This window comes from Streptomyces sp. NPDC088194, assembly GCF_040702025.1.
Classification (GTDB): domain Bacteria; phylum Actinomycetota; class Actinomycetes; order Streptomycetales; family Streptomycetaceae; genus Actinacidiphila.
The window spans coordinates 56,743-114,413 of record NZ_JBFBIV010000004.1 but is presented as its reverse complement, the minus strand read 5'-3'; the positions used below and the strand labels follow the sequence as shown (position 1 = coordinate 114,413).

The 57,671-nt window shown below is 72.7% G+C and carries 50 protein-coding genes and 2 pseudogenes (2 of these 52 only partly in view); 7 read left to right on the top strand and 45 right to left on the bottom strand.

Features of this window, described 5'->3' with window-relative positions; all coding sequences use genetic code 11:
- The 6 genes from carB to pyrR all read right to left on the bottom strand — a co-directional run.
- On the bottom strand, positions 1-888 hold the start of the coding sequence (gene carB, locus AB0399_RS03115) for a carbamoyl-phosphate synthase large subunit (protein WP_329371645.1). The gene continues 2,430 nt to the left of window position 1, outside the view; only the first 888 of its 3,318 coding nucleotides appear in the window; its start codon is at positions 886-888; its stop codon lies beyond the left edge, outside the window.
- Positions 881-2,029, bottom strand: a complete 1,149-nt coding sequence (gene carA / locus AB0399_RS03110; RefSeq protein WP_329371643.1) for a glutamine-hydrolyzing carbamoyl-phosphate synthase small subunit — start codon at positions 2,027-2,029, stop codon at positions 881-883. The genes carB and carA overlap by 8 nt, the downstream gene beginning before the upstream one ends.
- Complete coding sequence (locus tag AB0399_RS03105) at positions 2,026-2,643, bottom strand: hypothetical protein (RefSeq protein ID WP_366410052.1); 618 nt, start codon at positions 2,641-2,643, stop codon at positions 2,026-2,028. Before AB0399_RS03105 ends, carA begins: the two co-directional genes overlap by 4 nt.
- Complete coding sequence (locus AB0399_RS03100) at positions 2,640-3,926, bottom strand: dihydroorotase (protein ID WP_329371639.1); 1,287 nt, start codon at positions 3,924-3,926, stop codon at positions 2,640-2,642. The genes AB0399_RS03105 and AB0399_RS03100 overlap by 4 nt, the downstream gene beginning before the upstream one ends.
- Before the next feature lie 2 nt (positions 3,927-3,928).
- Entirely contained in the window at positions 3,929-4,966 is a 1,038-nt protein-coding gene (locus AB0399_RS03095) for an aspartate carbamoyltransferase catalytic subunit (RefSeq protein WP_366410051.1), read from the bottom strand.
- A 220-nt stretch (positions 4,967-5,186) separates the two neighbouring features.
- Entirely contained in the window at positions 5,187-5,816 is a 630-nt protein-coding gene (gene pyrR, locus AB0399_RS03090; RefSeq protein WP_329371635.1) for a bifunctional pyr operon transcriptional regulator/uracil phosphoribosyltransferase PyrR, read from the bottom strand.
- A 187-nt stretch (positions 5,817-6,003) separates the two neighbouring features.
- Here pyrR and bldD point away from each other — a divergent pair, with 187 nt between their 5' ends.
- Positions 6,004-6,504 carry a transcriptional regulator BldD gene (gene bldD, locus AB0399_RS03085; RefSeq protein WP_222964393.1) on the top strand — a complete coding sequence of 167 codons (501 nt, stop codon included), beginning with the start codon at positions 6,004-6,006 and terminating at the stop codon, positions 6,502-6,504.
- Positions 6,505-6,740: 236 nt separating this feature from the next.
- Positions 6,741-8,519: an Ig-like domain repeat protein gene (locus AB0399_RS03080; protein WP_366410050.1), complete on the top strand. Its 1,779-nt coding sequence runs from the start codon at positions 6,741-6,743 to the stop codon at positions 8,517-8,519.
- 124 nt (positions 8,520-8,643) lie between these two features.
- Here AB0399_RS03080 and fusA read toward each other — a convergent pair whose 3' ends face one another.
- From fusA to AB0399_RS03050, 6 genes are all read right to left on the bottom strand, one after another.
- Positions 8,644-10,794, bottom strand: coding sequence for an elongation factor G (gene fusA, locus AB0399_RS03075; RefSeq protein WP_366410049.1), 2,151 nt, complete (start codon positions 10,792-10,794; stop codon positions 8,644-8,646).
- Between the two features lie 406 nt (positions 10,795-11,200).
- Entirely contained in the window at positions 11,201-12,649 is a 1,449-nt protein-coding gene (locus tag AB0399_RS03070; protein WP_329371628.1) for an aminotransferase class V-fold PLP-dependent enzyme, read from the bottom strand.
- A 204-nt stretch (positions 12,650-12,853) separates the two neighbouring features.
- A complete protein-coding gene (nusB, locus tag AB0399_RS03065) occupies positions 12,854-13,279 on the bottom strand; it encodes a transcription antitermination factor NusB (protein WP_328461500.1) in 426 nt (141 codons plus the stop codon).
- Between the two features lie 2 nt (positions 13,280-13,281).
- On the bottom strand, positions 13,282-13,848 hold the full coding sequence (gene efp / locus AB0399_RS03060) for an elongation factor P (RefSeq protein WP_329371625.1): 567 nt from the start codon (positions 13,846-13,848) through the stop codon (positions 13,282-13,284).
- Positions 13,849-13,916: 68 nt separating this feature from the next.
- Entirely contained in the window at positions 13,917-15,020 is a 1,104-nt protein-coding gene (locus AB0399_RS03055) for an aminopeptidase P family protein (RefSeq protein ID WP_328461503.1), read from the bottom strand.
- Between the two features lie 236 nt (positions 15,021-15,256).
- Positions 15,257-16,492 (bottom strand): MFS transporter, encoded by a 1,236-nt coding sequence (locus AB0399_RS03050; protein WP_329371620.1) that lies wholly within the window; start codon positions 16,490-16,492, stop codon positions 15,257-15,259.
- Between the two features lie 90 nt (positions 16,493-16,582).
- Here AB0399_RS03050 and AB0399_RS03045 point away from each other — a divergent pair, with 90 nt between their 5' ends.
- Positions 16,583-17,587, top strand: coding sequence for a DUF5937 family protein (locus AB0399_RS03045; RefSeq protein ID WP_366410048.1), 1,005 nt, complete (start codon positions 16,583-16,585; stop codon positions 17,585-17,587).
- 17 nt (positions 17,588-17,604) lie between these two features.
- On the opposite strand, the gene AB0399_RS03040 is transcribed toward AB0399_RS03045, so the two are convergent.
- The 11 genes from AB0399_RS03040 to AB0399_RS02990 form a co-directional block, all read right to left on the bottom strand.
- A complete protein-coding gene (locus tag AB0399_RS03040; RefSeq protein ID WP_366410047.1) occupies positions 17,605-18,408 on the bottom strand; it encodes an AAA family ATPase in 804 nt (267 codons plus the stop codon).
- Positions 18,409-19,013: 605 nt separating this feature from the next.
- Positions 19,014-19,454, bottom strand: coding sequence for a type II 3-dehydroquinate dehydratase (aroQ, locus tag AB0399_RS03035; RefSeq protein ID WP_366410046.1), 441 nt, complete (start codon positions 19,452-19,454; stop codon positions 19,014-19,016).
- A complete protein-coding gene (gene aroB / locus AB0399_RS03030) occupies positions 19,451-20,632 on the bottom strand; it encodes a 3-dehydroquinate synthase (RefSeq protein WP_366410045.1) in 1,182 nt (393 codons plus the stop codon). The genes aroQ and aroB overlap by 4 nt, the downstream gene beginning before the upstream one ends.
- Positions 20,629-21,144, bottom strand: a complete 516-nt coding sequence (locus AB0399_RS03025) for a shikimate kinase (protein WP_366410044.1) — start codon at positions 21,142-21,144, stop codon at positions 20,629-20,631. Before AB0399_RS03025 ends, aroB begins: the two co-directional genes overlap by 4 nt.
- Entirely contained in the window at positions 21,141-22,325 is a 1,185-nt protein-coding gene (gene aroC / locus AB0399_RS03020) for a chorismate synthase (RefSeq protein WP_329371608.1), read from the bottom strand. The genes AB0399_RS03025 and aroC overlap by 4 nt, the downstream gene beginning before the upstream one ends.
- Positions 22,326-22,487: 162 nt before the next feature.
- Positions 22,488-23,339, bottom strand: coding sequence for a shikimate dehydrogenase (locus AB0399_RS03015; RefSeq protein WP_366410043.1), 852 nt, complete (start codon positions 23,337-23,339; stop codon positions 22,488-22,490).
- A gap of 13 nt (positions 23,340-23,352) precedes the next feature.
- Positions 23,353-25,251, bottom strand: a complete 1,899-nt coding sequence (mltG, locus tag AB0399_RS03010; RefSeq protein ID WP_366410042.1) for an endolytic transglycosylase MltG — start codon at positions 25,249-25,251, stop codon at positions 23,353-23,355.
- Between the two features lie 191 nt (positions 25,252-25,442).
- A complete protein-coding gene (gene ruvX, locus AB0399_RS03005; RefSeq protein WP_329374441.1) occupies positions 25,443-25,907 on the bottom strand; it encodes a Holliday junction resolvase RuvX in 465 nt (154 codons plus the stop codon).
- 232 nt (positions 25,908-26,139) lie between these two features.
- Entirely contained in the window at positions 26,140-28,809 is a 2,670-nt protein-coding gene (gene alaS, locus AB0399_RS03000; RefSeq protein ID WP_366410041.1) for an alanine--tRNA ligase, read from the bottom strand.
- Positions 28,809-29,177, bottom strand: a complete 369-nt coding sequence (locus tag AB0399_RS02995; RefSeq protein ID WP_328461522.1) for a DUF6167 family protein — start codon at positions 29,175-29,177, stop codon at positions 28,809-28,811. Before AB0399_RS02995 ends, alaS begins: the two co-directional genes overlap by 1 nt.
- Before the next feature lie 4 nt (positions 29,178-29,181).
- Entirely contained in the window at positions 29,182-29,628 is a 447-nt protein-coding gene (locus AB0399_RS02990) for a DUF948 domain-containing protein (protein WP_329371599.1), read from the bottom strand.
- Positions 29,629-29,890: 262 nt separating this feature from the next.
- On the opposite strand from AB0399_RS02990, the gene AB0399_RS02985 reads away from it, so the two are divergent.
- On the top strand, positions 29,891-31,993 hold the full coding sequence (locus AB0399_RS02985; RefSeq protein WP_366410040.1) for an AAA family ATPase: 2,103 nt from the start codon (positions 29,891-29,893) through the stop codon (positions 31,991-31,993).
- A 454-nt stretch (positions 31,994-32,447) separates the two neighbouring features.
- On the opposite strand, the gene rpsD is transcribed toward AB0399_RS02985, so the two are convergent.
- Positions 32,448-33,059, bottom strand: a complete 612-nt coding sequence (rpsD, locus tag AB0399_RS02980; RefSeq protein WP_328461527.1) for a 30S ribosomal protein S4 — start codon at positions 33,057-33,059, stop codon at positions 32,448-32,450.
- A gap of 55 nt (positions 33,060-33,114) precedes the next feature.
- Between rpsD and AB0399_RS02975 the strand changes: the two genes are divergently transcribed.
- The gene (locus AB0399_RS02975; protein ID WP_329371595.1) at positions 33,115-33,894 is read left to right on the top strand and encodes a DUF2470 domain-containing protein; all 780 of its coding nucleotides are present in this window, start codon (positions 33,115-33,117) and stop codon (positions 33,892-33,894) included.
- 80 nt (positions 33,895-33,974) lie between these two features.
- Here AB0399_RS02975 and AB0399_RS02970 read toward each other — a convergent pair whose 3' ends face one another.
- From AB0399_RS02970 to AB0399_RS02955, 4 genes are all read right to left on the bottom strand, one after another.
- On the bottom strand, positions 33,975-35,327 hold the full coding sequence (locus AB0399_RS02970; RefSeq protein WP_366410039.1) for a replication-associated recombination protein A: 1,353 nt from the start codon (positions 35,325-35,327) through the stop codon (positions 33,975-33,977).
- A 98-nt stretch (positions 35,328-35,425) separates the two neighbouring features.
- A complete protein-coding gene (locus tag AB0399_RS02965) occupies positions 35,426-36,085 on the bottom strand; it encodes a vitamin K epoxide reductase family protein (RefSeq protein ID WP_366410038.1) in 660 nt (219 codons plus the stop codon).
- A 101-nt stretch (positions 36,086-36,186) separates the two neighbouring features.
- Entirely contained in the window at positions 36,187-37,449 is a 1,263-nt protein-coding gene (gene hisS / locus AB0399_RS02960) for a histidine--tRNA ligase (protein WP_366410037.1), read from the bottom strand.
- A gap of 11 nt (positions 37,450-37,460) precedes the next feature.
- Positions 37,461-38,174, bottom strand: coding sequence for an MBL fold metallo-hydrolase (locus AB0399_RS02955; RefSeq protein WP_366410036.1), 714 nt, complete (start codon positions 38,172-38,174; stop codon positions 37,461-37,463).
- Positions 38,175-38,438: 264 nt separating this feature from the next.
- Between AB0399_RS02955 and AB0399_RS02950 the strand changes: the two genes are divergently transcribed.
- Positions 38,439-39,293 (top strand): peptidylprolyl isomerase, encoded by an 855-nt coding sequence (locus tag AB0399_RS02950; protein WP_329371586.1) that lies wholly within the window; start codon positions 38,439-38,441, stop codon positions 39,291-39,293.
- 217 nt (positions 39,294-39,510) lie between these two features.
- Positions 39,511-40,740 carry a DUF349 domain-containing protein gene (locus AB0399_RS02945; protein WP_329371584.1) on the top strand — a complete coding sequence of 410 codons (1,230 nt, stop codon included), beginning with the start codon at positions 39,511-39,513 and terminating at the stop codon, positions 40,738-40,740.
- Positions 40,741-40,945: 205 nt separating this feature from the next.
- On the opposite strand, the gene AB0399_RS02940 is transcribed toward AB0399_RS02945, so the two are convergent.
- The 17 genes and pseudogenes from AB0399_RS02940 to pgsA all read right to left on the bottom strand — a co-directional run.
- Positions 40,946-41,476, bottom strand: coding sequence for a tetratricopeptide repeat protein (locus AB0399_RS02940; RefSeq protein ID WP_366410035.1), 531 nt, complete (start codon positions 41,474-41,476; stop codon positions 40,946-40,948).
- 47 nt (positions 41,477-41,523) lie between these two features.
- Positions 41,524-41,883, bottom strand: a pseudogene (locus AB0399_RS02935) (serine/threonine-protein kinase); the annotation flags it as partial.
- Positions 41,884-41,897: 14 nt separating this feature from the next.
- Positions 41,898-44,237, bottom strand: coding sequence for a bifunctional (p)ppGpp synthetase/guanosine-3',5'-bis(diphosphate) 3'-pyrophosphohydrolase (locus AB0399_RS02930; RefSeq protein WP_328473857.1), 2,340 nt, complete (start codon positions 44,235-44,237; stop codon positions 41,898-41,900).
- A 482-nt stretch (positions 44,238-44,719) separates the two neighbouring features.
- A complete protein-coding gene (locus AB0399_RS02925; protein ID WP_329371576.1) occupies positions 44,720-45,280 on the bottom strand; it encodes an adenine phosphoribosyltransferase in 561 nt (186 codons plus the stop codon).
- A 131-nt stretch (positions 45,281-45,411) separates the two neighbouring features.
- Positions 45,412-46,602, bottom strand: coding sequence for a protein translocase subunit SecF (gene secF / locus AB0399_RS02920; protein WP_329371574.1), 1,191 nt, complete (start codon positions 46,600-46,602; stop codon positions 45,412-45,414).
- Complete coding sequence (gene secD, locus AB0399_RS02915; RefSeq protein WP_329371572.1) at positions 46,602-48,383, bottom strand: protein translocase subunit SecD; 1,782 nt, start codon at positions 48,381-48,383, stop codon at positions 46,602-46,604. The genes secF and secD overlap by 1 nt, the downstream gene beginning before the upstream one ends.
- A 76-nt stretch (positions 48,384-48,459) precedes the next feature.
- A complete protein-coding gene (yajC, locus tag AB0399_RS02910) occupies positions 48,460-48,963 on the bottom strand; it encodes a preprotein translocase subunit YajC (protein WP_366410034.1) in 504 nt (167 codons plus the stop codon).
- Positions 48,964-49,127: 164 nt separating this feature from the next.
- The gene (gene ruvB, locus AB0399_RS02905) at positions 49,128-50,207 is read right to left on the bottom strand and encodes a Holliday junction branch migration DNA helicase RuvB (protein WP_328461557.1); all 1,080 of its coding nucleotides are present in this window, start codon (positions 50,205-50,207) and stop codon (positions 49,128-49,130) included.
- A gap of 173 nt (positions 50,208-50,380) precedes the next feature.
- A complete protein-coding gene (ruvA, locus tag AB0399_RS02900) occupies positions 50,381-50,998 on the bottom strand; it encodes a Holliday junction branch migration protein RuvA (protein WP_328461559.1) in 618 nt (205 codons plus the stop codon).
- Positions 50,995-51,609, bottom strand: a complete 615-nt coding sequence (ruvC, locus tag AB0399_RS02895) for a crossover junction endodeoxyribonuclease RuvC (protein WP_329371565.1) — start codon at positions 51,607-51,609, stop codon at positions 50,995-50,997. The genes ruvA and ruvC overlap by 4 nt, the downstream gene beginning before the upstream one ends.
- 144 nt (positions 51,610-51,753) lie before the next feature.
- On the bottom strand, positions 51,754-52,506 hold the full coding sequence (locus AB0399_RS02890) for a YebC/PmpR family DNA-binding transcriptional regulator (RefSeq protein WP_328461563.1): 753 nt from the start codon (positions 52,504-52,506) through the stop codon (positions 51,754-51,756).
- A gap of 79 nt (positions 52,507-52,585) precedes the next feature.
- Complete coding sequence (gene pdxT, locus AB0399_RS02885; RefSeq protein WP_329371563.1) at positions 52,586-53,179, bottom strand: pyridoxal 5'-phosphate synthase glutaminase subunit PdxT; 594 nt, start codon at positions 53,177-53,179, stop codon at positions 52,586-52,588.
- A gap of 7 nt (positions 53,180-53,186) precedes the next feature.
- A complete protein-coding gene (gene pdxS, locus AB0399_RS02880; RefSeq protein ID WP_329371561.1) occupies positions 53,187-54,131 on the bottom strand; it encodes a pyridoxal 5'-phosphate synthase lyase subunit PdxS in 945 nt (314 codons plus the stop codon).
- Between the two features lie 72 nt (positions 54,132-54,203).
- The gene (locus AB0399_RS02875) at positions 54,204-54,755 is read right to left on the bottom strand and encodes a hypothetical protein (RefSeq protein WP_328461569.1); all 552 of its coding nucleotides are present in this window, start codon (positions 54,753-54,755) and stop codon (positions 54,204-54,206) included.
- A 319-nt stretch (positions 54,756-55,074) separates the two neighbouring features.
- A complete protein-coding gene (locus AB0399_RS02870; RefSeq protein WP_366410033.1) occupies positions 55,075-56,196 on the bottom strand; it encodes a glycosyltransferase family 4 protein in 1,122 nt (373 codons plus the stop codon).
- Positions 56,197-56,588: 392 nt separating this feature from the next.
- Positions 56,589-57,485: pseudogene (locus tag AB0399_RS02865) on the bottom strand (phosphatidylinositol mannoside acyltransferase); the annotation flags it as partial.
- Positions 57,482-57,671, bottom strand: partial view of a phosphatidylinositol phosphate synthase gene (gene pgsA, locus AB0399_RS02860; protein WP_328461574.1) — the 3' end only. 479 nt of this gene lie beyond the right edge of the window; the window shows 190 of its 669 coding nt (coding positions 480-669); the start codon falls outside the window, past its right edge; it ends in the stop codon at positions 57,482-57,484. The gene pgsA and the pseudogene AB0399_RS02865, both read right to left, overlap by 4 nt.

Genomic DNA, 57,671 nt, shown 5'->3' with positions numbered 1-57,671 from the left:
GGGGTTCACCGCGAACTGGATGTTGCAGCCGCCGGTGTCGACGCCGACCTCGCGGATCACCGCGATGCCGATGTCGCGCAGGATCTGGTACTCGCGGTCGGTGAGCGTCATCGCGGGCGCGACGGTGATGGAGTCGCCGGTGTGCACGCCCATCGGGTCGAAGTTCTCGATGGAGCAGACGACCACCACGTTGTCGTGCTTGTCGCGCATCAGCTCCAGTTCGTACTCCTTCCAGCCGAGGATGGACTCCTCCAGGAGCACCTCGGTGGTCGGCGACAGCGTCAGGCCCTGGCCGGCGATCCGGCGCAGTTCCGTCTCGTCGTGGGCGAAGCCGGAGCCGGCGCCGCCCATGGTGAAGGAGGGCCGGACCACGACCGGGTAGCCGCCGAGGGTGTCGACGCCGGCCAGCACGTCGTCCATGGTGTGGCAGATCACCGAGCGGGCGGACTCGCCGTGCCCGATCTTCTCCCGGACCGCCTCGACCACGCCCTTGAACAGTTCGCGGTCCTCGCCCTTGTGGATGGCCTCGACGTTGGCGCCGATCAGCTCCACGTCGTGCTTGGCCAGCGCGCCGCTCTCGTGCAGCGCGATCGCGGTGTTCAGCGCGGTCTGGCCGCCGAGGGTGGGCAGCAGCGCGTCGGGGCGCTCCTTGGCGATGATCTTCTCGACGTACTCGGGGGTGATCGGCTCGACGTAGGTGGCGTCGGCGATCTCCGGGTCGGTCATGATCGTGGCGGGGTTGGAGTTGACCAGGATCACCCGCAGGCCCTCGGCCTTGAGCACCCGGCACGCCTGCGTGCCGGAGTAGTCGAACTCCGCGGCCTGGCCGATGACGATCGGGCCGGAGCCGATGACCAGGACGGACTGGATATCGGTGCGCTTAGGCACGCTGGCCCTCCTTCAGAACTGTGTCCATCAAAGACGTGAAGCGGTCGAACAGGTACGCGGCGTCGTGCGGGCCCGCGGCCGCCTCCGGGTGGTACTGGACGCTGAAGGCCGGCTTGTCGAGCAGCCGCAGCCCCTCCACCACGTTGTCGTTGAGGCAGACGTGGCTGACCTCGGCGCGCCCGTAGGGGGTGTCGCTGATCCGGTCGAGCGGGGCGTCGACGGCGAAGCCGTGGTTGTGCGCGGTGACCTCGACCTTGCCGGTGGAACGGTCCTGCACCGGCTGGTTGATGCCGCGGTGGCCGTACTTGAGCTTGTAGGTGCCGAAGCCCAGCGCGCGGCCGAGGAGCTGGTTGCCGAAGCAGATCCCGAACAGCGGGGTGCCGCGCTCCAGGACCGCCTGGATGACGGTGAGGTCGGCGGTGGCGGGGTCGCCGGGGCCGTTGGACAGGAACACCCCGTCGGGCGCGGTCGCGTAGACCTCCTCGACGGTGGCGCTTGCGGGCAGCACGTGCACCTCGATGCCGCGCTCGGCCATGCGGTGCGGGGTCATGCCCTTGATGCCGAGGTCGAGGGCGGCAACGGTGAAGCGCTTGGTGCCGATCGCGGGCACGGTGTACGCCTCGGTGGTGGCGACCTCGGCGGACAGGTCGGCGCCGGCCATCTCGGGGGCCTGCCGGACCCGGGCCAGCAGGGTGCCGTCGTCGGACAGCGCGTCGCCGGAGAAGATGCCGACCCGCATGGCGCCGCGCTCGCGCAGGTGGCGGGTGAGCGCGCGGGTGTCGATGCCGCTGATGCCGACCACGCCCTGCGCGGTCAGCTCCTCGTCGAGGGTGCGGCGGGAGCGCCAGTTGGACGGGACGCGGGCGGGGTCGCGCACCACGTATCCGGCCACCCAGATCCGGCGGGACTCGGGGTCCTCGTCGTTGACGCCGGTGTTGCCGACGTGCGGGGCGGTCATGACGACGACCTGGCGGTGGTACGAGGGGTCGGTCAGGGTCTCCTGGTAGCCGGTCATGCCGGTGGAGAACACGGCCTCGCCGAAGGTCTCCCCCACGGCCCCGTAGGCGCGGCCGCGGAAGATGCGGCCGTCCTCCAGGACGAGTACGGCGGGCGCGGTGGCCGCCCGGGTGGAGGTCGTCATCGTGCGCCTTCCTTTTCGGTCTTCTCGGTGCTGAATGCCACGGCGCGTTCGCCGCTCAGCTCGGTGATGGCCTCAGCCCACGCCGGGTGCTGCGCGGCGTGCTCGGAGCGGAAGCCGGAGTCGATGAGGGTGCCGCCGTGCTCCCAGGTGACGACGAGCAGGCCGCCCTCGGGCAGCACCTTGCCGGCGATGGCCTGGTCGAGCCGGGCGCCGCGCAGGGCGGCGGTCGGCACCAGGAAGCCGGGTGCGCCGGTGCGCTCGACCAGCAGGCCGCCCGCGGTCAGGGTGAGCCGGGCCCTGCTGCGTACGCCGAGGCCGTGCGCGACGATCCGGTCCAGCCACTGCCCGGCGGTGGTGGAGCCGTGGTAGCGGCCGTCCATCACCAGCAGCGGCTCGCCCAGCTCGGCCGGGTCCTCGGGGGCGGCCGGCAGCTCGGGCAGGCCGCCTTGGAGGGTGCGGCGCCACTGCCAGCCCTGCCGCATCAGCCAGTAGACCAGGCCGATCACCAGGACGAGCCCGATGATCCAGCCGAGCCGGTCCGACCAGTGGGTGACCTTCGCGGAGTGCTTGCCGCCCTCGGCGGCGGTGGCCGCCAGCGCTGTCAGAGTCGTCACGTGAGCTTCCCGTCCATGACCGTGGCGTGGCCCCGCAGGAAGGTCGCGATGACCCGGCCGGGCAGCTCGCGGCCCTGGTAGGGGGTGTTGCGGCTGCGGGAGGCGAAGTCCGCGGGGTTGACGGTCCCACGGTATGCCGGGTCGAGCAGGACCAGGTTCGCGGGCTCGCCGACGGCGATCGGCCGACCGTGCCCCACCAACCGCCCGATCGCGGCAGGCCGGGTCGACATCCGGTCCGCGACCCCGGCCCAGTCCAGCAGCCCGGTGTCGACCATGGTGTGCTGCACCACCGACAGCGCGGTCTCCAGCCCCACCATCCCCATCGCGGCCGCGGACCACTCGCAGTCCTTGTCCTCGTGCGGATGCGGGGCGTGGTCGGTGGCGACGCAGTCGATGGTGCCGTCGGCCAGCGCCTCCCGCAGCGCCACCACATCCGCCTCGGTCCGCAACGGCGGGTTCACCTTGTAGACCGGGTCGTAGGTACGCGCCAGCTCGTCGGTGAGCAGCAGGTGGTGCGGGGTGACCTCGGCGGTGACGTCCCAGCCCTTGGACTTCGCCCACCGTACGATCTCCACCGACCCGGCCGTCGACAGGTGGCAGATGTGCACCCGCGAGCCGACGTGCGCGGCCAGCAGCACGTCCCGCGCGATGATCGACTCCTCCGCGACCGCCGGCCACCCGGTCAGGCCCAACTCACCCGAGACGATGCCCTCGTTCATCTGCGCGCCCTCGGTCAGCCGCGGCTCCTGCGCGTGCTGCGCCACGACCCCGTCGAACGCCTTCACGTACTCCAGCGCGCGGCGCATGATCACCGCGTCGTCCACGCACTTCCCGTCGTCGGAGAAGACCCGCACACCGGCCGCGGAGTCGGCCATCGCCCCCAGTTCGGCGAGCTTCCTGCCCTCCAGCCCGACGGTGACCGCGCCCACCGGCTGCACATCGCAGTACCCGGACTCCTTGCCGAGCCGCCACACCTGCTCCACCACACCGGCGGTGTCGGCGACCGGGAAGGTGTTCGCCATCGCGTGCACCGCCGTGTACCCGCCGACAGCCGCCGCGCGGGTACCGGTGAGCACCGTCTCGGAGTCCTCACGGCCCGGCTCCCGCAGGTGCGTGTGCAGGTCGACCAGGCCGGGCAGCAGGATACGGCCCTCGCCCTCGACGAAGTCGGCGCCCTCCGCGGTGAGGTCGGTGCCGACCGCGACGACGGTCCCCGCGTCGATCAGGACGTCCCGGGCCTCGCCGCCGAGCAGCCGTGCACCGCGGATCAGGATCTTGCTCATGGTTACTTGCTCTCCTCGGTACGGGCGGCTTCGGTGGGGCGGGGGGCGTCGGTGGGCCGGGCCGGCTCGGCGGTCTCGGCGGTCTCGGTACGGGCCGGGGCGATCGCCGGCTCGGAGCCGCCGAGCAGCAGGTAGAGCACGGCCATCCGCGTGCTGACGCCGTTGGCGACCTGCTCGACGGCGGTGCAGCGGGGCGAGTCGGCGACCTCGGCGGTGATCTCCATGCCGCGGTTCATCGGGCCGGGGTGCATGACGATGGCGTGCTCCGGCAGGGCCGCCATCCGCAGCCCGTCCAGGCCGTAGCGGCGGGCGTACTCGCGCTCGGTGGGGAAGAACGCGGCGTTCATCCGCTCGCGCTGCACCCGCAGCATCATCACCGCGTCGGACTTGGCGAGCACCGCGTCCAGGTCGTAGGAGACCCGGCAGGGCCATGTCTCGACGCCGATCGGCAGCAGCGTCGGCGGGGCGACGAGGGTGACCTCGGCGCCCAGGGTGGTGAGCAGCAGCACGTTGGAGCGGGCCACCCGGCTGTGCAGCACGTCACCGACGATGGTGATCCGGCGCCCGTCGAGGTCGCGGCCGACGCCTGACAGGTGGCGGCGCATGGTCAGCGCGTCGAGCAGCGCCTGGGTGGGGTGCTCGTGGGTGCCGTCGCCCGCGTTGACCACCGAGGAGTTGATCCAGCCGGAGGTGGCCAGCCGGTGCGGGGCGCCGGAGAAGTGGTGGCGGATGACGACCGCGTCGGCGCCCATCGCCTCCAGCGTGAGCGCGGTGTCCTTCAGGGACTCGCCCTTGGAGACCGAGGAGCCCTTGGCGGAGAAGTTGATGACGTCGGCGGACAGCCGCTTGGCGGCCGCCTCGAAGGAGATACGGGTGCGGGTCGAGTCCTCGAAGAAGAGGTTCACGACGGTGCGGCCGCGCAGGGTGGGCAGCTTCTTGATCGGCCGGTCGGCGACGCGGGCCATCTCCTCGGCGGTGTCGAGTACGAGGATGGCGTCGTCGCGGGTGAGGTCGGCGGCCGAGATCAGGTGGCGCTTCATGCGGACAGACTCCGGGGGCTGGGCGGCGGGACCGGGCGGGTGCGGTGGGGTTCGCACCCGGGCGGCCGGCCGGGCGTGCGGGCTCGGGCGGTGCGGGCGGTGACGGGGGCGCGTGGCGCGTCGCAGGGCGCGCCGGGCGCGCGCCGGCCAGGCGTTCGGCCCGGCCGGGGCGCGAGGGCGCCAGGGCCCCCGTGCGGGGGCCTGGTGCGGGGTGGGTGCGCTAACCGTCCGCGGAGTGGCCCGCGCGCGGGCCGGGGTCCTTCTGGCCGAGCAGCACGCTGTCGCGGCCGTCCTCCTCCGCGAGCAGCACCTTGACGGTCTCGCGCAGCGAGGTGGGGAGGTTCTTGCCGACGTAGTCCGCGCGGATCGGCAGCTCGCGGTGGCCGCGGTCGACCAGGACGGCGAGCTGGACCGCGCGGGGGCGGCCGATGTCGCCGAGCGCGTCGAGCGCGGCGCGGATGGTGCGGCCGGAGAAGAGCACGTCGTCGACGAGGACGACGAGGCGTCCGTCGACGCCGTCGCCGGGGATGTCGGTGCGGGCGAGCGCGCGCGGCGGGTGCAGCCGCAGGTCGTCGCGGTACATGGTGATGTCCAGCGAGCCGACGGCGGTGGCCCGGCCGGTGATCTCGGCGAGCTTGTCCGCGAGCCGGCGGGCGAGGAAGACCCCGCGGGTGGGGATGCCGAGGAGCACCACGTCGTCGGCGCCCTTGGCGCGTTCGACGATCTCGTGGGCGATGCGGGTGAGCACCCGGGCGATGTCGGGGCCTTCGAGCACGGGGCGGGCGGCGCCCTGGGCCCGGGCGTGCGCGCCGAGCGTGGTGCTCGCGCTGGTACTGCGGTCGTCGACCATGGGTCGGGGACCTCCTTCCCCGCCTCACGGGACGGGTCTTAAAGGACGTCTGGGGGTACGCCGTCCACCGTATCAGGCGACCGGGACGGCCCAGGTCAGGCACCGGTCGGCGGCTTTCCGCTTGACGAGCCCGGATTACGCTGCGTAACCTCACAGTGAGTCACCGAGTTTCCGTCCGGGGAGCCATATGTCCAGCGATTACGCCAAGCAGCTCGGAGCCAAACTCCGGGCCATCCGCACGCAGCAGGGGCTGTCCCTGCACGGCGTCGAGGAGAAGTCCCAGGGCCGCTGGAAGGCAGTGGTCGTGGGGTCCTACGAGCGCGGCGACCGTGCCGTGACCGTCCAGCGCCTCGCCGAGCTCGCCGATTTCTACGGCGTCCCGGTGCAGGAGCTGCTGCCGGGTACCACGCCCGGTGGCGCCGCCGAGCCGCCGCCGAAGCTGGTGCTCGACCTGGAGCGGCTGTCCCAGGTCCCGCCGGAGAAGGCCGGCCCGCTGCAGCGCTACGCGGCCACCATCCAGAGCCAGCGCGGCGACTACAACGGGAAGGTGCTGTCCATCCGCCAGGATGACCTGCGCACTCTCGCGGTCATCTACGACCAGTCGCCCTCGGTGCTGACCGAGCAGCTGATCTCGTGGGGCGTCCTCGACGCGGACGCCCGCCGCGCGGTGCAGCACGACGAGGGCTGACCGCTCTCGCGGCAGCTCTGCTGCAGAAACGTCCCCTCGCCCGGGGCGGCGCCCTGTCATGGGCCGCCGCCCCGGGCGAGTCGTATGTCCGGGCGACGCCACGTAGCCCGAACGCCCATCGGCGCACACCATTTCCCCACACTGCCTCCATCCCGCTGTTACATTTCAACAGGCCCTGAGTCATGGGCCGTTGTTTGCGCCCAGTTGGTAAAGCGAAGTCCTTGTGGGGGGAACTCTTGACCAGACGCAGCCATGCCCTTTTCCGGCGCAGCGGGAGGCTGGTGGCGGCGCTCGCGCTCGGCGGCTCCCTGCTCGCCACCGCCGTCCCGGCCGCGCAGGCGGCCGCGGAGCCGGGTGAGCCGAACGACGTCGCGGTGAAACTGCCGACCGCCTCGTACTCGCGGATGCTGGTGGACCAGGCACGCGGGCGCGTGTACGTGACCACCGGCAGCGGGGTGAACGCGGCCACCGCCGAGTTGCTCGTGTACGACTTCGACGGAAACCTGTTGAAGACCGTCAACATCGGCAGCTCGATGTTCGTCGCGAGCGCCATGATGCTCTCCGCCGACGGCAGCATCCTCTATCTCACCGCCGCCAGCGACGTGCTGATCTTCAACGCCGACACCCTCGCCCTCACGGGCAACGGCTGGGTGCGACACGACTTCTTCCAGGGCGAGTGCCCCGGTGACATCGGCACCGCCGGGGGAAAGTTGTGGTTCACCCGCATGACCAGCCAGGCCTATCCGAAGGACTGCACCACCGAGCCCCAGGCGCTCAACTCCGGCCGCTTCGACGGCGGCGGGGGTTTCGTCCGGGGGGTGTTCACCTACGTCGACGCGAAGTTCGCCACCTCGCCGGGCATTCCGGACCGGCTCGTCGAGACCTTCGCGAGCAACGGCACGCCGAAGCTGTACGTCGGGCTCTACGACGCGACCACCACCGGTCCGCAGCAACTGGCCCTGCGGTCGTACACCGCGGCCACCGACCCCTCGGCGCTGCCGCGGGACGTCGCGATCAGCCCGGACGGCGCGGTCACCGCGGTCGCCGCCGGCACCGCCGGGACCAAGGTGCTGTCCACCACCGACCTCTCCGACGCCTCGCCCGGCTACGGTCCGCTGCCCGCGGGCACCAGCTCCACCGCGGTCGCGTTCAGCCCCGACGGCTCGCTCGTCGCCCGCGGCGGCGCCGTCGACGGCGCCGCGGCCGACCTGCTGGTCCAAAGTGCCGACCCGGCCCAGGGCGACACGCCCCGGCAGTACGCCTTCACCGACGGTGCGGACGGCGGCGACCGGATCGCCGACCGCGGTCTGGCCTTCAGCGCGGACGGCTCACGGCTCTTCGCGATGACCACCGACGCCGCCGGGGACGCGTTCTGGCTGCACGTCATCACCAACCCGGACGCACGCTGGCACTCCGCCTTCGACGGCCCGCTGACCGTCCAGCCCGACCACCCCTACGCGGGCGGGTCCGTCCGGATCGCCGGGAAGCTGCGGCTGAACGGGCCGGCGCCGTCCGACCCGGTGCGGGTGACCGCGGTGCGCCACGACGCCGACGGCGACCACACCGTGCCGTCCGCGACGGTTGGCGCGGACGGCACCTTCACCGTGGCCGACACCCCGTCGACCACCGGAACGGCCGTCTACACCGTCTCCTTCGCCGGCGACACGGCACACGATCCCGCCGCGGACGCGACCGTGAGCGTGGATGTCGCCAAGGCGCCCACACAGCTGGCGCTCGACCCGCCCGGCACCGTGACTGCCGACGGCGTGGACCTGCACGGCACCCTGAGCAGCAGCGGGACGACGCTGCCCGCCGGCACGGTCGTCAACGTCCAGCGGCTGACGAGCAAGGGAGCCATCGACCTGCCGGACACGGCCGTCGCCGCCGACGGCAGCTTCACCGTCCACGACGTGCCGCCCGCCGCCGCGGGGAACGTGCTGTACACGGTCGTCTACGCCGGCGACGCCCTGCACGAGGGCTCCGCGGACTGGGTCACGCTCAAGATCACGAGCTGACCGGGAAGGGCGCCTGGCGGACCGGCCTGAGGCGCGAGCCGGGTGGTGCGGGCTGGTTGGCGCGAGCCGGGTGGTGCGGGCCGTATCGGTCCGCACCACCCGGCAGGTCCGGCTCCCCGCGGGGCTACCGCGCGCCGTCCGCGCCGGTCGCCCCGGCCGGGGCCGGGGCGTAGCCGACCGGTCGGGTGGTGAAGGTGCCGCGGCCCTGGGTGCGGCTGCGCAGCCGGGTGGCGTAGCCGAAGAGCTCGACCAGGGGCACCGTGGCGGTGACCACGGTGCTGCCCGCGCGGGCGGTGGAACCGGTGACGCGGCCACGACGGGCGGCGAGGTCGCCGAGCACGCCGCCGACGGCGTCGTCCGGAACCGTGGCCGTGACCTCGACCACCGGTTCCAGCAGCACCATCGCGGATGCCCGCAGCGCCTCGCGCAGCGCGAACCGGCCCGCCGTGCGGAACGCCATCTCCGAGGAGTCCTTGGAGTGGGTCGCCCCGTCGGTGAGCGTGACCCGCACGCCCGTCACCGGGTGCCCGCCGATCGGGCCCTCGGCGAGCGCGTCACGGCAGCCGTCCTCGACCGCGCGCACGTACTCCCGCGGCACCCGCCCGCCGACCACCGTCGAGTCGAACGCGAACACCTCCGCCGTACGCTCCGCACCCGCGCCTGCTTCCGCGCCTGCTTCCGTGGACTGCGCGCCGGGCCGCAGCGGCTCGACGTCGATGACGACATGGGCGAACTGCCCCGCGCCGCCGTCCTGTTTGACGTGCCGGTAGACCAGGCCGGTCACGCCGCGGGCGACCGTCTCGCGGTAGGCGACCTGCGGCCTGCCGACGGCGATCTCCAGCCCCTGGGCGCGGCGGATCTTCTCCACCGCCACCTCCAGGTGCAGCTCCCCCATCCCCGACAGCACGGTCTGCCCGGTCTCCGGGTCGGTCCGCACCGCCAGCGACGGGTCCTCCTCCACCAGCCGGGCCAGCGCGGTGACCAGCCGGTCGGTGTCGGTGTTGCGGCGCGCCTCGACGGCGACGGAGACCACCGGATCGGCCGCGGAGGGCGGTTCGAGCACCAGCGGGTCCGAGGCCGCGCACAAGGTCGCCCCGGCGCGCGCGGACTTCACCCCGACCACGGCCACGATGTCGCCGGCCACCGCCTGGTCCAGCTCGGTGTGCCGGTCGGCCCGCATCCGCAGGATGCGCCCGACCCGCTCGGTGCGCCCCGCGCCCGCGTCCAGCACCGTGTCCCCCTTCCGCAACGTGCCCGAGTACACCCGTACGAAGGTCAGCCGACCGGTCGCGGTCGAGTTCACCTTGAACACCAGCCCGGCGAACGGCGCTCGCGGGTCGGCCGCGCGCTCCCGGGTACGGTCCTGCCCGGCCGCGAGCCCGCGCCCGGTGGCGGTGCCGCGCACCGGCGGCACGTCCAGCGGCGACGGCAGGTAGGCCACGGCCGCGTCGAGCAGCGGCTCCACCCCGCGGTTGCGGTACGCGGAACCGCACAGCACCACGACGGCCTCGCCGCTGCGGGTGAGGTCGCGCAGTGCCGCGACGAGCGTCGCGTCGCGCACCGCGGAGTGCGCGCAGAACTCCTCCAGCGCGGCCGGGTGCAGTTCGGCGACCGTCTCCTCCAGCAGCCGGCGCCGCCGCCGGGCCTCGTCCAGCAGCCCGCCGGGCACCTCGCCGTCGGCCATGTCGCCGCCGTCGCTCCAGGTCAGCGCGCGCATCGCGACCAGGTCCAGCACGCCGGTGAAGCCGTCCTCGCGCCCGATCGGGAGCTGGACCACCAGCGGCACCGGGTGCAGGCGCCGCCGGATCGACTCCACCGCGGAGTCGAGGTCGGCGCCGGCCCGGTCGAGCTTGTTGACGAACGCGATCCGGGGCACGCCGTGCCGGTCGGCCTGCCGCCACACCGACTCGCTCTGCGGCTCCACACCGGCGACCGCGTCGAACACCGCGATCGCGCCGTCCAGCACCCGCAGCGAGCGCTCGACCTCGTCGGCGAAGTCGACGTGCCCGGGGGTGTCGATCAGGTTGATCCGGTGGCCGGCCCAGTCGCAACTGGCCGCGGCGGCGAAGATGGTGATGCCGCGGTCGCGCTCCTGCGGGTCGAAGTCGGTGACGGTCGTGCCGTCGTGCACCTCGCCGCGCTTGTGGGTGGCGCCGGTGAGGTAGAGGAACCGCTCGGTGACGGTGGTCTTGCCCGCGTCGACGTGGGCGAGGATGCCCAGGTTGCGTACGGTGGCGAGCGGGTCGGCGGTGCGTGGGACGGGGTTGCTGCGCATGGCCGTCGGGCCTTTCGGGACTGATCCTGGTCAGGGCAGCGCGATATCGCGGCCGAAGCAGCCGACATGGCCGAGCCGCGCCCCGACAGCCGTAGGGCCGTTGGGAGTTGGGGCTCGGACGGTGCGAACGTCAGGCTGTCGTCGCGGACTTCCGGTGCCGGGCGCGCAGCGGGCACCGGGCGGACGTGGACACGAGGAGCACCTGGTGCCCGGTCGGGGGAACAACGGCAGCGGTGCGGTGGCGCACGGCGGGCTCCCCTCTCATGTCCTGCGACGGATACGTCAACGGCCGCGCCCGGCAAGGCTGTTGCCGAGCGACCGGGTCGACCCTAGCGAAGCCCACCCGCCGCGGCACCCGGTTTTCCGCCCGGTTCCCGCCTCGCTCCGGGAGCCCCGCCGGGCGGGTTCAGCCCACGTAGAGGCGGGAGATGACCTCGGGCAGGAGGCGTTCGGTCAGCGCGGGCGGAAGGGCCTGGAGCACCGCGAGGACCGGGGCCATCCGGGCGGGCAGCACCCCGTCGGCGCCGATGCCGGCGGCGGCCAGCGCGAGGCCGGCCTCCTGCGGGCTCAATGCCTCCGGGTCCAGGGTGCCGGCCAGCTCGACCAGCGCCGGATCGACCTCGGGCGGCCCGAGTTCGCGGGCGCGCCCCACCGCGGCGCCGAGTTCGGCGAGCAGTTCGTCGATGCGCTCGGGGTCGGCGACGGCCGCCGTCACGGTCAGGTGCAGGTTCGCCGGGGAGTTCGCGAACGCGGGCTGCGGCTGGAGGTACCAGCCGCGCAGCCGCATCTCGTCGCCGACCACGAACGGGTCCACCGCCGCCTCGGTGGAGGCGACCGCCACCAGCGAGGCGTCCGGTTCGCCCAGCACCCGCAGGCCCTCGATCCGCCGCACCCCGTCGGCGAGCCGGCGGGTCGCGGCGTGCACCCGGCGGGCGAGGTCCACGTACCCTTCGGTGCCGACGTGCCGCAGCACCGCCCAGGCGGCGGCGAGCGGACCGGCGGACTTGGTGCCCTGGAGGGTCGCGTTGACCACCGGGTAGCCGGGCCAGGACGCGTGCGCGAACCACCCGTGCCGCCGTAGCTCCGCGTCGCGGAAGAGCAGCACCGACGCGCCCTTCGGGGTGTACGCGTACTTGTGCAGGTCGACGGAGAGCGAGGTGACGCCCGGCACCGCGAGGTCGAACGGCGGCGGCGCGGGCAGCTCCGCGGCCAGCCGCCGGTGCCCCAGGTACCAGCCGCCGATACAGGCGTCCACATGGCACAGCACGCCCCGCGCGGCCGCCGCCGCGGCCACCTCCGGCACCGGGTCGACCACCCCGTGCGGGTACGACGGCGCGGACACCACCACCAGCGCCGTCCGCTCGGTGAGGGCCGCCGCCACCTCCTCGGCCCGCACCCGGTACGAGTCCGGGTCCACCCCCACGGTCACCACGCTCAGGCCGAACAGGTGCGCCGCCTTGTGGAAGGCCGCGTGCGCGGTCGCCGGCAGCACGATCTCCGGCGCGGTCACCCCCCTTGTGCGGCGGGCGTGTTCGCGTGCCGTGAGCACCGCCAGCAGGCAGCTCTCGGTGCCGCCGCTGGTGAAGGTGCCCGCGGTGCCGCTGTCCCGGCCGCCGCCGAGCAGCGCCGCGGCCCGCGCCACCACCTCGTTCTCCAGCGTCACCACGCTGGGGAAGACGGTCATGTCCAGGCCGTTGACACCGGTGAGGGCGGAGTGCGCCCGCTCGGCGATCCCGACCAGTTCCGGCAGCCCCGCGTCGTACACGTACGCCATCGTCCGGCCGCCGCGCACCGGCAAGTCCTCCGCCCGCAGCTCGGCCAACCGGGTGAGTATGTCCGCGCCCTGATCGTCCATGCGGAGACCCTACGGCCCCGCGACCGTCGGGTCAGCCCGTCACGGAATTCCCCGCGCTGCCTGGTCGGTGGCCCTCTTCTCGGGAAAGGAGCCGCGCGTACACAGGGGCGCGGGGAACTCCCCCAGAGGGGGTACCCCCAGCGGCGAGCCACCGCGGACCGCGAGGTCCCGCAGCTCCGCGGACGGGCCCCCCGGGGGGTCCCGTTACCGCTTGAGCGTGGGCTTGAGCTCCATCAGGCGGCCCAGCAGGCCGTTGATGAACGAAGGCGACTCGTCGGTGGAGAACTCCTTCGCGAGCTGGACCGCCTCATCCAGGACGACGGCGTCGGGGACGTCGTCCTCCCAGATCAGCTCGTACGCGCCGAGCCGCAGGACGTTGCGGTCCACGGCCGGCATCCGGTCGAGGGTCCAGCCGACGGCGTACCCCGCGAGGAGTTCGTCGATCCGCTGGGCGTGCGCGGTGTAACCCTCGACGAGCTGCATCGTGTACGCGGTGACCGGCGGCTGCCGGTCGTCGGTCCGGGCGAGCCGAATCCAGTCCGCCATCACGATCGTGGGAGCCGCACCCCGCTGCTCTGCCTCGAAGAGGATCTGGAAGGCGCGCTTGCGGGCCTTGTTGCGGGCAGCCACGGTTAGCTGTTCACCCGGCCGAGGTAGTCGCCGGTGCGGGTGTCGACCTTGACCTTCTCACCGGTGGTGATGAACAGCGGGACGCCGATCTCGTAGCCGGTCTCCAGGCGCGCGGGCTTCGAGCCACCGGTGGAGCGGTCGCCCTGCACACCGGGCTCGGTGTACTCGATGACCAGCTCGACGGCGGCGGGCAGCTCGATGTAGAGCGGCGAGCCCTCGTACATCGCGACGACCGCCTCGAAGCCCTCCAGCAGGTAGTGCGCGGCGTCGCCGACCACCTCGGGGGTGACGGTGATCTGGTCGTACGTCTCCGAGTCCATGAAGACGAAGTCGCTGCCGTCCTTGTAGGAGAACTGCATGCCGCGCTTGTCGACGTTGGCGGTCTCGACCTTCAGCCCGGCGTTGAAGGTCTTGTCGACGACCTTCCCGGAGAGCACGTGCTTCAGCTTGGTGCGCACGAAGGCGGGGCCCTTGCCGGGCTTGACGTGCTGGAACTCGACTACGGTCCAGAGCTGGCCGCCGTCGAGCTTGAGCACGAGGCCGTTCTTGAGGTCGTTCGTGGTGGCCACGGTTGCGGAATCTCCTGAAAGTGCTGCTTCGGGACCGAGGACGTGCCCGGCCCGACCACCCTGGGTGGTCACAGCGCGAGGAGTTCCTTGGTCGTGATGGTGAGTAGCTCGGGTCCGCCGTCCGCCACGGGGCGTACGACGAGTGTGTCGTCGATGCGGACACCGCCACGGCCCGGAAGGTGGACTCCCGGTTCGACGGTGACCGGCACGCAAGCGTCCAGTTTACCCACGGCCGCGGGTGACAACTGAGGGTCCTCGTCGATTTCGAGGCCGACGCCGTGTCCGGTCCATGCCGCCAGGCCCTCGGCGTGGCCCGCGGCACGCAGCGGCTCGCGGGTGGCACGGTCCACGTCGCGGCAGGCCACGCCCGGTGCGAGGGCCTCACGGCCGGCCCGCTGGGCGGCGAAGACGAGGTCGTACAGCTCGATCTGCCACGACGCGGGGGCGCTGCCGATCACGAAGGTGCGGCCCACCTCGCAGCGGTAGCCGTGGTAGCACGCGCCGAGCCGCACGGTGAGGAAGTCGCCCTCCTCCACCCGGCGGTCGGTGGGGACGTGGCGGGCCACACCCGAGTGCGGGCCGGTGCCGATGCAGGTGGAGAAGGCCGGGCCGTCGGCGCCGTGGTCCACGAGGCGGCGCTCCAGCTCCAGCGCGAGGTGCCGCTCGGTGCGGCCGACCAGGATCGACTCCAGCAGTTCGCCCAGTGCCTGGTCGGAGATCTCCGCGGCGATCCGCAGGCTGGCGATCTCGTGCTCGTCCTTGATCAGCCGGAGCTGCTCGACCGCGCCCGCCAGATCGGTGAGGCGCACGCCCGGGGCCACGGAGCGCAAGGCGCGGTGGCGGGTGACGGTGAGGTGGTGCTCCTCCACCGCGAGGCCGTCGGCCTGCTGCTGGCGGGCGAGGTCCGCGGCGGCGACCGCGGCGTCCGCGTCGGGCGAGGGCAGCACGACGTTGCGCAGGTCGTCGGTGGGCTGGGGGGCGTCGTCCGGGGGCGGGCGCAGGTGGACGAGGGTGTCGTCGCTGCCCGGCCCGACCAGGAGGGCGGCGCCCGGGGGGGCGCAGCCGGTCAGGTAACGGACGTTCGCGGGCTGTGTGACCAGCGCGGCGGCAGCGCCCGCCGCGGCGCAGCGCTCGCGCAGCCGTGCTCTGCGTACCGTATGCACCTCCGCCATGCGGCGAGCCTACGACGGCGCTCCCGGGTTGGCCTCTCCACGAGTCCCTCCGGGGGTAACGGGGACCCCCGTCCAGCCGTCGCCCCCGTTCTCGGGACCACCTCTCGGTGAAGGGGTGCTCCGGTTTTCCCGCCGCGACGGTACGGATTCCTCCCGGCTGCTCCGAACCGTGGGCTACGGCTCCCCGCCGCGACGGTTTCGGCCTCGCGCCCGGCTGCGTGACGGCGGGTGGCCGCTCAGGCGGCGGGCCGGGGCACCCGGGAGGGTCCGCGGCGGGAAAGGGGCACCGTGAGAACCGTTGCCGCACCCGCGAGGGACATCGCAAGGGGTGGGCCGAAGGGGAGCGCGAGGGCGCCGAAGAGGGCGGGTGCGACTCCTTGGAGGGTCATCGTGCCGGACCCGAGGAGCCCGAAGGCGTGCCCGTGGGCGTCGGCGGGGAGGGCGTCGAGGAAGGGCCGCTGGAGGCCGAGTCCGTAGGCGAAGCCGACGCCGGCGAGGAGAAGGAGGAGCGCGCCGGCCGCGAGCCCGGGCCGGGCGGCGAAGAGCAGGAGGGGCAGCCCCATCAGGGCCATGAGGGGGGCGACCAGCCGTTCACGGGTGTCCGGCCGCAGCATCCGGCCGACGAGGACGTCCCCCACGAGCATCCCGACCGGCAGGCACGCCATGAGCACGGCGTACCCGCCGGAGGCGAAGCCCTGGGAACCGGCGTAGGCGACGATCTGCCCCTCGGCCCCGGCCACGCACGCGCCGGGCAGCCACTGCGCGAGCAGCAGCCGCCGCGGCCGGCGGGCCCGTAGCAGCGCGGCGGTGGCGGCGAGGCTGGCCCGGACCGGGGACGCGGAGGACGCGGCGGGACCCGGCGCGGGGAGCCGGGGCAGCGCGAGCCGTATGCGGCAGGCGGCGAGGGCGTACAGCGCGGCGCCCGCCAGCAGCGCGTGGCGGGCACCGAGCAGCGAGACGGCGGCGCCGCTGAGGCCGAGGCCGGCGAGCTGCGCGGCGGAGGAGGCCATGTTGTTCAGGGAGCGGCCCAGCACGTAGGCGTCGCCGGTGAGGGAGCGGGCCACCAGCGCGTTGGCGGCGCCGCCGAAGACCGGGGTGAGAAAGGCGATCAGGGCGATCAGCACCAGGCTCACGGCGATCGGCAGCGCGGCGAGGGCGAGCAGCAGCGCGGTGGCGCACTCCAGCAGGTAGCCGGCGGTGATCAGGCCGCGGGGCGGCAGCCGGTCGGCGAGCGAGCCGAGCAGGGTGACGCCGAACGCCTGCGGCAGGAAACCGGCGCCGAACGCGATACCGCTCAGCAGCGGCGAGGAGGTGGTCGCGTAGACCAGGACGGAGAAGGTGGAGATCCGCAGCGAGTCGGCGGTGATCGCGAGCACGCGGGTCGCGAAGATCACCCGGAAGCGGGGCTCGGCGAGCACGTCGCGGTAGGTCGTACGGGCCGGGGTGAGGGGCGCGGTGCCGGTGGAGGCCATGTCCGGCAGCCTCCCGGGAGCGGGCCGCGGAGCGCGAATGATTCGCCGGGGGACGTAAGGTCGCGGCGCCGAGGACGTAGGGTCGGCGGCATGCTCCGGCTCGAAGTCGCCACCGAGGACCTGCTGCGCAGCCGCTTCGCGCTGTCGCCGGCGTTCGAGCTGAACACGGTGCTGCGCGCACTGAACCGGGGGGACGGGCGGCTGCCGGCGGCGTGGGCGGCGCGGCTGCGGCCCGGCTTCGAACGGCTGCGCCGGGAGACCGAGTTGGACGCGGTGCTGGCCCTCCAGACGCCGAAGGCGGGCGCGGACTTCGTCGCGGTGCCGCCGCGCGGACCCGCGCAGAGCTGGGCGGACGACCTGGCGGCGATCCGCGCCACCGCCCCGGAGCAGGCGCGGGCGGAGATCACCCGGCAGCGCGCGCGGCAGCCGGTGCGTGACCCGCGGGTGCGGGCCGTGCTGGACGCGCCGGATGTGGTGGAGCGGATCGCGGCGGCGCTGGACCGGGCCTGGCACGAACTGGTGGCACCGGACTGGCCGAGGCTGCGGGCGCTGTGCGAACGGGACGTGGTGCACCGGGTCGGGGTGATCGGCGAGCGCGGCTGGGCGGCGGCGATCGGCGAGCTGCACGACGGGGTGCGCTGGCACGACGGCGGGATCGAGCTGGCGCCGATCGACGGCGGCACGGTGCACTTGCGGGGCGAGGGGCTGCTGCTGATCCCGTCGATCTTCACCTGGCCGGGTCTGGCCGCGTACTTCGAGGACCCGTGGCCGCGGACGCTCGTCTACCCCGCGCGCGGCACCGCCGTCCTGCACGAGACGCCCGCGCCCCCGGCCGCGGACGCGCTCGCGGCTCTCCTCGGCCGTTCCCGGGCCCGGCTGCTGGCGGCGCTGGACGCTCCCGCGAGCACGACCCAGCTCGCCCGCCAACTCGCGTTCGCGCCCGGGGCGGTGGGCGACCACCTCGCGGTGCTGCGCGGGGCGGGGCTGGTGGCGCGGGCCCGTTCGGGCCGTTCGGTGCTGTATCGGCGCACCGCGCTCGGGGACGCGCTGGCCGCGTCCGCGCCCCTGCCCGGCGAGCGGGACCAGCGGCCTTGAGACGGCGGCCGCGCTCGCTACCAGATCGGCGGGCCCTGGAGGCTGCGGGCCACCACCCGGTCGAGGGCGGCCGAGGCGGCCTCCACGTCGAGGTGGGAGTTGTCGATGATGGGCAGGCCCGAGCCGTACCAGCCGGCCATCCGGCCGTGGATACGGGCGACTTCCTCGTCGGACAGCCGGCGGTTGCCGGAGCGTTCGGCGTTGCGGGTGAGCACGATGTCCAGGCCGGGCAGCAGGACGACGGGCAGCAGCCCCGGGCCGACGTGCCGCTTCCAGCCGCCGAGGCCGACCGTGGGGCGGTCCGGGAAGACCGCGTCGTCGATGATGCAGGACACGCCGTTGGCGAGGAAGTTGCGGGCGGCGAAGCCGCAGGTGCGGCGGGCCAGGCGGTACTGCGCCTCGGAGTTCTCGTTCCACCCGGCCTGCGGGTCGGCGAAGCCGGAGCGGACCCATTCGCGTACGTCGTCCAGGCTGATGTGGGCGGTGGGGACGCCGCGGTGGTCCGCCCAGTGCCGCGCGATCGTGGTCTTGCCCGCGCCGGCCGCGCCGATCAGCAGCACGGCTATCGGGCCGTGCGCCGCGCCCGGGAGTGAGCCCCCGCTGGGTACGGCCGGGGCCTGGACCGGGGCGGGGGCGGGCATCGGGAAGTGGCCGGTGGTGCCGGGGGCTGCCGCTTGGCCCTGACCCTGGCTTTGGCTTGGCGCCTGGCCCTGGCTTTGGCTTGGCGCCTGGCCCTGGCTCTGGATCGGTGCCTGGCCCTGGCTCTGGATCGGTGCCTGGCCCGGGCCGGGCGGCTGGGGCGCCCCCACGGCGTGCTGCATGTCGGCCACTCCATCCCGTACCGGAGGTCTGTGCGGTTCGCTCTGCGTGACCAGGGCGCGCCACGGCTTGAACGGTACCGTGCGGTTCGGCTCACGCCCAACCGCCCCTGGGCGCTTGGGCGTCCCGCCCCCGGGGGTGGGGTGCCCCACGCGGGCGGGCGACGCCTGCACATGGCCTTGGGCGCCCTTGTGGATGGGGGTGCCCCGGGGCCCGCAGGCCCAGCCCCTGCGACGTGTGCCCGGACCACCCGCCGGTGGCCGATTGGCCGCGCAGTTCCCCGCGCCCCTGAAAAGTGGACGCCTCCCGCCAAGCGAGCCCCGTACCGACAGCCCGACAACGACCCGCAGGCCCAGCCCCTGCAACCTGTACCCGGACCACCCGCCGCTGGCCGATTGGCCGCGCAGTTCCGCCCCCAGAGCTTCGCCTGGGAGGTGCCCCCAGCGCCCCTGAAAGGTGGACGCCTCCCGCCAAGCGAGCCCCATCCCGACAACCCGACAACGACCCGCAGGCCCAGCCCCTGCGACCTGTGCCCGGACCACCCGCAGGTGGTCGGCTGGCCGCGCAGTTCCGCCCCCGCGAAGGGAACTCCGTGGCGGGGTTGGGACTAGGTGGCCAGGTTGTCCGATAGGGCGCGGAGGGCCAGGTGGTAGGAGCCGATGCCGAAGCCGGCGATCGCGCCGGAGGCGACCGCGGTGAGGACGGAGGTGTGGCGGAACTCCTCACGGGCGTGCGGGTTGGAGATGTGCACCTCGATGAGGGGGGCGGTGCGCTGGGCGGCGGCGTCGCGCATCGCGTAGGAGTAGTGCGTGAAGGCGCCGGGGTTGAGGACGACGGGCAGGCGGGCGTCGGCCGCTTCGTGGAGCCAGCGGATCAGCTCGGCCTCGTCGTTGGTCTCGCGGACCTCGACGTCGAGACCGAGTTCTGCCCCGAGCTTCGTACAGGACTCGACGAGGCCGGCGTAGGAGGTCGCGCCGTAGACGTCGGGCTCGCGGGAGCCGAGGCGGCCGAGGTTGGGGCCGTTGAGGACGAGGACGGGGCGGGTCACTCGGTCACCTCACCGTAGGCGGCGAGCAGGACCGCGGGGTCCGGGCCCTCCAGGACGGTGGGCTTGGCGAGGCCGTCCAGGACGATGAAGCGCAGCAGGTCACCGCGGGACTTCTTGTCCACCTTCATGGTCTCCAGCAGGCGGGGCCACTGGTCGCCGCGGTAGGTGAGCGGCAGCCCGACGGAGCCGAGCACGGCGCGGTGCCGGTCGGCGGTCGCGTCGTCCAACCGCCCGGCGAGGCGGCCGAGTTCGGCGGCGAAGACCATGCCGACGGAGACGGCGGCGCCGTGCCGCCAGTTGTAGCGCTCGTTCTTCTCGATGGCGTGCGCGAGGGTGTGGCCGTAGTTGAGGATCTCGCGCAGGCCGGACTCCTTGAGGTCGGCGGAGACCACGTCGGCCTTGACGCGGATGGCGCGCTCGACGAGTTCGGCGGTGTGCGGGCCGGCGGGGTCGCTCGCGCCCTGCGGGTCGGACTCGACGAGGTCGAGGATGGCCGGGTCGGAGATGAAACCGGCCTTGATCACCTCGGCGAGGCCGCTGATGTAGTCGTTGCGCGGCAGGGAGGCGAGCGCGGACAGGTCGCACAGCACGCCGGCCGGCGGGTGGAAGGCGCCGACGAGGTTCTTGCCCTCGGCGGTGTTGATGCCGGTCTTGCCGCCCACGGCCGCGTCGACCATGCCGAGCACCGTGGTGGGCACCGCGATCCAGCGCACCCCGCGCAGCCAGGTCGCGGCGACGAACCCGGCCAGGTCGGTGGTGGCGCCACCGCCGACGCCGACCACCACGTCGGTGCGGGTGAAGCCGGTCTGGCCGAGCGCCTTCCAGCAGTAGGCGGCGACCTCGGCGGTCTTCGCCTCCTCGGCGTTCGGGATCTGGATCGCGACGGCCTGGTAGCCCTGTTCGGCCAGGTCCTCGCGGATCGCCTCGCCGGTGCCGGCCAGCGCCTCGGGGTGCAGCACAGCCACCCGGAGGGCCTTGGGGCCGATCAACCCGGGCAGCTCGCCGAGGAGTTGGTGGCCGACGAGCACCTCGTACGGTTCGGTGCCGGCGGTGCCGGCGACCTGGATGCGGGTGGGCGGCGCGGCCCCGCTCCACGCCTCGTTGCCCTGGCCGGTGCCGCTGCCCGTGCCGTCGCTGTCGTGCCGCCCGGCGGCCTCGCGTGCGTCTGCGTCGCTCATGCGTCCTTCAGTTCCAGTGCGTCCAGTACCGCCACGGCCACCTCGTCCGTGCCGCGGTCGGCGGTGTCGACCACCGCGCGGGCCACCTCCGTGTACAACGGGCGGCGCTGCTCCATCAGTTCACGCCAGCGCTGCCGCGGGTTGACCGCGAGCAGCGGGCGGGGGGCGTCGAGGCCGACCCGGCGCACCGCGTCGTGCAGGCTGACGTCGAGGAAGACGACGGGCAGCCCGGCGAGTCGTGCGCGGGTGCCGGCGTCCATGACGGCGCCGCCGCCGAGCGAGAGCACCCCGTCGTGCCCGTCGAGGGCGGCGGCGACGGCGGCCCGCTCCAGGTCGCGGAAGTGCGGCTCGCCGTCGTCGATGAAGATCTCGGAGATCGGCTTGCCCGCGGTCCGCACGATGTCCTCGTCGGTGTCGCGGTAGGTGACGCCGAGCAGGTCGGCGACGGCGCGGCCGACCGTGGTCTTGCCCGCGCCGGGCGGGCCGACCAGCACGACGACGGGGGCGGTCACCGGATCGCCAGGTGGTCGAGGAAGTCCTGCACGTTGCGGCGGGTCTGCGCGACCGAGTCGCCGCCGAACTTCTCGGCGACGGCGTCGGCGAGCACCAGGGCGACCATCGCCTCGGCGACGATCCCGGCGGCCGGCACCGCGCACACGTCGGAGCGCTGGTGGTGTGCCTGGGTGGCCTCGCCGGTGGTGACGTCCACGGTGGCCAGGGCGCGCGGCACGGTCGCGATCGGCTTCATCGCGGCGCGCACCCGCAGCACCTCGCCGGTGCTCATGCCGCCCTCGGTGCCGCCGGAGCGGCCGGTGGCGCGGCGGATGCCGTCGGGGCCGGCCACGATCTCGTCGTGCGCCTTGGACCCAGGCACCCGGGCGAGGTCGAAGCCGTCGCCGACCTCGACGCCCTTGATGGCCTGGATGCCCATCAGGGCGCCGGCCAGGCGGGCGTCGAGCCGCCGGTCCCAGTGCACGTGGGAACCGAGGCCGACCGGGGCGCCGTAGACCAGGACCTCGACGACGCCGCCGAGGGTGTCGCCGTCCTTGTGGGCCTGGTCGATCTCGGCCACCATCGCCTTGCTCGCGTCGGCGTCCAGGCAGCGCACCGGGTCGGCGTCCAGCCGTTCCTGGTCGGCCGGCACCGGCACGACCCCGTACGGGGCCTTCGCGGCGGCCAGTTCGACCACGTGGGAGACGATCTCGATGCCCGCGGTCTCCTTGAGGTAGGACCGGGCGACCGCGCCGAGCGCGACCCGGGCCGCGGTCTCCCGCGCGCTCGCCCGCTCCAGAACCGGGCGGGCCTCGTCCAGGTCGTACTTCTGCATCCCGGCCAGGTCGGCGTGGCCGGGACGGGGGCGGGTCAGGGGCGCGTTGCGGGCGAGCCCGGCCAGGATCTCCGGGTCGACCGGGTCCGCGGCCATCACCTGCTCCCACTTGGGCCACTCGGTGTTGCCGACCATGATCGCCACCGGGCTGCCCATGGTGCTGCCGTGCCGCACGCCGCCCAGGAAGGTGACCTGGTCCTGCTCGAACTTCATCCGGGCGCCGCGGCCGTAGCCGAGCCGGCGCCGGGCCAGGGCGTCCGCCACCATCGCGGTGGTGACGGGCACCCCGGAGGGCAGTCCTTCCAGCGTCGCGACAAGTGCGGGTCCGTGCGACTCCCCCGCGGTCAGCCAGCGCAATCTGCTCAACGGTGCTCCCTGGAAAACGACCATGCCACTATGGCCCGATCCTCCCACGTTTCCCGTACCTGCCAGGACGGGTGTCCGGAGAGCGGACCGGGGCCCGGCACGGGCGGTGGCGGCCGCCCCGGCCTCCTCGGCGGGCTCACCGGGTTCACGGGTTCACCGGGTTCACCGGGCGGCGAGTGCCGCCTCCCCGGCGACGCGCATCGCCTTCAGCGGGGCGGGGGCGACGCCGGTGTGCTGTTCGACCTGGAGGACGGCCTGGTGGACCAGGAGGTCGAGGCCGCTCGCGACCTGGCCGCCACTGGCGGTCCAGGCGGCCGCGAGCGGGGTCGGCCAGGGCTCGTAGAGCACGTCGAAAAGGGTGCCGGGGGCGGCCGGGACCGCTTCGGCGAGGTGGTCGGCGGCGCCCGCGGGAGTCGTGGCGATCACCAGCGGCGCGCGGAGCCCGTCGGCGGCGGCGCTCCAGTCGGCGGTGCGCACGGCGACGCCGAGCCGCTCGCCCCAGCGGGCCATCTCCTTGGCGCGGGCCGGGCCGCGCACGTACGCGGTGACCTCGCCGGTGCAGACCCGGGCGAGCGCGGCCAGCGCGGAGGACGCGGTGGCGCCCGCGCCGAGCACGGCCGCCGACGGCACCGAGGTGACGCCGTGTTCGGCCAGTGCCGCGACCATGCCGGGGATGTCGGTGTTGTCGCCGTGCCGCCGCCCGTCGGCGCCCAGGACGACGGTGTTGACCGCCTCCACCGAGGCCGCGGTGTCGCTGATCTCGTCCAGCAGCGGGATGATCGCGCGCTTGAGCGGCATCGTCAGCGACAGCCCGGCCCACTGCGCCGGGTCCAGGCCCGCGACGAAGCCGGGCAGCGCCAACTCGTCCACCTCGAAGCGGTCGTACCGCCGGCCGTCGAGGCCGAGAGCGGCGTACGCGGCGCGGTGCAGCACCGGGGAGAGCGAATGCGCGATCGGGGAGCCGAGCACGGCGGCGCGGTAGGCGCCGCCCTGCGGCCGAGCGGTGGTGTCCAAGGAGAGCGCCCTGCTACTGGGAGTTGTACTGCTGGTAGAGCTTGTCGAACTCGGCCTTCGTCTCGGTGAACTTCGTGGTCTTGCCGTCCAGCGAGATGAAGTACCACCAGTTGCCGCTGTCCGGGGCCATCGCGGCCTTGAGCGCGTCGATGCCGGGGTTGCCGATCGGCCCGGGCGGCAGGCCCTGGTGCTTGTAGGTGTTGTACGGGCTGACCAGCGAGTTGATCTCGTTGTGCGAGATGTTCGTCTTGCTGGTGTTCTTGACGTAGTTGTACGTCGAGTCGAACTGGAGCAGCCCGAGGGTCTCCGGGTTGTTGGGGACCATCCGGTTGTAGACGACCTTGGCCATCTTCTTGAAGTCGTCGTCGGTCTTGCCCTCGGCCTGCACGAGGCTGGCGACCGTGACGAGTTCGAGCGGGTTGTCCAGCCCCTGCTTCTTCGCCTCGCCGGCCATGTCGAACTGGGCGTACTGCTTGTTCGCCTCGTCGATCATCTGCTTGAGCAGCACCTCGGGCTTCTCGCCCTTGGAGACGCTGTAGCGGGAGGGGAAGAGGAAGCCCTCCAGCGGGTCCATGACGTTCGGGCCGGGCTTCGCCCAGGACGGCAGCCCGAGGCTCTTCGCCTGGTCGTGCGCGGTCTTCTGGGTGGTGCCCGCCTTCAGGCCGAGCCGGGTGTCGATGGCCGCGTAGATCTGCTTGTCGCGCATGCCCTCGGGGATGATCAGCGCGTTCTGCGACTTGGGGTCGAGCATCATCGTGACCGCCGCGGCACCGGACATCTGCTTGTGCAGGTCGTAGACGCCGGCCTGGATGAAGCCGCCCTTGGGGTTCTTGCCCGCCGCGGCGGTGAAGGCGCCGACGCTCTTCACGACGCCGGCCTTCTTCAGGATGTTGCCCATGGTGGTCGCGGACGACCCCGAGGGGATGTCCACCTGGACGTCGCCGCTGCCCTGGCCCGAGTAGTCCGGCGGCGGGCCGAAGCGGCTCTCGTACATGTTGTAGCCGACGTAGCCGATGCCGCCGACGCCGCCGACGAGGACGGCGAGCACGACCACGCAGGCGCAGCCGCTGCGGCGCTTCTTGCCGGGCTGGGGCTGGGACCTGCCGGATCTGCGGCCGCCGGTCCTGGTCGGCTCGGGCGCGTGGTCGTCGTCATCGTCGTCGCGGCCGGCGAAGAAGGCGTGGTCGCTGGGGTCGCCCTCCTCGTCCGCGTCCCACTCGCCGGTGTTGGCCGGGGCGGTGCGCAGCGGGTGGGCGCCGGGCTCCTGGGGGTGGCCCGGTGCGGCGGTGCCGGGACGGGCACCGGGCTGCCCCATGCCCGGCTGGCCGGCGCCGGGTTGACCCGGACCGGGCTGGCCGGCGCCGGGCTGGCCCGGTCGGCCCATGCCGGACTGCTGCGGCTGCTGCTGGGGCTGGGTCTGTTGCTGCTGTCCCTGGTACTGCGGCTGCTGGGGCTGCTGCGGGTAGCCCTGCTGCTGCGGCTGCTGGGGTTGCTGCTGGCCGTAGTAGCCGGGCTGCTGCCCGTACGGGTCCTGCGGCTGCTGACCGCCGTACGGGTCCTGGCTGTACCCGGTGACCTGTCCGGTCTGGTACGAGCCGGTGTCGTAGCCCTCGTAGCCGTCGTAACCCTCGTACCCGGTCTGCTGGTAGCCCTGCTGCGGGTGGCCCTGCTGGGGGTACTGCGACTGCTCGGGGTACTGCTGCTGGCCGTACTGCTGCTGCGGGTAGCCCTGCTGGGGCTGCTGCGGGTACTGCTGGTGCTGCTGACCGGTGGCGTACGGGTCCTGCCAGTCGCCCTGCTGCTGAGGGTGCTGGGGCTGCTGCTGCGGGTACCCCTGGTCGTACACATCGCCGAAGAGCGGGTCCTCGGGGTGCCACGGTTCGGAGCCGGAACCCCGGCCATAGTCAGTCATCGGCATCCATCAGTCGGTCTTCCTGCTCGCACCCTCCGTGGCAGACCCCGGTCCTCGGTCTTCCACTCCGGCTGCTCGGGCGTCAGCCCTCGGTCCCGTCGGTACGCGGTCGGCATCAGTCCCGCCGACCTTGCGAAACGGGCGGCGCCCGTAGGCACCGCCGTGTCGCGCGGAACGTTACCGTATCGCGATCAGATGACTACTTCGACGTTCTCGCCCGGAGCGGTGCCCGACACCCGCTCGGTCTCCAGCGCGCTCTGCAGAATAACGACTGCGGCCGCCTGGTCGACTACGGAGCGTCCCTTTTTGGCACTGACTCCGGACGCGCGCAGCCCGTGGGTGGCGGTGACGGTGCTCATCCGCTCGTCCACGAGGCGGACCGGCACCGGGGCGATGATTTTCGCCACAGCGCGCGCGAAGCCGCGGACCTTGGCCGCGGCCGGGCCTTCGGTGCCGTTCAGCGACCGGGGCAGCCCGACGACGACCTCGATCGGGTCGTACTCGGCGACGAGGGCGGCCAACCGGCGCTGCGCGGCGGGCACATCGCGGCCGGGCACGGTCTCCACCGGGGTGGCGAGGATGCCGTCCGGGTCGCACGAGGCCACCCCGATCCGGGCGTCCCCGACGTCCACGGCCAGCCGCCGGCCACGCCTGATCCCGCCGGGACCGCCGACGCTGTCGGAGCCGCTCGTGCCTTCGGAGCCGCCCGCGCCTTCCGGGCCGCCCTGGCCACCGGAACCACCGGGACCACCGGGGCCGCCCGAAGCCGCGGGGTGACCGCCTCCCGCGCCGCCGGGCGCACCCCGCTCCCCGCCGCGGCCCGCGGCGGAACGCCGGGCCCGCGGCCGCTCACGACCGCGCTCCGCGCCCCGCCGCCGCTCGGTCATGTCACGCCTTCTCGCCGACGAGCCGCCGCACGGCCTCGATCGCGTCGGGCACGGCCGCGGGGTTCTGCCCGCCGCCCTGGGCGACGTCGTCCTTGCCGCCGCCGCCACCACCGAGCGTCTTCGCCGCGGTGCGGACGAGTTCGCCGGCCTTGAGGCCGCGCTCGCGCCCCGCCTCGTTGGTCGCGATGACGGTCAGCGGACGGCCGTTCGCCACGGTGAACAGCGCGACGACGGCGGGCCGGCCGCCGCTGATCCGCTGCCGCACGTCGAGCACGAGCTTGCGCAGGTCGTCCGCGCCGGTGCCCTCGGGCACCGCGCCGGTGACCAGGGCGACGCCCTTGACGTCCTCCGCGGCCTCGGCGAGCCCGGCCGCGGCCTGGAGCACCTTCTCGGCGCGGAACCGCTCGATCTCCTTCTCGGCGTCCTTGAGCTTGGCGAGCATCCCGGAGATCTTGTCCGGCAGCTCCTCGGGACGGCCCTTCACCAGGTCGGTGAGCTGGGCGACCACGGTGTGCTCGCGGGCCAGGAAGTTGTACGCGTCGACGCCGACCAGCGCCTCCACCCGGCGCACGCCGGACCCGATCGAGGACTCGCCGAGCAGCTTCACCAGGCCGAGTTGGGCGGTGTTGTGCACGTGGGTGCCGCCGCACAGCTCCTTGGAGAAGTCGCCGATGGTGACCACCCGGACGTGCTCGCCGTACTTCTCGCCGAACTCCGCGATGGCGCCCTGCCGCTTGGCCTCCGCGATCGGCATCACCTCGGCGGTGACGTCGAGTTCGCGGGCCAGCACCTCGTTGATCTTCTGCTCGACGTCGGTCAGCACGGTGCCGGGCACCGCGGCCGGGGAGCCGAAGTCGAAGCGGAAACGCCCGGGCGAGTTCTCCGAGCCGGCCTGGGCCGCCGTGGGGCCCAGCGCGTCGCGCAGCGCCTGGTGGGTGAGGTGGGTGGCGCTGTGCGCGCGGGCGATGGCGCGGCGCCGGGTCAGGTCGATCCGGGCGTGCGCGGCCGCGCCGAGGGTGACCTCGCCGACCTGGACGACGCCCTTGTGCACGCTGACGCCGGGCACCGGGCGCTGCACGTCGCGGATCTCGACGACGGCGCCGCTGTCCAGCCGGATGCGGCCGGTGTCGGCGAGCTGGCCGCCGCCTTCGGCGTAGAAGGGGGTGCGGTCGAGGACGATCTCGACCTCGTCGCCCTCGGTGGCGGCCGGCGAGGGCAGGCCGTCGACGAGCAGGCCGACGACGGTGGCCTCGCCCTGGTCGTGGAGGTACCCGGTGAACTCGGTGGCGCCGGAGCGGTCGGCGACCTCGCGGTAGGCCGACAGGTCGGCGTGGCCGGTCTTCTTCTTCTGCGCGTCCGCCTTCGCCCGGTCGCGCTGCTCCTTCATCAGCCGCCGGAAGCCGTCCTCGTCGACGCTCAGCCCCTGTTCGGAGGCCATCTCCAGGGTGAGGTCGATCGGGAAGCCCCAGGTGTCGTGGAGCAGGAACGCCTGCTCGCCGGGGAGCACCCGGCCGCCCTGGGCCTTGGTCTCGGTGACCGCGGAGTCGAGGATGTTGGTGCCGGCCGAGAGGGTCTTGAGGAAGCGGGACTCCTCGGCGAGCGCGACGGACTCGATCCGCTTGCGGTCGGTGATCAGTTCCGGGTACTGCTCGCCCATGGTGCCGATGACGACGTCCACGAGCTCGGCGACGACCGGGCGGTCGGCACCCAGCATCCGCATGTTGCGGATCGCGCGGCGCATGATCCGGCGCAGGACGTAGCCGCGGCCCTCGTTGCCGGGCGTGACGCCGTCGCCGATGAGCATGACGGCGGTGCGCATGTGGTCGGCGACGACCCGCAGCGAGACGTCGGAGTCGTTGGCGCGGCCGTAGTGGACGCCGGTGAGAGCGGTGGCCGTGTCGATGACGACGCGCAGGGTGTCGGTCTCGTACATGTTCTGCACGCCCTGCAGGATCATCGCGAGGCGTTCGAGGCCGAGGCCGGTGTCGATGTTCTGGGCGGGCAGGTCGCCGAGGATCTGGAAGCCGTCCTTGCCCTGGCCGGGGCCGCGTTCGTACTGCATGAAGACCAGGTTCCAGATCTCCACGTACCGCTCGTCGTTGACCGCGGGGCCGCCCTCTTCACCGAACTCGGGGCCGCGGTCGTAGTTGATCTCGGAGCAGGGGCCGCAGGGGCCGGGGACGCCCATGGACCAGAAGTTGGGGCCCATGCCGAGGCGCTGGATGCGCTCGGCGGGGACGCCGACGACGTCGCGCCAGATCCGCTCGGCCTCGTCGTCCTTCTCGTAGACGGTGATCCACAGCTTCTCCGGCTCCAGGCCGTAGCCGCCGTCGGCCTGCGAGCTGGTCAGCAGCTCCCAGGCGTAGGTGATGGCGCCTTCCTTGAAGTAGTCGCCGAAGGAGAAGTTGCCGCACATCTGGAAGAAGGTGCCGTGCCGGGTGGTCCGGCCGACCTCTTCGATGTCCGGGGTGCGCACGCACTTCTGGACGCTGGTGGCGCGGTCGAAGGGCGGCTTGACCTCGCCGAGGAAATACGGCTTGAACGGGACCATGCCGGCCGGGACGAGCAGCAGCGTCGGGTCGTCCGCGATGAGGGAGGCCGACGGCACCACGGTGTGCCCGCGCTCCTCGAAGAAGCGCAGCCAGCGGCGGCGGATTTCTGCCGACTCCATCAGTGTTCGTCCTTCCGGTTCTTGTGCTTGCGATCCCCGCGCCTGGCCTTCGTGGGCAGGGCGGGGGTGCCGCTGCCCGCGGTGCTCCCGGGCAGGGTGGCCCGCGGGGCGGGCAGCGGCTGGGGTGACTCGGGTGCGCCCTGGGTACGCAGGCCCAGGGCGTCGTGCAGTTCGGTCTCGCGCTGGGCCATGCCGACCCGTACGTCCTGGGCGAACAGCCGCAGCCGCGCGCCGGTCTCCAGGGCGCGGTCGGCGGCGGTCACGGCGAGGCTGTCGGGGTTGAGACGGCGCACCGCGCGGCCCACCTTGACGGTGGCCCACGCACCGGTGGCGGCGCCGGTCACGAACCAGAACAGACGGCGGAACATGGCCTCAGTCCTTATTACGGCGGTCGCGGCGGTCGCGGCGTTCCCGGCGCGCGGCGGGCAGCACCCTGCCGGTGAGGGTACGGGCCCGGGCCTTGCCGGCGTCGCCGGACTGCATGCCGACCGCGCGCCGCACGCCGTATCCGAACGCGGCGACCTTCACCAGCGGGCCGCCGAACGTCGAGGCGACGGTGGACGACAGCGCCGACGCGTTCGCGGTCACCTCGGCGACGTCGGAGGTGATGGTGTCGACCCGGTCGAGTTGCGCGTTCGCGCTGCGCAGCGCGTCGGACGCCTCGCCGAGCAGCGGAACGGCCTGCTCGGTGATGCCCGCGACGAGTTCCGTGGTGCGCCGCAGCGTCTGTGCCAGCCGGGCCAGCGCGACGGCCAGGAACGACACGAGGATCGCCCAGAACACGGCGACGATGAGGCCCGCCACCTCTCCACCGGACACGCTGCCGCACTCCCTTTTCCGACCCTCACCACTGTTGTTGCGAGCCTATCGCGTCGCGGGGACAGGACCCTCCAGGCCGCCCCGTGCTGTCGGTTCAGGGACCACCCGCCGGCGGGGGGTTGATGGCGCCGTTCTCCCCCGGTCTCCCCCTGAGCTCCACCCGGGTGGTGTCCTCACGCGCCCCTGGTTCGTGCGGCTCCTGCCGGGAAGGGCACCCGGCGGGTTGTACGTTGCGCTAGCGAGCACGTACGCTCCGTAGACCATGTCTTCCGCGGAATGTCTGCCGGCCGAACTCACCGGATTCGTCGGCCGCGACAGCGAACTCGCTGACCTGGCCGAACTGTTGGCGATCAGCCGGCTGACCACGGTGACCGGCACCGGTGGCGTCGGCAAGACCCGTCTTGCCCTGCGCGCCGCAGGCGCCGTACAGAACCGTTTCCCCGACGGCGTGCGCGCGGTGGACCTGTCGGCGCTGCGGGACGCCGAACTCCTCGACCACACGGTCGCCGACGCGCTGCGGGTACCGGACCACACCACGCGCGGCCCGCGCACGGCCCTCGCGGAGTACGTCGCGGACCGCGAACTCCTGCTCGTGGTGGACGGCTTCGACCGGGTCCGTACCGAGTGCGCCGCGCTGATGGCCGAGTTGCTGCGCCGGGCACCGGGACTGCGGGTGCTCGCCGCGGGCCGCCGCCCCCTGGGTATCACCGGGGAGCGGCTGCTGCCGCTGGCGCCGCTGCCGGTGCCGGGCGACGGGGTGCGGCTGTTCACCGAGCGCGCCGCCGAGGTCGTGCCGGGCTTCGCCGTGACCGAGGCGGACAGCGCGGCCGTGACCGAGCTGTGCACGCGGCTGGACGGCCTGCCGCTCGCCCTGGAACTCGCGGCGGTGCGGCTGCGCGCGCTGTCGGTGGCCGACGTCCTGCACCGGCTGGACGACCGTTTCCGGCTGCTGACCGGCGGCGATCCGACCGCGCCCGCCCGGCACCGGGCGCTGCGCACCGCGATCGGCTGGAGCCACGAACTGTGCACGCCCGCCGAACGCCTGCTGTGGGCACGGCTGTCGGTCTTCGCCGGCCGGTTCGACCTGGACGCGGTGGAGTACGTCTGCGCGGGCACCGACCTGCCCGAGGCCGACATCGCGGAGACCCTGGCCGGGCTGGTGGCGCAGTCGGTGGTCAGCCGCGAGGCGGACGACCCGTCCGACGGCACCCGCTACCGGATGCTGGAGAGCGTGCGGGAGTACGGCGCCTCCTGGCTCGCCGCGCTCGGCGACGAGCAGCGGATGCGGCGCAGGCACCGGGACTGGTACCTGGGCCTCGCCACCTGGTGCGAGCTGGACTGGTTCAGCCCGCGGCAGGAGGAGGTCGCCGCACGGGTGTCCGACGCCCTGCCCAACCTGCGACTGGCACTCGACTTCAGCCTCGACGGACCCGCCGAGGACCCGGTCGTCGGCCAGTACCTCGCGGGCACCCTGTGGTTCTGCTGGGTCGGCTGCGGTCGGCTGGCCGAGGGCCGGCACTGGCTGGACCGCGCGCTGGAGGCGTCGGCCGAACCCAGCGACGCCCGGGCGAAGGCGATGTGGGTGGCCGGGTACGTCGCGCTCCTGCAGGGCGACTCGACCGCGGCGCTGTCCGTACTCCAGGAGTGCCGCGCCGAGGCCGACGAGAGCGGGAACGCCACCGCGGCCGCGTACGCCGTGCACCGGCTCGGCTGCCTGGCGCTGGTCTCGGACGACATGCCGGTCGCCGAGCGGTTCATCGGCGACGCGCTCCGCCGCTACCGGCAGATCGGCGAGCTGAACAGCAACGTGCTCATGGGCCAGGTGGAGCTGGCGATGGCGGTGGCCTTCCAGGGCGACGTGCCCCAGGCGGTCCGGCTCGCCGAAGAGGTCCGGGACATCTGCGGCGACCACGGCGAACGCTGGACGCTCGCATACGCCTTGTACGTCCTCGGATACGCGGCCTGGCTGGCGGGCGAGCCGGGCCGGGCGCGGCGGCTCGCGGAGGAGTCGCTCGCCATCAACCACGCCTTCCACGACCTGGTGGGTGCCGTCCTCGCGCTGGAACTGCTGGCGCTGGTCACCGAGGACGAGGGGACCCCCCACGAAGCCGCCGTGATCCAGGGCGCGGCCGGCCGGCTGTGGGACTCCGTCGGCCTACGGCTCTTCGGCTCCCGCCACTTCAACGCGCCCCACGCCATCTGCGAGCGCCGCCTCCGCGAACGCCTCTCCGACCGCGCCTACACCGCCGCCCTCCACGAGGGCAGCCGTCTCTCCTTCGACGAAGCGGTTCTCCGCGTCCTGGCACTCCCCCGCCAACCCCCCTCCAAGAGCCGCCCCCTCCCCGCCGCCCACCGCAACCCCTGACAAACGCGACACCCACCAACCCACCCGCGCCCCCGAAGGGGCGCGGGCAACTGCGCGACAAGCCACCCACTACCGGTCACCCGGCAACGCGACCCCACCCCCACGACCCACCCCGAAGGAACGCCGCACCCACCAACGCAACCGCGCCCCCGAAGGGGCGCGTGGGGGCACCTCCCAGGCGAAGCTCTGGGGGAGAACTGCGCGACAAGCCACCCACCACCGGTCACCCGGCAACGCGTCCCCACCCCAACGACGCACCCCGAAGGAACGCGACACCCACCAACGCAACCGCGCCCCCGAAGGGGCGCGGGGAACTGCGCGACAAGCCACCCACTACCGGTCACCCGGCACCACACCCGCACCCCAGCGGCGCACTTCCGAAAAGGCGAGCCCCTCCACGGCGGCGCAGCCACAATCGCAACGGCAACCCATTACCGAGAAGCGCCGCAGGCGGTCAGCGGGCGTAGTACTCCACGACGAGCTGCTCGTCGCAGATGACCGGGATCTCACGGCGGTTGGGGTCACGGTCCAGCCGGAACGCCAGCGCCTGGAGGTTCACCTGGAGGTAGCGGGGCGTCTCTCCGTCGGGCGCCCAGCCACCCTCGCGCGCGACCAGGAACGGGGTCTTCTCCCGGGACCGCTCGCGCACCTGCACGACGTCCTCGGGGCTGACCCGGAACGACGGCTTGTCGACCTTGCGCCCGTTGACCTCGATGTGGCCGTGCACGACCATCTGCCGGGACTGGTAGATCGTGCGGGCCAGCCCGGAGCGGAGCACCAGCGCGTCCAGGCGCCGCTCCAGCTCGACGATCAGCGCCTCGCCGGTCTTGCCCTCGACCTTCTTCGCGCGGTCGTACGCGCGCTGCATCTGCCGCTCGCTGATGTCGTACTGCGCGCGCAGCCGCTGCTTCTCCAGCAGACGGGTCTTGTAGTCGCTGTTCTGCTTGCGACCACGGCCGTGCTCGCCCGGCGGGTAGGGGCGGGCCTCGAAGTACTTGACGGCCTTCGGGGTGAGCGCGATGCCGAGCGCCCGGGACTTCTTGACCTTGGGACGCGACTGATTCACGTGCGTCGAACCTCCGTGTAGATTAGGTAAGGCTTACCTTAGCTGAGGAGTACGCATGATTCGACCCGGGAACCCCGCACCCGAACTGCCGTCGCGACAGCAGGAGAACGGTCAGCCGCGTCCCGAAGTGGAAGAGGCGCCCCGGCAGCCCTCGGCCGCCGAACGCGCGCGCACTCTCGTCGAGGGTAACCCGTCCCTCGCACTGACCATTCCCGCGCTGCGCCCGGTACCGGACGAGCCGATGGTGCCGCTGCGCCGCTCCGTGGGGCCCGAGGGCGACGTCTTCCTGCTCTTCCCCCGCGACCACCCCGCGGTGCGGGCGGTCCGGCACGCCACCGACGACGAGGTGCCGGCTGTGCTGGAAGTCACCGACGTGGCGCCCGTCGCCGTCCCGCACCGCATCCGCGGCCGCGCCTGGGTCGCCGGGTGGCTCACCCACGTGCCGGGCGGCGGCTTCGAGTCCGACGCGGAACTGCTGCGCCTGGAACCCGGGGAGATCTCCGTGGACGACCTGTGGGGTGCGGCTCTCGTCGAACCGGACGAGTTCGCCGCCGCCGGGCCCGATCCGCTCGCGCCCTTCGAGACCGATGTCCTCCAGCACCTCGCGGCCGCCCACCCCGAGGAGGTCGCGCTGCTGTGCGGGCTCGTCGGCGAGCCCTGTGCGGGCGGCACCGCCGGCGCGGTGCCCCTGGCGCTCGACCGGTTCGGCCTCCGGGTCCGCTTCACCGGGTCCGCCGGTACGTACGACGCTCGCTTCGATTTTCCGAGCCCGGTGGACGGGCCGGCGGCCGCTCGCCGCGCCCTGCGGCACCTCTTCGCGTCGGCCCGGGCCTGACCTACCGGGGGTGCCCCCGACCCACCGGGGTGCCCCGTCCGCGTGGTTTCGGGACCTCGCGGACCGACCGACTCGGAGGGTCAGTTGCCGCCGGAGAGGCGTTCACGGACGCGGTCGAGGACGTCGGCGACGCGGGCTTCGGCGCCGTAGCGGGTCGGTTCGTAGTAGCGGCGGTCGGCGATCTCGTCCGGCAGGTACTGCTGCGCCGCGATCGCGCCGGGTACGTCGTGCGGGTAGACGTAGCCCTGGGCGTGGCCGAGTTTGGCCGCGCCCTTGTAGTGCCCGTCCCGCAGATGCGTGGGCACCGGGCCGGCCTTGCCCGCCCGGACATCCTCCAGCGCCGCCCCGATCGCGGTGGTCGCCGCGTTGGACTTCGGCGCGAGGGCGAGCGCGATCGTGGCGTGGCTGAGGATGAGCGACGCCTCGGGGAACCCGATCATCGCGACCGCCTGCGCCGCGGCGACCGCCGTGGGCAGGGCGGTCGGGTCGGCCAGTCCGATGTCCTCGCTCGCCGAGATCATCAGCCGGCGGGCGATGAAACGGGGGTCCTCCCCGGCCACGATCATCCGTGCCAGGTAGTGCAGCGCCGCGTCCACGTCGGAGCCGCGGATCGACTTGATCAGGGCGCTCGCCACGTCGTAGTGCTGGTCGCCGTCGCGGTCGTAGGCCACCGCGGCGCGGTCGACGGCCTCCTCGACGGTGGCGAGGGTGAGGGTGTCCTCGCCCTTGGCGAGGGCGGCGCCCGCGCCGGCCTCCAGGGCGGTCAGCGCGCGCCGGGCGTCACCGCCGGCGATCCGCAGCAGGTGGTCCTCGGCGTCCTGCGGGAGGGTGACCGCGCTGTCGAGCCCCCGCTCCTCGGTGAGCGCGCGGCGCAGCACCCCGCGGATGTCGTCGTCGGTGAGGGATTCGAGGGTCAGCAGCAGGGAGCGGGACAGCAGCGGCGAGATCACCGAGAAGTACGGATTCTCCGTGGTGGCCGCGATCAGGGTGACCCAGCGGTTCTCCACGGCGGGCAGCAGCGAGTCCTGCTGGGCCTTGCTGAAGCGGTGGATCTCGTCGAGGAACAGTACGGTCTCGCGGTTGTACCCACCGGCTTGGCGCTTGGCGCTCTCGATGACCGCGCGGACCTCCTTCACGCCCGCGGTGATCGCCGAGAGTTCCACGAACCGCTTGTTGGTGGCCTTGCTGACCACGTACGCGAGCGTGGTCTTTCCGGTGCCGGGCGGGCCCCACAGGATCACCGAGGAGGCACCCGCGGGTCCGGTGCCGTCGTCACCGACCAACCGCCGCAGTGGTGAGCCCGGGCGCAGCAGGTGCTGCTGGCCCACCACCTCCTCCAAGGTGCGCGGGCGCATCCGCACCGCGAGCGGGCTGCTGCCCGGGTCCCGCTCCCGCCGTTCCTCGGCCGCCGCACTGAACAGATCTGGCTCCACCCGTGCAGCGTATGCCACCCCTGTGACACTCCCCGACCGCGCGCCGCCGAAGCACCGTCGCGGGGGCGGGTATCCCGCCGTCGTCGCAGGTCAGGCGGTCAGATGACGGTCTTCCAGTAGTACCAGAAGTGGGTCAGGATCAGCAGGCCGATCACCGCGTACCAGACCACCGGCACCACCCAGTGGAACTCCAGCACGGCCGAGCGGACCTTGCCCGGCACCTTGATCAGACCGTGCCTGATGTTGTGCACGGCCGTGTACCAGAAGATCAGGATGGTGACGACCCAGGCGAGGCAGCACCACAGGCAGACCGCGTGGATGTTGTAGATCGTCTGGTACTGGAGCCAGCTGATGAAGCAGACGCCGAACAGGCCGCCGGCCTGCAGGCCGTACCAGAACCACGGCTTGTAGCCGCGGCCGCCGGCGAGCACACCCATGGCGACGCAGATCACCACGCCGTACGCGACCAGGCCGATGATCGGGTTCTGGAAGCCGAAGGCATGCGCCTGCTTGCTCTCCATCACGCTGCCGCACGCGATGACCGGGTTCAGGCTGCACGAGAAGTGTGTGGGCTTGCCCTCGACGGTGTTCTGCAGCAGGACGAACTTGTCGTTGGTGATGACGAAGGACGCGACCAGGCCGAGCACACCGGAGATCAGCAGCAGCCAGGTGAATGCCTTCGTCGGCGCGATCCCGCCGGGTACCTGCGGTTCGCGGTCGCCGTCCGTTCGCGTCTCGTCCAACGCGGAAGTCGTCATGATCGCCGATCTCTCAGGTCCGTGGGGCGGGCACCAAACATTGTGCACCAGGGCGGTGAGAACGGCGTAAGGTCTGCCGCCCTGGTACACGGACGAGCGGTTTAAACCAGCCGTTCCTTGACGGTTTCCGCCACCTCGGCGAGCGTGACCGGGCCCTGCTCGCCGCTGGCGAGGTCCTTGAGCTGGACCACGCCCTCGGCCAGGTCCCGCTCCCCCGCGACGATCGCGAGGCGGGCCCCGGAGCGGTCCGCGGACTTCATCGCGTTCTTGATGCCCTTGCCGCCGAACGCGAAGTCCGCCGCGATCCCGGCCCGCCGCAACTCCGTGACCAGCGCGAACAGCGCGCGCCTGGCCTGCTCGCCGAGCGGCACCGCGTACACGTCGGTGGCCGCCGGCAGCGCGAGTTCCACTCCCTCGGCCTTGAGCGCGAGCACGGTGCGGTCCACGCCCAGCGCCCAGCCGACCGACGGCAGCGACGGGCCGCCGATCATCTCGGACAGGCCGTCGTACCGCCCGCCGCCGCCGACCGCGGACTGCGAGCCGAGGGCGTCGTGGACGAACTCGAAGGTGGTGCGGGTGTAGTAGTCCAGGCCCCTGACCAGGCGCGGGTCGTCCTCGTACGTGACGCCGGCCGCGGTCAGCAGGTCGCGGACCTGCTCGTGGTACTCCTTGCACGCCTCGCACAGGTGATCAATGATGAGCGGCGCGCCGGCGAGTTGACGCTGCACGGACTCCCGCTTGTCGTCCAGCACCCGCAGCGGGTTGATCTCGATCCGCTTGCGGGTGTCGTCGTCGAGGTCGAGGCCGCGCAGGAACTCCTGGAGGGCGGCCCGGTAGGCCGGGCGGCACTCCTTGTCGCCGAGCGAGTTGAGCAGCAGCCGGAAGTCGCGCAGGCCGAGCGAGCGGTACGCGTCGACCGCCAGGATGATCAACTCGGCGTCCAGCGCCGGGTCCTCGGCGCCGATCGCCTCGGCGCCGACCTGCGAGAAGTGCCGGTACCGGCCTGCCTGCGGGCGCTCGTAGCGGTAGTAGGAGCCGGAGTACCAGAGCTTCACCGGCAGGTTGCCGGCCTTGTGCAGGTTGGCCTGGAGGGCGGCGCGCAGCACCGACGCGGTGCCTTCGGGGCGCAGCGCGAGTTCGGTGCCGCCCTTGGTGGAGAAGGCGTACATCTCCTTGGTGACGATGTCGGTGGACTCGCCGACACCGCGGGCGAACAGTTCGACGTGCTCGAAGCCGGGGGTCTCGACGTATCCGTAGCCGGCCCGGCGGGCCGGGGCGGCGATCGCCTCGCGCACCGCGAGGAACGCCGCGGAGTCGGGCGGCAGAAGGTCGTACGTGCCCTTGGGGGCCTGGAACGTGCTCACGGCAGTGACAGTCACAATCCTCGTCGTGGAGCCGGGTCGTCGCCGGTTCCGTGGCCGCCGGCCACCTTGCCCAGATAGGGGTTGGTGGCGCGTTCGCGGCCGATGGTCGTCTGGGGGCCGTGCCCGGAGAGCACCACCGTCGAGTCGTCGAGCGGCAGGCACACGCGGGCCAGCGACTCGTGGAGCTCGGCGGTGTCGCCACCTGGCAGGTCGGTGCGTCCGACGGAGCCGGCGAACAACAGGTCGCCCGAGAAGAACACCGACGGGATGTCGGTGGTCGGGGGCAGCCGGTAGGTCACCGACCCCTTGGTATGGCCGGGCGCGTGCGCGACGCCGAACTCCAGACCGGCCAGGGCGAGGGTCTCGCCGTCGGTCAGTTCCCTGAGGTCGTCGGGCTCGCCGACGGTCAGATCCGCGAACAGCGGGGCGCCGACGGCCATGCCGATCGCCTTCTCCGGTTCGCTGAGCATGTAGCGGTCGGCGGGGTGCAGCCAGGCGGGCACGTCGTGCGCGCCGCAGACCGGCAGCACCGAGGCGACGTGGTCGACGTGGCCGTGGCTGAGGATGACGGCCACGGGCTTGAGCCGGTGCTTGGCGAGGACGTCCTCGACACCCTGGGTCGCGTCGACGCCCGGGTCGATGATCACGCACTCTTCGCCGGCGGCGGGCGCGACCACGTAGCAGTTCGTGCCCCACGCCCCGGCGGGGAACCCGGCAATGAGCACGTTCGTCCTTCTGTCGTCCGCGGTCGGCTGCCTTGAGCCTACCGGCGAGCGGGGCGCGGCTGCGAACCAGTTGTCGGGCGGTGCGCGGACTGGACGGCAGGTGTGGCGTGACGCGAAGATCTGCGGCACGTACATTCGCATACGGCAGCTTCGGCACCGGCTGTGTCTCCTCGGATACAGCCGGCGCACAGGAAACATACAACGCAAAGCGTCGGTGCGCGGCACCTGGCGGACAACCGACACTCAGACGACGGAGACGGCGAAGTGACCACCAGAGATCAGCGGCGGCGGCAGCTCGCCCGGGACAAGTTCGCGCGCCAGCAGCAGCGCCGGGTGAGCGCACAGCGCAAGACGCGGGTGCGCAACTCGGTGATCGCCGTGGTGGTCGCCGTGGTGGTCGCCTCGCTCGGCGGGGCTTACGCGGCAGGCGCGTTCGACGGCAGCAGCAAGAAGAAGGACGACGCGGCCGCGACCAGCCCGACCCCGTCCGCGGCGCCGACCACCTCCGCGGCGCCCAAGGGACCGGACCCCTGCAAGAAGGCCGCGGCGGGCAAGCCCGGCACCAAGCAGTGGAAGAAGGAGCCGGCGATGTCCATCGACAAGTCCGCCGCCTACACCTTCGACCTCCAGACCACCTGCGGCGACATCTCGATGGCGCTGGAGACGGCCAAGGCCCCGCACACCGTCAACTCGTTCAAGTTCCTGGCCGACCAGGGCTTCTTCGACCACACCGTCTGCCACCGGCTGACCACCACCGGGATCTACGTCCTCCAGTGCGGCGACCCGACCGGCCAGGGCTCCGGCGGTCCGGGGTACACCATCCCCGACGAGAACCTGAAGGCGTTCGGCAAGGCCGACGCGAGCTCCGGTTCGGTCACCTACCCGGCGGGCACCGTCGCGATGGCCAACACCGGCCAGGCGCACACCGGCGGCAGCCAGTTCTTCCTGGTCTACAAGGACAGCCCGCTGCCCCCGCAGTACACCCCGTTCGGCACGATCTCCAAGGCCGGCCTGAAGGTGCTCGACAAGATCGCCGCCGACGGCGAGAGCACCGGCCAGGGCGACGGCGCGCCGAACGCGACCGTGGTGATCAACAAGGCGACGGTGGAGAAGTCCTGACCCCCGGCCGGGCCGCGACCGCTACCTGACCATGATCGGACCGAGTCCTGATCGGTATCCGAATTCGCGATTGGGCGCGCATCGGATGCGGACAGCCGGGGCGCTGGTCGCCTATGTTGGCGTTGGGACCGGTCAGGGCGTGCGGCCCGGCCGGAGAGACACTGTGGACGATGCCCGCCGGCGGTGACGTAAGTGGGCATCACATGAGGGAGGCGCTGTGAGCAGCGACCCGTGGGGCCGCGTCGATGAGACGGGGACCGTGTACGTGCGTACGGCCGACGGTGAGAAGGAGGTCGGTTCGTGGCAGGCGGGCTCCCCTGACGAGGCGCTCGCCTACTACGAGCGCAAGTACGAGGGGCTCGTCGTGGAGATCGGCCTCCTCGAACGGCGGGTGCGGACCACCGATCTGGCGCCCAAGGAGGCGCTGGCCGCGATCGAGCACCTGCGTACCGCGGTGACCGAGGCGCATGCGGTCGGCGACCTGGCGGCGCTGGGCACCCGGCTGGACGCGCTGGTGGCGCTGGTGGACACCCGGCGCGAGGAGCGCAGGGCGGTCCGGGCGAAGCAGAGCGAGGAGGCGAAGACCGCCAAGGAGAAACTGGTCGCCGAGGCCGAGGAGTTGGCCGAGAGCGAGCAGTGGCGCACCGCGGGTGAGCGGCTGCGGGCTCTGGTGGACACCTGGAAGGGCCTGCCCCGACTGGACCGCAAGGCCGACGACGAGTTGTGGCACCGCTTCAGCCACGCCCGTTCGGTCTTCTCCAAGCGGCGCAAGGCGCACTTCGCGTCGCTGGACGCGCAGCGTGAGGAGGCCCGGCGGACCAAGGAGAAGCTGGTCACCGAGGCGCAGTCGCTGTCCGGTTCGACGGACTGGGGGCCCACCGCGGCCCGCTACCGCGAGTTGATGACGGAGTGGAAGGCGGCCGGCCGCGCCCAGCGCGAGGCCGAGGACGACCTGTGGAACCGGTTCCGCGGTGCGCAGGACGTCTTCTTCGCCGCCCGTTCCGAGGTGTTCGCCGAGCGGGACAGCGAGCAGCGGGACAACCTCGCCCGCAAGGAGGAGCTGGTCACCGAGGCGGAGAAGCTGCTGCCGGTGACCGATCTCAAGTCCGCGCGGGCGGCGTTCCGTTCGATCAACGAGCGGTGGGAGGCGATCGGCCATGTGCCGCGCGACGCCCGGCCGCGGATCGAGGGGCGCATGCACACCGTGGAGCGGGCGCTGCAGGACTCGGAGGAAGCCGAGTGGCGGCGCACCAACCCGGAGGTCCGGGCTCGTGCCGCCGGCCTGACCGGCCAACTCCAGGCCGCAGTGGAGAAGTTGCGCGGCCAGATCGACACGGCGCGCGCCGCGGGGAACTCCGCGAAGGCCGACAAGCTCCAAGCCGAGCTCGACGGCCGCCAGGCCCTCCTGGACGCGGCCCTGAAGGGCATGGGCGAGTTCGGGGGCTGACCCCGCCCGTTCGGGGGCTGACCCCCGCCCGCCGGTTCCCCGCGCCTCTGCTGGTGCGGCTCCTCCCGCGACAGGGGTGAGCCGCAAGCAGCAAGGGGCGCGGGGAACCGCGCGAGCGACCGTCCGCGAACCGCGAGGTCCGGGCACATCCGCAGCCAGGCAGCCCGCGCGGTCCCGTTGCCGCCTGCCGCGGCCGGCCGGCGGGCTACCGCCCGCGTTCGCCGGGGCCGAGTTCGGTCAGGTCCAGGGCGTGCTTGAGCACCTCGCATGCCTGGATGTGGTTGCCGGACTCCTGGAGCAGGTCGGCGAGGCGCCGGCAGACCTGGACCGCCTCGGGCCCGAACGACTTGTGGGTCTCCATGAACGCCTGCTCCAGCACCTCGACGGCCTCCCGGCTCCGGCCGGTGTCGGCGAGCAGTTCCGCCAGTTCGAGCTGGACGGCGAAGTTGTTCGCCCCGGTGCCGGGCGCGCCTTCCTGCAACGCGAGCCGCAGCACCGGCAGCGCGTCCCTGCTGCGGCCCACGGACCGCAGCAGGCGGGCGAGGTTGAGCCCGGCGGCGAGCATGGCCGCCCGCACCTCCTCGCGCAGCACCGGTCCTGCGGGGACGGGTTCGGTCGCGGCGGCGCGGTTGCGGACCAGCGGCAGCCGGCCGGTGTTGTTCTCCTGGTGGCGCTGCGGACGCGGGCGGTTCTTGGCTCGCAGCCGCACGTCCAGCAGCTGGTAGATCGTCCCCACACCCCGACGTCCACGACCTGGAAGACGATGCCCGCGACCTCTTCCTCGTCGGTGAACGGCTCCCGCCCGGTGAGCATCGTGTACATGCAGGTGCCCAGCCCGTACAGGTCGGCGGTGGGCCGGGGCGAGGCGCCGCGCATGGTCTCCGGCGGCAGGTGCCGCGGGGTGCCCACGACGTCGCCGACCCCGGTGAGCGGGGTGTTGTCGAGGACCCGGGACAGCCCGAAGTCATGGAGTACGACCCGGCCGGACCGGGTGACCATCACATTCGACGGTTTGACGTCGCGGTGCACCACACCTGCCTCGTGGACCGCTTCGAGGCCCCTGCAGATGCTCACCGCGACGGTCTCCACCACCTCGACGGGCAGCGCCCCCTCGCGCTCGACGCACGATGAGGACGATCCTATGCCGCCGGGCGGGGCTACCGCTGCCGGCCGGAGGTCACCCGGTAGACGTCGTAGACGCCCTCGACACCGCGGACGGCCTTCAGGACGTGGCCGAGGTGCTTCGGGTCGCCCATCTCGAAGGTGAACCGGGAGATCGCCACCCGGTCGCGCGACGTCTGCACCGCCGCCGACAGGATGTTGACGTGCTGGTCGGACAGCACGCGTGTGACGTCGGAGAGCAGCCGGGCCCGGTCCAGCGCCTCGACCTGGATGGCGACCAGGAAGACCGAGGACTGGGTGGGCGCCCACTCGACGTCGATGATCCGCTCGGGCTGCTGGGAGAGCGAGTCGACGTTGACGCAGTCGGCCCGGTGCACCGAGACGCCGTTGCCCCGGGTGACGAAGCCGATGATCGGATCGCCCGGCACCGGGGTGCAGCAGCGGGAGAGCTTCACCCACACATCGCTCTCGCCCTTGACGATGACGCCCGGGTCGGCGTTCTTCCGCCGCTTGGTACGGCCCTGGGTGGGCGTGGTGATCTCGGCGATGTCCTCGGTGGCGCCGTCCTCCCCGCCGAGCGCGTCGACCAGCTTCTGCACCACGGACTGCGCGGTGATGTGCCCCTCGCCGATCGCCGCGTACAGCGCGGAGATGTCGGGGTAGCGCATCTCGTGGGCGAGGGTGACCAGCGAGTCGCCGGTGAGCACCCGCTGGATCGGCAGGTTCTGCTTGCGCATCGCGCGGGCGATGGCTTCCTTGCCCTGCTCGACCGCCTCCTCGCGGCGCTCCTTGGAGAACCAGGCGCGGATCTTGTTGCGGGCCCGGGGCGACTTGACGAAGCCCAGCCAGTCCTGGGACGGCCCGGCGCCGGACGCCTTGGAGGTGAACACCTCCACGGTGTCGCCGTTGTCGAGGGTGGACTCCAGCGGCACCAGCCGCCCGTTGACGCGGGCACCGATGGTGCGGTGGCCGACCTCGGTGTGCACCGCGTAGGCGAAGTCGACCGGGGTGGCGCCGGCCGGCAGCGCTATCACGTCACCCTTGGGGGTGAAGACGAAGACCTCGCTCTGCGACAGGTCGAACCGCAGCGACTCCAGGAACTCGCCCGGGTCCTCGGTCTCCTTCTGCCAGTCGAGCAACTGGCGCAGCCACGCCATGTCGTTGACCGCGTCGTCCTTCTTGTCCGAACGCGGGCTGTCGGTACGCACCTTGGAGGCGCCGGCCACCGCCTCCTGCTTGTACTTCCAGTGCGCGGCGATGCCGTACTCGGCGCGGCGGTGCATGTCGAAGGTGCGGATCTGCAGCTCGACGGGCTTGCCGCTGGGGCCGATCACGGTGGTGTGCAGCGACTGGTACATGTTGAACTTCGGCATCGCGATGTAGTCCTTGAACCGGCCGGGGACCGGGTTCCATCGCGCGTGAATGGTGCCGAGTGCCGCGTAGCAGTCCCGGACGGTGTCGACCAGCACCCGGATGCCGACCAGGTCGTAGATCTCCGCGAAGTCCCGGCCGCGGACGATCATCTTCTGGTAGACGCTGTAGTAGTGCTTCGGGCGGCCGGTGACGGTGGCCTTGATCCGGGCCGCGCGCAGGTCCTGCTGGACCTGGTCGGTGACCACGGCGAGGTACTCGTCGCGCTTGGGGGCGCGCTCGGCGACGAGGCGGACGATCTCGTCGTACATCTTCGGGTAGAGGATCGCGAAGGCGAGGTCCTCCAGCTCCCACTTGATGGTGTTCATGCCCAGCCGGTGGGCGAGCGGGGCGTAGATCTCCAGCGTCTCGCGGGCCTTCTTCTCCTGCTTCTCCCGCTTCAGGTAGCGCATGGTGCGCATGTTGTGCAGCCGGTCGGCGAGCTTGATGACCAGGACCCGGGGGTCCTTGGCCATCGCGACGACCATCTTGCGGACCGTCTCGGCCTGCGCGGCCTCGCCGAACTTGACCTTGTCCAGCTTGGTGACGCCGTCGACGAGCAGGGCGACCCGGTCGCCGAAGTCGCGGCGCAGCTGCTCCAGGCCGTACTCGGTGTCCTCGACGGTGTCGTGCAGCAGCCCGGCCATCAAGGTGGCGGGGTCCATGCCCAGCTCGGCGAGGATGGTGGTGACCGCCAGCGGGTGGGTGATGTACGGGTCGCCGCTCTTGCGCTTCTGGCCGCGGTGCCAGCGCTCGGCGACCTGGTAGGCGGCCTCGATCTGCCGCAACTGCGCGCTGTCGCCCTTGGGGTCGTTGCCCCGCACGACCCGCAGCAGCGGTTCGAGCACCGGGTTGTACGCGCTGGAGCGCTGCACGCCGAGCCGGGCGAGCCGGGCGCGGACCCGGCTGGAGGACGGGCCGGGGCGGGTCGGCGCGACGCTGCCGGGGGTGCGGACCGGCCGGATGGCGGCCGGGGCGGACTTGGGCGCGAGAGTGGCGCCGTCACGCTCCCCGTCACGCTCCCCGTCGCTCTCCGGCTGCGCCGTCTCCGCCGTGGCGGGCGCGGGCGCGGACCGGGGCGCGGACGGAGGTGTGCCCGCGGACGAGGAGGCGGACGAGGACGCGGGCGCCGGCGTGACAGGCGCGGGCGTGCCCTCCCCGCCGTCGGCCGGACCCGTCCCCTGGGCGGTCCCGTCAGCGGCGTTGAGCGGCTGGGCCTGGTCTGGCAACGGCACTCCTCACGCGGTGGAAGTCCCATGGTAACGAGCGGCGGCGCCCGGCGGGCGGCCCGCCAGGGGCAAGGCGGCCCCGGCCGCGCTCCGCGGGCCCCGGAACGCGCGGAGCGCGGGCGTACACCGCTACGCGCCGGTGTACGCCCCCTGGGGCCGCCAGGGTGGCCCGGCCCGCCGCTCGGCGCCCCAGCGGCCCCAGCGGCCCCGTTACGGGCTCAGACCACCACGAGCGCGTCGAGCGGCACGCCCTTCAGGGCCGGGGCGAGCCGCTCCCGGCCACCGAGCACGGCCAGCTCCAGCAGCACCGCCAGGCCGACGACGCTCGCGCCGGTGCGGCCGATCAGGTCGAGCGCGGCCTCGGCGGTGCCACCGGTGGCGAGCACGTCGTCGATCACGATCACCCGGTCGCCGGGCCCGAAGGCGTCGGCGTGCACCTCGATCTCGGCGGTGCCGTACTCCAGCGCGTAGCCCTGCGCGAGGGTCGGGCCGGGCAGCTTGCCCGCCTTGCGGACCGGTACGAAGCCGAGCCGGGCGCGGGCGGCGGCGGGCGCGGCCAGGATGAAGCCTCTGGCCTCCAGGCCGACGACCTTGGTGGCCGCGTGCCGGCTGCACAGCCCGGCGAGCGCGTCCACGAGGGCGTTGAACGCCACCGGGTCGGCGAGCAGCGGCGTGATGTCCTTGAACATCACCCCGGGCTGCGGATAGTCCGGCACGTCGCGAATCCGGGACAGCAGCAGGTCCCGCAGCTCGGAGGAGGCGGCTTCCGTCGTGGTCATGGTGCTTCTTTCGGTACGGGGTCCGGTACGAGGAGCGCGCGGGCCCGCCGTCCGGGCGCCGGGCGGTACGAGGACGTGAAAACGCCCGCCGCCGCCCGGTGAGGTGCTTCCGGGCGGCGGCGGGCGGCGGATCAGCGGCGCTTGCCGGAGGGGCGGTTGCGGCCGCGGGTGCCCCGGTTGGAGGGCTGGTTGCGGGTCGGGCGGGAGGCGGAGTCACTGCCGCCGGTGCGCTGGGCGCCGGGGCCGACGACCGCGGGTGCGGCGCCGTCCTCGTCGTCCTCGGGCCGGTCGTCGCTGTCGTCGGGGTCGGCCGGGGACTCGCCGGCGGCGAGCCTGGCCTTCGCCTTCGCCGCCTCGGAGGCCCGCTTGGCGAGCACCCGCTTGCGCAGCGACTTCATCTGCGGCTCGTGCTCCTTCAGCTCCGCCACGATCGGGGTGGCGATGAAGATCGAGGAGTACGCACCGGCGGTGAGGCCGACGAACAGCGCGAGCGCGATGTCGTTGAGCATGCCGGCGCCGAGGATGCCGCCACCGATGAACAGCAGCGCGGCGACCGGGAGCAGCGCCACCACGGTGGTGTTGATCGACCGGACCAGGGTGCTGTTGAGGCTGCGGTTGGCGACCTCGCTGTAGGTGGCGGTGTTCTTCTTGGTGATGTCCTTGCTGGCTTCCTTCAGCCCGTCGAACACCACGACCGTGTCGTAGAGCGAGTAACCGAGGATGGTCAGCAGGCCGATCACCGTACCGGGCGAGACCTCGAAGCCGACGATCGCGTAGACGCCGACGGTGATGGTGAGGTCGTGCAGCAGGGCGACGAGCGCGGCCACGGCCATCCGCCACTCGAAGGCGATGGCGAGGTAGATGACCACCAGCACCAGGAAGATGATCAGACCTTCGACTGCCTTGTGGGTGATCTCCTTGCCCCAGCTCGGGCCGACGATCTCCGCGTCGATCTTCGACGACGGGAGGTCGAGGTCCTTGGCGATCTCCTGCTGGACCTTCTTCGACTCGTCCGTGGAGAGTCCGGCGACCTGGATGCGCATGCTGCCGTTGCCGAGCTTCTGCACGGTGGCGTCGCGGCCGTCGGTGTCCCCGGAGATCTTGCTCTGCACGTCGGAGACGGACATGGACGTCTTCGGGGTGTTGAAGACCGCGCCGCCGGAGAAGTCGATGCTCTCCTTCAGGCCGTTCACCACCAGGCCGACGATCGCGACGATCGTGACGATGATGGAGACCGTGTACCAGATCTTCCGCTTGCCGACGAAGTCGTAGCTGACCTCACCGCGGTGCAACCGGTGACCGAGGGTGCCGAGCTTGGACATCAGGCTTCCTTCGTCTCGGAGGACTGGCGGCGGATACGGCGCAGCGGCGGAGTGACGCCCAGGCTCTCCGCGTTGAGGCCGGACCACTTGTGGCCCTTGGCGTAGAAGGCCTTGCGGGCGAGGATCGTCATCAGCGGCTTGGTGAAGAGGAACACCACGGCGACGTCGAGCAGGGTGGTCAGGCCGAGGGTGAACGCGAAGCCCCGGACCTTGCCGACCGACACGACGTACAGCACGGCCGCGGCGAGGAAGGACACGAAGTCCGACACCAGGATGGTGCGCCGGGCGCGCGGCCAGCCGCGGGCCACCGCCGGTTGCAGCGACCTGCCGTCGCGTAGCTCGTCCCGGATTCTCTCGAAGAAGACGATGAACGAGTCCGCGGTGATACCGATGGCGACGATGGCGCCGCAGACCGCCGGCAGGTTCAGCGCGAATCCGACCGCCTCACCCAGCAGGCACATGATCGTGTAGGTGAGCCCGGCGGAGACCAGCAGGCTGAGCACGGCGACGAAGCTGAGGCCGCGGTAGTACGCCAGCAGGTAGAGCACCACGAGCGCGAGGCCGACGGCACCGGCGATCATGCCGCCGTGCAGCTGCTCGCCGCCGAGCGCGGCCGAGACGGTGGTCTTGTCGGAGATGTTGAAGGCCAGCGGCAGCGAGCCGTACTTCAGCACGTTCGCCAGGTCGGTGGCGGACTGCTGGGTGAAGTCACCGGAGATCTGGGCGGTGCCGCCGGACAGGGTCGTGGAGACCGAGGGGGCCGACACCACGTTGCCGTCGAGGTCGATGGCGAACTGGTTGTTCGGCGACTGCTGCGCGGACAGCGTCTTGGTGACGGAGGTGAACTGCGAGGAGCCCTTGCTGTCGAAGCTCAGGTTCACCACCCAGCCGTTGCCGCCCTGGGTGTCGAAGTTGGCGTTGGCGCTGGTGACGTGCTTGCCGTCGATCTCGGAGGGGCCGAGCAGGTACTTCACCCACTGCTTGCCCTCCTGGCCGCAGGCGACGACCGGGTCGGTGCCCTTGGTGCCCTCGGCCGCCTTGGCCCGCTCGGCCGCCTTCGTGCAGTCGATGGCCGCGTACTTGGCCTGGAGAGCGGCCGGCACGCCTGACGTCGGGTCGCTGGTCGCGCCGCTGGTGTCGGTCGGGTCCGGCGAGGCGGTGCTCGGCGTCGTCGCGGTCGGCTTCGGGGTGGGGGCCTTGTCCGTGCTCGACTTCAGGGCGTCGGTGACCGCGCGGCCCTGGCTGCTGGTGGACGACGGGCTCGCGGTGGACTTCGACGAGCTCGACGGCGTCGTGCTCGACTTCGGGGTGGCGGAGCCGGACGACTTCGGGGTGGCGCTGCCGGAGGGAGTCGGCGTCGTCGTCGGCGTGGGGGCGCCGGCGCCGTCGGCGAGGACCGGCCGGAAGTAGAGCTGAGCGGTGGTGCCCACCTGCTGCTCGGCCTGGTCGGCGTTGGTGCTCTTGGGGATGTCGACGATGATGTTGTCGCTCCCCTGGGTCTGCACCTCCGCCTCGGAGACGCCCAGGCCGTTGACGCGGTTGTTGATGATGTTGACCGCGGTGTTCATGTTCGCCTTGGAGACGGCCTTGCCCTGGTCGGGCTTGGCGGTCAGCGTGATCTCCACGCCGCCGGCGAGGTCGATGCCGAGCCGCGGGGTCTTGTGGCCGGAGAGGAAGATCCCTCCGGTCAGCGCCACCAGAGCGACGAGGATCACGGCCAGAGCGCGCCCGGGGTATCCCTGGCTCCCCGAGGACCTGCGGCCCTTCTTGGCTGCTGCCACCTTGTTGTCTCTCCCTGTCCTACCGCCCCCGGGCATGCGTGCCCAGGGGTGGCCACGAGTGGATGAAGCCGGACGCTTACTTGGAGGCGGAGCCGTTCTGCTCCTTGGCGGCGTCGTCCTTGGCGGCGGAGCCGTCCTGCTCCGCGTCCGCGTCGGACTTGTCGAGGCTGATGGGCTCCTCGTCGCCGTCGGCCGCCTTGTCCGCGTCCGTCACACCATCGGCCGATGCGGCGTCCCCCGCGGCCGCGTCGGCGCCGTCCTCGGCCTCCCCGTCGAGCCCGGCGGGCTCCTCGGGCTCGATGCCGTGCACGATCCGGTTGAACTCCTCCTCGGAGAGCACCGTGCCGATGGCGGACTTGGTGAAGTGGGCGTGAACACCGTCCGTGATCTCCAGGAGGACGGTCTCGTCGTTCACCTCCTTCACCACGGCGTACATGCCACCGATGGTGCGCACGCCGGTGCCGGGCTCCATCTTGTTGCGCATCTCCAACGCCTGGCGCTGCTTGGTCTTCTGCGACCGGGTCATCATGAACATGACGCCGACGATCAGGATCAGGGGGAGGAGAATTCCGATGCTCACGGTGTGGACATTCCTTCGCACGGCCAACGTGGGGGATGGCCTGGATTTCGGGATGTGGGTGCCGATCCAGAGGAAGGGCGTCGGCGGAGTCTAAGCGCTGGCTCGCCGATGGAACAACGCCCAGCATTGCATGGGGGTTCCTAATCGGAAGAGTCTAACCGAGGTCAGGTTCCGAACAGGCCGGTCTGTCCGGTTCCGCCCTGACTCGTCCCACCGCCCTGCTGGGGCGGTACGAGGCCCAGGTGGGACCAGGCCGCGGGGGTCGCCACCCGGCCCCTGGGGGTCCTTGCGAGCAGCCCTTCCCGCACCAGGAACGGCTCCGCGACCTCCTCGACGGTCTCCCGCTCCTCCCCCACCGCGACGGCGAGCGTGGACAGGCCGACCGGGCCGCCCCCGAAGAGCTTCAGCAGCGCGTGCAGGACCGCCCGGTCCAGCCGGTCCAGGCCGCGGGCGTCGACTTCGTAGACCTCCAGGGCCTGGGCGGCGATCTCGCGGTCGACCGCGCCGTCGGCCCGCACCTGGGCGTAGTCCCGCACCCGGCGCAGCAGCCGGTTGGCGATCCGCGGGGTGCCGCGGGAGCGGCCGGCGATCTCGGCGGCGCCGTCGGTGTCGATCCTCACGTCCAGCAACCCGGCCGAGCGGTGGATCACCCGCTCCAGCTCGGCGGGGGCGTAGAACTCCATGTGACCGGTGAAACCGAACCGGTCGCGCAGCGGTGGCGGCAGCAGTCCGGCCCTGGTGGTGGCGCCGACCAGGGTGAAGGGCGGCAGCTCCAGCGGGATCGCGGTCGCGCCCGGGCCCTTGCCGACGATCACGTCGACCCGGAAGTCCTCCATCGCCATGTAGAGCATCTCCTCGGCCGGCCGGGACATCCGGTGGATCTCGTCGAGGAAGAGCACCTCACCCTCGGTGAGCGAGGAGAGGATCGCGGCGAGGTCGCCGGCGTGCTGGATGGCCGGGCCCGAGGTGATCCGGATCGGCGCGGACATCTCGGCCGCGATGATCATCGACAGGGTGGTCTTGCCGAGCCCGGGGGCCCCCGAGAGCAGGACGTGGTCGGCGGTGGCGCCCCGCTGGCGGGCGGCCTTGAGCACCAGGTCGAGCTGCTGGCGCACCCGCTCCTGCCCGATGAACTCGTCCAGCTCCTTGGGCCGCAGCGCCGCCTCGACCGCCTGGTCCTCACGGTCGGCGGCCGACCCGACCAGCCGGTCGGGCGTATCGGCGGGGGCGTCGTCCCAGTTCATGGCAGGTCTCTCGGGTCGGGCGGGCGGAGGTCGGACACGGTCGGGCGGATGGTTCGGATGAACGGCTTTCGGTGAACGGCTCCGGGTGGACGGGGAACCGGTCGGCGGTGCGGGCTGGTGCGGAGGGTACGGGGTGCGCGGACGGGATCGGCTGACGCGGCGGCGGTACGGCGTCAGCGGGCGCGGTTGAGGGTCTGCAGGGCCGCGCGCAGCAGGGTGCCGACATGGGGCTCGGCGGCGGCCTCGGCCTGCGGGGTGACCGCCGCGACCGCCTCCTCCGCCTCGCGCGGCGCGTAGCCGAGCCCGACGAGCGCGGCCAGCAGCTGCTCGGACCAGGACGGCGGCACCGCGGCACCGGCACCGCGGCCGGCTGCGGTGCCGGTGCCCAGCGGCGCCCCCAGCCGGTCCTTCAGCTCCAGCAGCAGCCGCTGGGCGCCCTTCTTGCCGATCCCGGGCACCGCGGTGAGGGCTTTCTCGTCGCCGGCCGCGACAGCGGCGCGCAGGGCGTCGGGGGCGTGCACGGCGAGCATCGTCTGGGCCAGCCGCGGGCCGACCCCGCTGACGGTCTGGAGCAGCTCGAAGACCTGCCGCTCGTCGTCGTCGGCGAAGCCGTAGAGGGTGAGGGAGTCCTCCCGGACCACCAGGGAGGTGGCCAGCCGGGCGGGCTCGCCCAGCCGCAGGGCGGCCAGGGTGCCGGGTGCGCACTGCACGGCCATGCCGATCCCGCCGACCTCGATGACCGCGGTGTCCGGGGCGAGCGCGGCCACCGGGCCGCTGACGAAGGCGATCACGGGGTGGGCTCCTGAGTGGGTACGGGCGGCCGGTCGGGGGTGCGGCGGGCGGTGCCGCGGTGGGTGGCGGCGGCGCGCTGGGCGGCGGCCGCCTGCTGGAGGCGGTTGCCGGCGACGGCCTGCTGGAGGCGGTTGGTGGCCGGGGAACGCCAGATGTGGCAGATGGCCAGCGCCAGCGCGTCGGCGGCGTCGGCGGGCTTGGGCGGGGCGTCCAGCCGCAGCAGCCTGGTCACCATGGCGCCGACCTGGTCCTTCCCTGCCCGGCCGCTGCCGGTGACGGCCGCCTTGACCTCGCTGGGAGTGTGCAAGTGCACCGGCAGGCCGCGCCGGGACGCGCACAGGATGGCGACCGCACTGGCCTGGGCGGTGCCCATCACGGTGCGGACGTTGTGCTGGCTGAAGACGCGCTCGACGGCCACGGCCTCGGGGCGGTGCTCGTCCAGCCACGCTTCCAGGCCCCGCTCGATCAGCACCAGCCGGTGGCCGATGTCCGCGTCGGCGGGCGTGCGGATCACCCCGACGCCGGCCATCGTCAGTGCCCGGCCGGGCACGCCGTCGACCACGCCGACACCGCACCGGGTCAGCCCCGGGTCCACGCCGAGCACCCGCATGCCGCCCCCTTCCCGCGCGCGTCCACCGCCGTCGGCGCCGCTCGCCAACCTGTTCGTGCAGGTTATCGGTTGGCACCGACAAACAGCGGAGGGGCCGACGGGGTGTGTCCCGTCGGCCCCTCCTGACCGTCCGTCAGCGGCGGCTCAGGCGTCGACCTTCTCCATGACCTCGTCGGAGACGTCGAAGTTGGCGAAGACGTTCTGCACGTCGTCGCTGTCCTCCAGCGCGTCGATCAGCTTGAAGATCCTGCGGGCCCCGTCCTCGTCCAACTCGACCTGCATGGTGGGCAGGAAGTTGGCGTCGGCGGAGTCGTAGTCGATACCGGCCTCCTGGAGGGCCTTGCGCACCGGCACCAGGTCGGTGGCCTCGCTGATCACCTCGTAGGACTCGCCGAGGTCGTTGACCTCCTCGGCGCCGGCGTCCAGGACCGCGCCCAGGACGTCGTCCTCGCCCAGCTCGCCCTTGGGGACGATCACCACGCCCTTGCGGTTGAACAGGTACGACACCGAGCCCGGGTCGGCCATCGAGCCGCCGTTGCGGGTCATCGCCACGCGCACGTCGGAGGCGGCGCGGTTGCGGTTGTCGGTCAGGCACTCGATGAGGACGGCGACGCCGTTCGGCCCGTAGCCCTCGTACATGATCGTCTGGTAGTCCGCGCCGCCGGCCTCCAGGCCCGCGCCGCGCTTCACCGCGCTGTCGATGTTCTTGTTCGGGACCGAGCTCTTCTTGGCCTTCTGGATGGCGTCGAAGAGGGTCGGGTTGCCGTCCGGGTCAGCGCCGCCAGTGCGCGCCGCGACCTCGATGTTCTTGATCAGCTTCGCGAAGAGCTTGCCGCGCTTGGCATCGATCACGGCCTTCTTGTGCTTCGTCGTAGCCCATTTAGAGTGGCCGGACATCCGACAGTCTCCTTCGCGTCACCAGTGCTGTTCTTCGTCGCGTGTTCTTCGTCGCGCGCTCGATCCTACCGGGATACGGTCAGCTCCCCGCGCGCACGGCGGACACGAAGAGTTCATGCACCCGGTGGTCACCGGTCAGCTCCGGGTGGAACGACGTGGCCAGCACGTTTCCCTGCCGTACGGCGACGATGTGGCCGTCGTACTCGGCGAGTACCTCGGTGTTCGCGCCGACCGACTCCACCCACGGCGCGCGGATGAAGACACCCTCGACCGGGCCGCCGGGCACACCCCGCACGTCGACGAACGCCTCGAAGGACTCGTTCTGCCGGCCGAAGGCGTTGCGGCGCACGATCATGTCGATACCGCCGAACGTCTCCTGCCCCGAGCGCGGGTCGAGGATCTTGTCGGCGAGCATGATCAGGCCGGCGCAGGTGCCGTAGACCGGCAGCCCGGCACGGATCGCGGCCCGCAGCGGCCCGGTCAGCCCGAACAGCGCGGCGAGCTTGGAGATGGTGGTGGACTCGCCGCCGGGTATCACCAGCCCGTCCAGAGCGGCCAGTTCCTCGGGGCGCCGGACGGCCGTGGCCGCGGCGTCCGCCGCGGCCAGGGCTGCCAGGTGCTCCCGGACGTCGCCCTGAAGGGCCAGGACGCCGATGGTGGGAGAACTCGTCATCGTCGCCTTACCAGCCGCGGTTCGCGTAGTGCTCGGACTCCGGCAGGGTGTCGATGTTGATGCCGACCATGGCCTCGCCGAGGTTGCGGGAGGCGTCCGCGATGACCTTCGGGTCGTCGAAGAAAGTGGTGGCGCGGACGATGGCCGCGGCGCGCTTGGCGGGGTCGCCGGACTTGAAGATGCCCGAGCCGACGAAGACGCCCTCGGCACCGAGCTGGCGCATCAGCGCGGCGTCGGCGGGGGTGGCCACACCGCCGGCGGAGAAGAGCACCACCGGCAGCTTGCCGAGCTCGGCGACCTCGCGGACCAGCTCGTACGGGGCGCGCAGTTCCTTGGCGGCGGCGAACAGCTCGTTGTTGTCCAGGCCGCGCAGCCGGGAGATCTCGCCCTTGATCTGCCGCAGGTGGCGGACCGCCTCGACCACGTTGCCGGTGCCGGCCTCGCCCTTGGAGCGGATCATCGCGGCGCCCTCGGCGATCCGCCGCAGCGCCTCGCCCAGGTTGGTGGCACCGCACACGAACGGGGTGGTGAAGGCCCACTTGTCGGAGTGGTTGACCTCGTCGGCCGGGGTCAGCACCTCGGACTCGTCGATGTAGTCCACGCCGAGCGCCTGGAGCACCTGGGCCTCGACGAAGTGCCCGATCCGGGACTTGGCCATCACCGGGATGGACACGGCGCCGATGATGCCGTCGATCATGTCCGGGTCCGACATGCGGGCCACGCCGCCGTCCTTGCGGATGTCGGCGGGCACCCGCTCCAGCGCCATCACGGCGACGGCGCCGGCGTCCTCGGCGATCTTCGCCTGCTCGGGGGTGACGACGTCCATGATCACGCCGCCCTTGAGCTGCTCGGCCATGCCGCGCTTGACGCGGGCGGTGCCGGTCTCGGGGGACGGGGAAGCGGACGGGGAAGCGGTGGACACAGTGACCTCACTCCTGGCGACGGATGTCATTGGCTCCATCGTCCGGCGGCGCCCGGACCACCGGAAAGGGCCAATTCGGCGCAGGTGGCTCCCCCGACACGCCTACGAGGTGGTGGCGCCCCCCTCGGCGGTCAGCACCGCCGGCGGCTCGTCGTCCATCTCGAAGGCGAGCGGGAACGGGGCGTGGCCGGCCAGTCGCAGCCAGCGCACCACCCGGTGCCGGCGGACCGCCCGCGCGGCGCGCACCGCGTCGTTGTGGAACCGCCGGGCCATCGGCACCCGGCGCACCGCCCGGGTCAGCTCGCCGACCGCCTCCGTCCCGCCGGGCGCCGCCCCGATCTCCGCGACCGCGTCGGGCTCGGCGAACACCACGCGCAGCGCCTGGCTCAACTCGCTCTCGGCCACCTCGCGTTGGTCCGGCTCGGCCTGCCGGGCCGCGTGCGCGGCCTCGTACAGCACGATGGACGCGGCCGGGTCCAGTACGCCCGAGGTCGCCAGCTCCTGCGCGACCGAGGCGCGGCGCAGCAGTTGCGCGTCCAGCGCGGCGCGCGCCGCGTCGATCCGCGCGTGGAGGCGGTCCAGGCGGCCCGCGGTCCAGCTCAGGTACAGCCCGAGCACGATCAGTGCGGCTACGACGCAAATCAGGGTGGTCACCGCGGCACCCTATTCCCCCGGGGTGGTCGGTTCCGTCGGTTCCGGGACCTCGCGCCCGGTGGGTGGCCGGGCTATCTCCCAGGCGAAGCTCTGGGGAAGCTCTGGGGAAGCGCAGTTCCCCGCGCCCCTGATGCGTACGTGCGGCTCGCCGCGTGCTTGCCCCGAGGGCCCGGGCACATCAAGGGGAGCGTGAGGGGGCCCTCCCCTTGGCTCCGCCGGGGGCACCTCCACCCAGGCGAGGATCTGGGGGGAGAACCGCGCGACCGGCCCACCACCGACAGGTGGTCCCTGAACCGGCAGAACGCACCACCCCGGAGGGTCAGGGCGCCGGCCGAACCGCTTCCGCACCCACGGTGACCGTCTCGTAGACCGACAAGATCTCCGCGGCGACCACGGCCCAGTCGAAGCGCCGTACATGCGCGGACGCGCGGGTACGGAGCCGCTCGCGGCCCTCCGCGTCCCCGAGCATCCGCACGGCGGCCGCCGCGAGCGCGTCGGCGTCCCCGTTGGGGAACAACTCCCCCGCGCTGCCCTGCGCCAGCACCTGCGCGAACGCGTCGAGGTCGGCGGCGAGCACGACCGCCCCCGCGGACATCGCCTCCACCAGGATGATCCCGAAACTCTCCCCGCCGAGGTTGGGCGCGACGTAGAGGTCGACGCTGCGCAGCAGCCGCGCCTTGTCCTCGTCGCTGACCATCCCCAGGAACTCGACCCGGTCGTGGAGTTCGGCCGGGAGCGGTTCCAGTGCCTCCCGCTGGTCGCCGCGCCCGGCGACGAGCAGCCGGGCACCGGGCCGCTCCCGGAGGATGCCGGGCAGCGCCCGCATCAGGACCGGCAGCCCCTTGCGGGGCTCGTCGATGCGCCCGATGAACCCGATCGTGTCGCCCTGCCACTCGGGCCGCGGCTGCGCGCGCGCGAAGAACCCGACGTCCACGCCGTTGGGGATGACGACCGCGTCGCCGCCGAGGTGTTCGACCAGGGTGCGCCGGGCGTACTCGCTGACCGCGATCCGCGCGCTGATCTTCTCCAGCGCGGGCTGGAGGATCGGGTAGGCCGCGATCATGGCGCGCGAGCGGGGGTTGGAGGTGTGGAAGGTCGCCACGATCGGGCCGCGGGCCGCCCAGCAGGCGAGCAACCCGAGCGACGGGGAGGTCGGTTCGTGGATGTGGATGACGTCGAACCCGCCGTCGTGCAGCCAGCGGCGCACCCGCGCGGCCGACAGGAAGCCGAAGTTCAGCCGTGCCACGGAGCCGTTGTACGGCACGGGCACCGCGCGGCCGGCGGAGACCGCGTACGGCGGCAGCGGCGTCTCGTCGTCGGCCGGGGCCAGCACGGACACGTGGTGGCCGAGGGCGATCAGATGCTCGGCCAGATCGCGGATGTGGTACTGGACGCCGCCGGGGACGTCCCAGGAGTACGGGCAGACGATCCCGATCCTCAAGTTCTCTCCGTCCCGGGGCGCTCGGTGGGCGCGGTGGATTCGGTGGGCGCGGTGGATGCGGCGGACCGCGCCCCGTCGTCCGGCGCGGAGACGTCACTCGACGCGGGTGCGTCGGTCGAAGCGGATGCGTCGGTCGAAGCGGGCTCGCCAACCGACGCGGGTAGGTCGGTCGAAGCGGCTACGTCCGCCGCAACGGACTCGCCACCCGAAGCAGGTGCGTCGGTCGAAGCGGACTCGCCACTCGAAGCAGGTGCGTCACCCGACGCGGCTACGTCCGTCGCCGCCGGCTCGTCACTCGACGCGGGTAGGTCGGCCCGCGCCGGCGCGCCGGCGGATTCCGGCGCCTCCGCCGAGGGGGACGCCTCCCCCGGCCCCGCGGGTTGCCCCGCGTCGGCCGGCGCCCGCTGCGGCAGGTCGCTCAGCCAGAGCCGTTGCAGCATGTGCCAGTCCTGCGGGTGCTCGGCGATCCCGGCCTCGTACACGTTCGCCAGCACCTGCGTCATCACCGCCGTGCGGCTCGCGCGGTCGCCCTCGGCCGGGACCTCGACCGGGGGGTGCACCATGCCCTGCATGACGGGCGAGTCGTCGTACCAGAGGGTGACCGGCAGCAGCAGCGCGCCGGTCTGCTGGGCGAGCATCGCCGGACCCGCCGGCATCCGGGTCTTCTCGCCGAAGAAGTCGACCTCGACGCCGCTCCTGGACAGGTCGCGGTCCGCGACCAGGCAGACCAGGCCGCCCGCGCGCAGCCGCCGCGCGAGGGTGCCGAAGGCGGCGCCGCCGGTGTGCGGCAGGACCTCCATGCCGAGGCTCTCGCGGTAGGCGACGAACCGGTCGTAGAGGGTCTCCGGCTTCAGCCGCTCGGCGACGGTCGCGAACGGCGTCTCCAGCTTGGTGGTGACCCACGCCCCGGCCAGGTCGTAGTTGCCCATGTGCGGCAGCGCGAGGATGACCCCGCGGCCCGCGGCGAGCCCGTCGGTGAGCCAGTGCACGTCCTGCGGGGCGAAGCCGCCGCGGATGCGGTCCTTGCTCCAGGCCGGCAGCCGGAAGGACTCCATCCAGTACCGCAGGTAGGAGCGCATGCCCTGCCGGGACAGCTCGCGCAACCGGTCGGGCCCCGCGCCGGGCACCACGCGCGAAAGGTTCGCCTCCAGCCGCTGGACGCCCTTGCCGCGCTGCCGCCAGGCGGCGTCGGCGATGGTCCGGCCGAGCGCCCTGGCCGCCGGTTCCGGCAGCGTCTTCACCGCGCTCCAACCGAGCCCGTACAGGCCGTCGGTGAGGCGTTCCTTCACACGCCGCTCCCCTGGCCGACCGCCTGCTCGGCGGCCTCGGCCTCGGCGGCTTCCCGGCGCACCGTGACGACCCGCTGGATCAGCGTGATGAGGCTGCCGACGGCGACCACCCACAGGGCGATCGGCAGCAGCCACTGGATGCCGGGGACGCCGAAGGTGCGGTGGAAGCCGGCGAGGCCGCACAGC

What these genes read in the sequence shown, in the direction of transcription:
- ruvC (WP_329371565.1), bottom strand. Translation starts at nt 51,609, where the DNA reads ATGCGGGTGCTCGGCGTGGACCCGGGGCTGACCCGGTGCGGTGTCGGC.
- pdxT (WP_329371563.1), bottom strand. Translation starts at nt 53,179, where the DNA reads ATGACGAGTTCTCCCACCATCGGCGTCCTGGCCCTTCAGGGCGACGTC.
- AB0399_RS03100 (WP_329371639.1), bottom strand. Translation starts at nt 3,926, where the DNA reads ATGAGCAAGATCCTGATCCGCGGTGCACGGCTGCTCGGCGGCGAGGCC.
- AB0399_RS02925 (WP_329371576.1), bottom strand. Translation starts at nt 45,280, where the DNA reads ATGACCACGACGGAAGCCGCCTCCTCCGAGCTGCGGGACCTGCTGCTG.
- pyrR (WP_329371635.1), bottom strand. Translation starts at nt 5,816, where the DNA reads ATGGTCGACGACCGCAGTACCAGCGCGAGCACCACGCTCGGCGCGCAC.
- secF (WP_329371574.1), bottom strand. Translation starts at nt 46,602, where the DNA reads ATGTCCAAGCTCGGCACCCTCGGTCACCGGTTGCACCGCGGTGAGGTC.
- AB0399_RS02890 (WP_328461563.1), bottom strand. Translation starts at nt 52,506, where the DNA reads ATGTCCGGCCACTCTAAATGGGCTACGACGAAGCACAAGAAGGCCGTG.
- AB0399_RS02995 (WP_328461522.1), bottom strand. Translation starts at nt 29,177, where the DNA reads ATGTTCCGCCGTCTGTTCTGGTTCGTGACCGGCGCCGCCACCGGTGCG.
- alaS (WP_366410041.1), bottom strand. Translation starts at nt 28,809, where the DNA reads ATGGAGTCGGCAGAAATCCGCCGCCGCTGGCTGCGCTTCTTCGAGGAG.
- ruvB (WP_328461557.1), bottom strand. Translation starts at nt 50,207, where the DNA reads ATGAACTGGGACGACGCCCCCGCCGATACGCCCGACCGGCTGGTCGGG.
- AB0399_RS03070 (WP_329371628.1), bottom strand. Translation starts at nt 12,649, where the DNA reads ATGGACGATCAGGGCGCGGACATACTCACCCGGTTGGCCGAGCTGCGG.
- AB0399_RS02975 (WP_329371595.1), top strand. Translation starts at nt 33,115, where the DNA reads ATGATTCGACCCGGGAACCCCGCACCCGAACTGCCGTCGCGACAGCAG.
- fusA (WP_366410049.1), bottom strand. Translation starts at nt 10,794, where the DNA reads ATGCGCAGCAACCCCGTCCCACGCACCGCCGACCCGCTCGCCACCGTA.
- AB0399_RS02985 (WP_366410040.1), top strand. Translation starts at nt 29,891, where the DNA reads ATGTCTTCCGCGGAATGTCTGCCGGCCGAACTCACCGGATTCGTCGGC.
- AB0399_RS02965 (WP_366410038.1), bottom strand. Translation starts at nt 36,085, where the DNA reads ATGACGACTTCCGCGTTGGACGAGACGCGAACGGACGGCGACCGCGAA.
- carA (WP_329371643.1), bottom strand. Translation starts at nt 2,029, where the DNA reads ATGACGACCTCCACCCGGGCGGCCACCGCGCCCGCCGTACTCGTCCTG.
- AB0399_RS03055 (WP_328461503.1), bottom strand. Translation starts at nt 15,020, where the DNA reads ATGGCGGAGGTGCATACGGTACGCAGAGCACGGCTGCGCGAGCGCTGC.
- AB0399_RS03045 (WP_366410048.1), top strand. Translation starts at nt 16,583, where the DNA reads ATGCTCCGGCTCGAAGTCGCCACCGAGGACCTGCTGCGCAGCCGCTTC.
- pdxS (WP_329371561.1), bottom strand. Translation starts at nt 54,131, where the DNA reads ATGACATCCGTCGCCAGGAGTGAGGTCACTGTGTCCACCGCTTCCCCG.
- mltG (WP_366410042.1), bottom strand. Translation starts at nt 25,251, where the DNA reads ATGACTGACTATGGCCGGGGTTCCGGCTCCGAACCGTGGCACCCCGAG.
- AB0399_RS03040 (WP_366410047.1), bottom strand. Translation starts at nt 18,408, where the DNA reads ATGCAGCACGCCGTGGGGGCGCCCCAGCCGCCCGGCCCGGGCCAGGCA.
- AB0399_RS03050 (WP_329371620.1), bottom strand. Translation starts at nt 16,492, where the DNA reads ATGGCCTCCACCGGCACCGCGCCCCTCACCCCGGCCCGTACGACCTAC.
- AB0399_RS03095 (WP_366410051.1), bottom strand. Translation starts at nt 4,966, where the DNA reads ATGAAGCGCCACCTGATCTCGGCCGCCGACCTCACCCGCGACGACGCC.
- aroB (WP_366410045.1), bottom strand. Translation starts at nt 20,632, where the DNA reads ATGAGCGACGCAGACGCACGCGAGGCCGCCGGGCGGCACGACAGCGAC.
- bldD (WP_222964393.1), top strand. Translation starts at nt 6,004, where the DNA reads ATGTCCAGCGATTACGCCAAGCAGCTCGGAGCCAAACTCCGGGCCATC.